The organism is Lentzea sp. NPDC054927 (assembly GCF_053610285.1).
Genome location: NZ_JBSGXZ010000003.1, coordinates 110,414 through 168,084, shown reverse-complemented (window position 1 = coordinate 168,084; position 57,671 = coordinate 110,414). Strand labels below are relative to the sequence as shown.

Here is a 57,671-nt window from a genome sequence, read left to right as displayed (position 1 = left end):
GCGAAGCCGTCAGCGGGCGCGGTGTAGCGGAACCAGACGCTGCTGGTGCTCCACGAGCAGCTCGACGGGTCGTCGTTCGCGGCGGTGCCCTCCCGAGTGTCCACAGTGGAACTGAACGGGAGCGACGTGATCGCCGTGGCGTCGGCGAAGTCGTCGTTGGACGGTGGTGCCGCGTAGGCGTTGGCACCCGGTGCCAGCGCCACGGTCAGAGCGACCACGGCGCTGATTGTCAATGCACGCAAATGAAACCCCAGACTCGGTAGGCAGCCTCTGTGGCGGCCTCTCGTCTGCAGAGACGCGCGGCGCGGTGCGGGGGATGGCCGCGGCGGGAGAATTCGATCATCCGCCGCAGCGTCGGTGCGGCCAACAGGACGTCTGCGCTACTCGGCGTTTCGAGGGGTTTTGACCGGACCGGGGAAGAACATGTTGGTGGTGGCCTGGTATTTCGCGTAGTCAGGGCGTTTGCGAACGCTGTAGTGCTCGGCGGGGCGGGCGCCGGTGTGCTTGGTCAGCGTGACGTACAGCGTCCAGGAGGCGAGGAACAGGCCCAGCGTCAGCAGCACCCACACCAGCGGCGTGGTGTCGTGGAACCGAGCCGGCAGCGACGGCAGCGCGAGCAGGACCAGGGCGTTCCACTGCATCCACTGGAAGAAGTAGTTCGGGTGCCTGCTGTAGCGCCACAGTCCTTGATCGCAGGTACCCCGCGTGCCACGGGCGGCGAACCGCTGCTTCTGGCGGTCGGCCACCGACTCCAGCACGTAGGACGCGGCCCACAGGACCAGGGCGGCGACGGACCAGGCGGACAGCGGCCGCTGGTGATCGGCGGCGACGACGAACGCGGGAACGGCCAGCACCGACGCGTTCGCCAGGCCCTGCAACCAGATCTCGTACTGGACGGACAGGGCCTCGCTGCGGAACCCCTGCCGCTCCCAGCGTCGCCGCTGGTACTGGTACCGGGGCAGTTCGACCTTGGGGGAGCCGGGCTTCCACCAGCCGTGCTGCATCGTCAGCACCAGGCTCCACAGTCCCATCCGCGCCCCCATGGCGAGGTAGGCGACCGCGATCGCGACCGTTGCCACGCCGAGTTCGTCTGCGGTGAAGAGGGTGACCAGGCCGATGCCGACCAGGCCCCACGGCCAGGCCACGTCGACGTACGACACGTGCCGGGTGAGGTACCCCGGGATGGCGGCCGCCAGGGTGAACAACACGACCTGCACCACCAGGTTCCACCAGGCGGGTCCCGCGGTGGCCGGAGCCAGCAGCAACGCGACTCCGACCAGGACGAACGGCAGCATTCCCCAGACCCGCCGCATGCTGTCCTCCTCGTCCATGCTGAGACATTCCGTCTGAATGTCTCAGTGAGACAATTTATACATGCTGTCTCACGCAGAGACCAACGTGAACCTGGCCACCGAGCCCGAGGTGGATCCGGTCATCGCCCACGCGCTTCGGCGGTTCCTCCGCGAGAGCCGGATCGACATGGGAGACCTCGCCACCGAAGCCGGTATCGGCAGAGCGACCCTTTACCGCAGGTACGGCGATCGCGACCGGGTCCTGGGCGAGGTGTTGTGGGCGATCACGCAGACAGCGTGGGCACGCCTGTGGCAGGCCAGCCCGCAGCGGGGCATGGCCAGGGTCATCGCGGTGCTGGACCAGGCGATGCGCGACACCGTTGCCTCGCCTGCCCTGCGCGCCCTGCTCGAACGCGACCCCGAAACCGCGCTGCGGGTGCTCACCTCCCAGCAGGGGGTGGTGCAGCATCGCCTCGTGGCCGGACTGGCCGACCTCATCCGCGCCGAACGCGACGACGACACGTCCGAGATCCCGTCGACCAAACTGGCCTACGCCGTGGTCCGGCTCGCCGAGTCCTTCTGCTACTCCGACGTCATCACCGGTGCCCCGCCGGACATCGACACCGCCACCGACATCATCCGGAAACTCCTCGCCTGACGTCACAGGGCGGGTGGCCTCGCTACTCGAACACTCCGTAGCCCGCGACGGCATGCGCTCGGACGCCGTCCATGTCGAGCTCCACACCGATGCCGGGAGTGTCGGGAAGCGTGATGTAGCCGTCCTTCACGATCGAGCCGCTCCCGTCGGGGGCGTGGACGTAGCTGTCCCACACCGCGCGTTCCTCGAGCGCGTGCCATTCCTGGACGAAAAAGTTGGGGATCGCCGCGCACTGATGCGACGTGGCCATCGTGCCCAGCGGCGTCGACACCAGGTGCGGTGCGAACGGGATGTAGTGGAGCTCCGCGAGGTTGGCGATCTTCTTGGCCTCGGCGAGGCCACCGCACTTCGGCACGTCCGGCTCGATGACGTCCACGGCGCCGCGTTCGAGCAGCTCGCGGAATCCCCACCGCAGGTACAGGTTCTCGCCCGCGCAGATCGGGGTGCGGGTCTGCGCGCGCACCCGCACCAGCGCGTCGACGTTCTCCGCCGGCAGCGGTTCCTCGAGCCACATCAGGTGGAACGGCTCGAGCTCCCACGAGATCCGGCACGCGCTCGGCACGTCGTAGCGGGCGTGCAGGTCGATGGCCAGGTCGACGTCCGGCCCGATCGCCTCCCGGACAGCCGCCACACGCTCGACCATCGAGCGCACCTCCGCGGCGTTGACCGTGTTGTTGAAGACGTCGAACTTGGCGGGATGGTGCAGGTTGTCGACGTCGAACTTGATGGCGGTGAAGCCCTCGGCGACCATCCGCTGGGCCCGGTCGACGCACCCGGCGATCGAGCCCGCCGGGTCGTCGCCGTCGCCGCAGTCGGCGTAGAGGCGGATCCGGTCGCGGAACTTCCCGCCGAGCAGCCTGTACACCGGCTGCTCGGCGGCCTTGCCCGCGAGGTCCCACAGCGCGAGCTCGATCCCGGACAGGGCGATCACGAACACCCCGCCCTGGGGGCCCGCGAAGACCTTGTTGCGCCGCAACTTCTCCCAGCACCGCTCGACGTTGCGCGGGTCCTCGCCGATCAGGAGGGGTGCCAGGAAGTTGATCATTCCGACGACGGCGCCCGCGCCGGCATCGGGATTGGCCTCGCCGAACCCGCTGATGCCCTCGTCGGTGTCGATCCGCACCAGGGTGGCCTCACCGTGGTAGGCCACCACTGCCGTCGTGACGTTCACGATCCGCATTGCTCTCCCGCCGCTGGGTCGTGCAGGTGAACGGACTCTGTCGCGATGTCCAACTTGTCCTATAAGCTGATGACATGCAAAGGGGACAAGAGTCTGCGGACGCTGTCAAGGTCCGGACTCTCCCGGTGCAGGTGGCGGCACACCTGACCCGGCGCATCGTCAGCGGCGACTTCGAAGACGGCCGGGCGCCGTCGGAGCTCGAGATCTCCAAGGAGTTCGGGGTGTCGCGCGTGGTGGCGAGGGAGACGCTCAAGATCCTCGCCTCGCTCGACATCGTCGACGTGGCGCAGGGCCGCCGCGTCGTCGTGCGCCCTCCGGCGGAGTGGGACTACCTGAGCCCGTTGCTGATCGAGTGGATGCCCGCGGAGATCGTCGGCGAACTGCTGCAGGAGCTGGACCAGATGCGCGTGCTGCTCGAGCCCGAACTCGCCGCGATGGCCGCGACCAGCATCACCGACGAGACGCTGGGCCGGCTCAGGGACGAGCTCGACCGCATGGCGGCGCTCGAGGGGGATCCCAACGCCTACCTCGAGGTCGACCACGAGTTCCACATGGAGATCTGCCGGGCCGCCGACAACCGCATCCTCGACCGGATCATGTACTCCGCCCGCTGGCTCGGCACGGCCAGCCGGCGCATCACCAACGAGGCACCGGCCGCGCTGCGCAAGGCCACGGCCGATCACACGGCGATCTACGAGGCACTCGTGGCGCGCGACCCGTCAGGTGCCCGCGCGGCTATGCGCAAGCACCTGGCCAACAACTCCACGCTCCTCGCGGAAAAGGAGCGGCAGACGAAACGGGCCGCACGGCGGCGTTAGCGCACCGCACGGACCGGTTCGCCACACCGCGTCCACCTCACCAGTTCACCGTTCTTCACCACATGAACGACCCGGCAGTGCGGCCCACGCCTCGCTGTCCCGCCGGTTGCAACGTCGCCCCGTCGGTACGCGTCCGCTCGACCGGACGCGAGAGGAGTGTCATGGAAGAGAAAACGGGTTTATCGAGGCGCACGTTCCTCGGCGCGAGCGCGTTGGGCGTGCTCGGACTCGCCGGGTGCGGAGGCAGCCCCGCCGCGCCGCAGGTCGACGTCCAGGTGCCCCAGGCGCTGCTCGACCAGGCGGCCTCGCTGCGCGGCGGGTCGGTCGGGATGCTCTCGCAGAAGCTGTACGCGGAGGCCGCGAACAAGGCGCTGGACAAGTCGCTGCAGGTGTTCGCGCAGGCCACCGGCACCACGGTCCGCAACGACCTGGTCTCCGGCGACGCCGGCGACATGGTCGCGAAGATGGACGCCGAGGTGAAGGCGGGCACCAACCGCGATCTGGCCTTCGTGAGCGATCGGCGGTTCGTCGGCCAGCTCCACAACCTCGGCGCCCTCACCGACGTCACCGACGTGGTCGACGAGATGCGCAAGCTCTACGGGGAGCCCGCGACGGAGGCGACCAACTACTGCGTGTTCAACGGGCGCTGGTTCGCGATCCCGTACCACTTCATCGCGTCCGCGATGTACCTGCGCAAGGACTGGTACCAGGAGAAGGGGCTGCCGCTCAAACCCCACTACTCGTGGGAAGAGTTGCGCGACAACGCATTGGAGGTCTCCGACCCGGCGAAACGGCGCTTCGGCTGGGGTCTCACGGTGAACCGCTCCGGCGACGCCAACGGCTTCATCGGGAACGTGATCAACACCTACGGCGGGGCGATCGCGGACAACACCGGCACGAAGGTGGTGTTCAACTCGCCGGAGACCGTCGCCGCCGTCACGTTCATCGGCGACATCTACACGAACCCGAAGTACACGCCGATGCTGCCACCGGGGATCGGCAGCTGGACCGACTCGAGCAACAACGAGAACTGGCTGGCCCAGATCCTGGGGCTGACGCTCAACCAGTTCAGCGTCTACGCCGACTCGAAGACCAAGAACAACCCGGTCTACGCCAACACTCACCCGTTCAACGGCGCCACCGGACCGGCGATCGACAAGCCGCTCGCGTTCGGCGAGTCCAACTCGTTCGTCGTGTTCAAGGGGGCGAAGAACCCCGACCTCGCGAAGCTGGTGGCGAAGTTCATGGTCAGCGGCAGCGCACTGCTCGGTGTCGCGAAGGGAGCACCGTGCCTGGTCAACCCCTCGTGGGACAAGGTGTGGGACTCCGACCCGTACTACACCAGCGGTGACCCGGCCTTCCCCGCGCTGCGGGAGCAGACCCGCACGAAGCTTCCACTGACCACCAGGACCGGCCTCGCGTTCCCGCAGGCCCCGAGCCCAGGTGACCAGGCCGCCACCGCCGCCTACCTGCTGACCGACATGATGCAGTCGGTCATCCAGGGCGCCAAGCCGGCCGACGCCGTCGCCTCGACCCACACCAGGATCGTCCAGGTCTTCGAACAGCAGGGCTACAAGCAGTGACCGACCTGCGCACCAGGCCGGCGCCGGCCCGTCCGGCGCCGGGCGGGTCGTCCTCGCTCACCACGTCACAGCGGCTGCTCGGGCGTGACTGGCGCCTCGCCGCGGTGTTCATCGGGCCGACGCTGGTGCTGGTGGCGGGCCTGATCCTGTTCCCGATCGTCAGCTCGATCTTCACCAGCACCACGGAACGTCATGGTGCGGAGACGGTCTTCGTCGGGCTGGACAACTACACCGCGCTCATCGACGACGCGGTGTTCCACAAGGGCGTGCTGAACTCGTTCGTCTTCACCGCGTACGCCGAGATCTTCAAGGTGACCCTCGGCCTCATCGCGGCGATGATGCTGCACCACATGCGCCGCGGGCGGGCGATCCTCGCGGGGGTGATCCTGCTGCCGTGGGTGGTGCCGACGGTCGTCACGGCCTTCACCTGGCGGTCGTTGTTCGACCCGATCTTCGGCAGCGTCAACGTCCTGCTGACGGATTCCGGGATCGGGCCCGCCCTGGCCGCGATCGGGCTCGTCGACAGGTGGCCCGCTGAGTGGCTGTCCGATCCCGCGCTCGCGATGCCCGCGGTCATCCTGGTCAACGTCTGGAAGGGCATCCCGTTCTTCACGGTGACGTTCCTCGCCGGGCTCAAGGCCATCGACAGCGGTCTCTACGAGGCGGCGACGGTGGACGGCGCCTCGCCGTGGCAGCGCTTCGTGCACATCACGCTGCCGGGCCTGCGCAACATCATGATCGTGACGGTGCTGCTGTCGTCGATCTGGACGTTCAACAACTTCGACCTGATCTGGCTGATGACCCAGGGCGGACCTGGGGACGCCACCGCCCCCTACGTGATGGTGGCCTACTCGAAGGCCATCCAGCAGCTGCAGGTGGGCGCGGGCGCCGCGGTCACGCTGGTGATGCTGCCGATCATCGCCGTCCTCGTGGTGATCCTCGTGCGGATGATGCGGCGCAGCGACCAGCCGGGCGCGAGCGACATGGGGCGCCGACGGCTGACTCCCGCTCAGCGCAGGGCGATGCCGTGGGTGATCGTCGTGGCCTCGATCCTCGTGCTGGTCTGGGCGTCGCCGCACATCGTGTGGAAGGCCGCGCTCGTCCTGGGCGTGTTCGTGGTGCTCGCGGCCGCTGTCGGACGGGTCGTCTCCGTGCTCGCCGCGCGCGGCAACCGGCTGGCCGCACGTCTGGTCAGCGGCACCGGCTCCGGGATCGCACTCGTGGGTCTGCTGGCCTTCGTGCTCGCCCCGCTCTACTGGATGACGGTCACGGCCTTCAAGTCCGACAGCCAGATCGTCTCGCGCACCGACGACCTGTGGCCGACCCCGTGGAGCACCGAGCAGTTCACGAACCTGTTCACGGGCAGGGCGTTCGGCACCTGGTACGTGAACACGATCCTGGTGTCGGTGGCGTCCACCGCGATCGCCCTGGTCTGCGCGGCACTGGCCGGCTATGCGTTGGCGCGGTTGAAGTTCCGGGGTTCGGAGAGCTTCACGGTGACGATCCTGCTCACCTACGTGATGCCGGGCGCGCTGCTGTTCATCCCGCTGTACCAGATGATGAGCGGGATCGGCCTCAACGACTCGTTGTGGGCGCTCGTGCTCGCCTACCCGACGTTCACCCTGCCGTTCGCGACGTGGCTGCTCGTCGGCTACTTCAAGTCGATCCCGGCCGACCTGGAGGAGGCCGCGCTGGTCGACGGCTGCACGCGGTTCGGGGCGTTCCGCCGGATCGTGCTGCCGCTGGCCAAACCGGGCCTGCTCGCGGTCGCGCTCTTCACGCTCACCAACGCGTGGAACGAGTTCCTGTTCGCCTTCGTGTTCATCACCAAGGACGACTACAAGACGTTGCCCGTCGGCATGCAGTCGATGATCTTCGGTGACGTCGTGCCGCAGGGACAGCTGGCCGCGGCGTCGTTGCTGATCAGCATCCCGGTCGTGGTCATGTACGGGTTCGGGCAGCGGTTCCTGACCGAGGGCCTCACCGCGGGGGCCGTCAAGGGATGAGCGAGACGCCGGCGATCACGGAGGAGCACGTCGCTATCTCGTCCCGGCCGAGCGACCTGCGGATCACCGACCTGCGGGTGGCCAACGTGGTCGGCGTGCCGTTCCGCTCGTCGATCATCAGGCTCGAGACCAACCAGGGGCTGGCCGGCTACGGGGAGGTGCGCGACCAGGCCAGCGCCACTTACGCGCTCATGCTGAAGAGCCGGCTCGTCGGCGAGAACCCCTGCAACGTCGACAAGATCTTCCGCAAGATCAAGCAGTTCGGGTTCCACGGCCGCCAGGGAGGCGGGGTCTCCGGCGTCGAGATGGCGCTGATGGACCTGGCGGGCAAGGCGTACGGAGTGCCCGCGCACGCGTTGATCGGGGGCCGGTTCCGGGACGAGATCCGGTGCTACGCCGACACTCCGTCGCTGCCGGACCCGCACGCGATGGGCGCCCGGCTGCTGGAGCGCAGGCAGCGCGGGTTCACGATGCTGAAGATGGACGTGGGCATCGACCTGCTGTGGGACGTGCCGGGAGCGCTGATCGCGCCGCCGGGTGCCCGCGCGGACCTGACGACGATGCATCCGTTCACCGGCATCCAGGTCACCGCCAAGGGTGTCGGCCACCTGGCGTCCTATGTGGACACCGTCCGTTCCGTCGTCGGCTACGACATCGCGCTCGCCGCCGACCACTTCGGCCACATCGCGCTCGACTCCTGCATCCGGATCGGCCGCGCGCTGGAGCCGTTCACCCTGGCGTGGATCGAGGACCTGATCCCGTGGCAGCTGACCGACCAGTGGCGGCAGCTCACCGCGGCCGTCGCCGTCCCGACGTGCACGGGGGAGGACATCTACCTGCTCGACGGCTTCCGGCCGTTGCTCGACGCGGGCGCCATCCGCGTCGTGCACCCCGACCCGGCGACGGCGGGCGGGATCGCGGAGACCAAACGGCTCGGCGACTACGCGCAGGAACGCGGAATCGCGATGGCGCTGCACCTGGCGGCGTCACCGATCGCGACCATGGCCTGCGTGCACCTGGCCGCCGCCACGGAGAACTTCCTCGCCCTCGAACACCACGCCGCCGAGGTGGAGTTCTGGAGCGACCTCGTCACCGGCCTGCCCCGCCCGTTGATCCAGAACGGCCACATCGCCGTGCCGGACACTCCGGGACTGGGGTTCGGCGACATCGACGAGGAACTGCTGCAACGCCACCTCGACCCGCGCGACCCGGTGTTCTTCGCCGAGACGACGCACTGGGACGCGGAGTCGAGCCACGACCGGCTGTGGAGCTAGCAGTGCTGCTGATGTTGCACCTGCCGTAGCGGCATGTGTTGTTCTTGGAGGCACTACAGCTCGAAAGGCTCCGTTTGCGATGCACCTCTCCTTCACGTCTCCCCGCCACGTCAAAATCGGTGATGCTGCCGCCTTCGCCGGCACAACCCCACGCGCCATCCGCCATTACCATCAGATCGGTCTGCTTCCTGAGCCCGAGCGCGGAGGGGACGGCCGCCGCCGCTACGGCTACGACGACATGATCCGCCTGCTGTGGATCCGCAAGATGGCAGAGGCCGGCATCAGGCTCGACGACATGCGGGCGGCGTTCGACGAAACCCAGGACATCGAGGAATGCCTGGGCGAACTGGAGAAAACCCTGGCCGCTCAGGAGGCCGAAATCAGACGTCAACGCGAGGCCGTTCAGCGCCTGCGGGCCGTGGGCAGTCCACTGGGGTTACTTTCGGATGTGGTGACGGACCGGCTCAGCCACCTGCCTCGTGGCGCGCTGCGCCGCTCCGATGTGGACGCCCTGCTGGTCACGGAACGGATCTTCGGCCCGCTGGGCGCCGCTGTCCAGGCCAGCACCTTCATCATGCTGGCCACCCACCCCGACCTGCGGGCTGAGCACGACCGTCTCGACGCAGCTGAGGCGGCCCTCGATGAGGGCGTCGAGCCCGATGACCCGCGTGTCGAAGAACTTGCCACACAGCGATACGCCCACTACAAGGCCCTAGAACAGGTCGGCGAGGCTGCCGGGCTGAACAAGGCCGACGAGAAGCTCTTCGAGATCTACGACAACCTGGACGAGGAGCATGAAACGCAGATGAGCGCCTTCGAAGCGTTCACCAAGATGCCGTATGACTTCTCTCCCGCTCGGTTGCGCTGCATGGAGCGCGCGGGACAACTCCTGGGTCAGGACCCCGCGGACAGCTGACGCCCGTGCAGGGCAGGCACCACGAGATGCGGCTGGAGTACTGGGGCTAGGTACAGCTAGGCCAGGCCCTGCTCGGCGCGCCACCGCTCGTACTCGGGCCGGGCCTCGTCCGACAGCGGGTAGTACCGCCGCAGGTCGCCGCCCTCGGCCAGGCGGATCCGGGAGAACTCCTCCCATTCCGCGTGCTCCTGGGCGGCAGCCAGCAAGGCGGGTGCGAACTTGACCGGCACCACGACCGCCCCGTCGTCGTCGGCCACGACGATGTCGCCCGGCTCGACGAGCGTGCCGCCGCACGCCACCGGCACGTTGACGGCGACCGGGACGATGCCGGTCTGGGCGTGGAAGTTCGGTGTGGCGCCCCGGATCCACAGCCCCAGACCGAGCTTCTTCGCCTCGCCGATGTCGCGCAGGCACCCGTCGATCACCACGCCGGCACCACCGCGGCCCTTGAAGTAGGTCAGCATCATCTCGCCGAACACGCCGCTGCTCATGTCACCCCGCGCGTCGACGACGATCATGTCGCCGGGCTGGGCGTGGTACATGACGTGCCGGTGCAGCTGCTTCTCCGGCTCGGCGTACTCGTCGACGGGGTAGAGGTCCTCCCGCTTCGGCAGGAACTGCAGCGTCAGCGCCGGCCCGGCCACGCGCACGCCGGGGGTCACCGAGACCGGGCCGCTGATGAACGCGCTGCGGATGCCCATCCGGCTGAGCTCGGCGCTCGCCGTCGCGCTGCCGATGGCCGCGAGGGCCGCACTGAGTTCGGCAGGCGGGCGAACGATGTCGTGCGTCTCGACCACGTCGGTAGCTCCCTCGGATCCGCGCTGACCGCAACTAGCAGAGAGTTCGATGAGCCTTCGATCCGAGCGTACTGACGCGGATCATCCGCGTCAGTGGTTGTACATGGCTTCCAGCGCGGCGCGGCGGGTGGTGACGTCGTCGGGGTCGTCGCCGAAGACGAGCAGGTGCAGTGCGGTCTGTTTGATCGGGTTGTCGGTGCGACGGGTGTCGTGGCCGCCGGTGACGAGGAGCCCTCCGCGCTGCAGCGCGGGTTGCAGCGCGGCGAGCAGTGCGGCGATGGGGGCGGCGGTGGTGATCTTCGTGGACTCCGACGGGCGATCGAGGGCGTCGGGGCGGATGGTGTTCAGCGCCAGCAGCGGGATGGACCCGCTGGTGATGCGGAAGTTGAGGTCGAGCATGACGAGCCTGCCGTCGTAGGTCTGGGCGCAGTCGAGGCTGCACATGCCGCGGTAACCGACGTCGGCGGCGCGCTGGGCGATCGCGAGGCATTCGGTGAGCAGATCGGCCGGGAGCGGGATGACGAGCCCGAAGCGGCCGCCGGTGTAGACGCCGTCCGCGTCGATGCGCTGGTCGGTGACGGCGAGCAGGCGGGCTCTGCCGTCGGCGGCGACGTAGAGCTGGATGCCCCAGTTGCGGTGGATGTGCAGGTATTCCTCGACGACGACCTCGGTGAGGATGTCGGTGAACGCGGGCAGCGTCACCGGGTCCCCGGCCTTGTGCAGGTAGACGTCGAGGCTTGCTCCGTGCGCGGCGTTCGTGGCGGCCTTGAGAACCCAGGACTTCTCGGCGGGGGCGGCTTCGGCGAGTTCGTCGATGGCGACGATCTGGCGGCGGGCTTGGAAGCGGGGCTCGACGAAGGTGCTGATGCTGGCTTTGTTGTTGAGGTAGCCGACGAGTTCCGCACTCTTCACGGAGCGTTCGTCGGGGTACAGGGCGGTGGGCTGCGGGTATTCCATGGACAGCCGCAGGCCGTCGCTGAGGGCCTCGGTGACGCGGGTGGCGAACTCGGCCTCGGTGCGGAACTCGCGCGGGTCGGTGCCGACCGGCAGGCCTCCGTCGCGCAGGGCGGCGAGGAGGTTGGGTTCGGTGCCGCCCGCGCTGCTGATGACGGGGGTGTCGGCGGCGATGGCGAGGGGACGGGCGGACAGGACGTCGCGGGTGTTCCTGTGCCGGCTCGACGGCACAGCCGGTTCCTGGGCGGGGCGCGCGCAGACGGCGATGTCAGGGCCGTAGATGTCGGTGAGGGTGCGGGGGACGGCCAGGGTCGGCGTGAGCGCGGAAGTGGTGATGGGAGTGCTCCCTCGTGGGGTGGTGCTTGTACCCGGTCCTGGGCGTGGAGTGGTGCGAACTGACCGGGAGCGGTGAAACGCGCCTGGATGAGGCGGCGTCCGCTCCGGGGTGAAGGCGCGCGCCTCCGGGTGTGAATCACGGGGCGTGCGCAGACCTCAACTCTCTCACGTTTCGCGAGGTCGCGGGTGATCCCGGCGGTGTGAGAGTGGTGGTCGGCGGCTTCGGGGTCGTTTGGATGATCCAGCCGGGTACGCTGGCCTGATCGATCATGACTTCTGGGGGTCAGACATCCATGACGTTCGCTTCTTCGCGCGCGCTCACGAGACGTGCGGCGCTGGTCCTGGCGGCCGGCCTGGCTGTCGCGGTGGTTCCCGGTGCAGCCTCGGCGGCGCCGAACGCGGTGATCGGCGTCGGCAGGCTGGCGCAGGGGCTCGCGATCAGCCAGGACGGCACGCGCGCCGCTGTCGCCAACTCGAACGACAACACGGTGTCGGTGATCGACACGCAGACGCGCGCGGTCACCGCCACGGTTCCGGTCGGCCTCTACCCGCTGGGTGTGGCGTTCGCGCCGGACAGTTCACGTGTCTACGTGACGAACCGGGACGCTCACACGGTTTCCGTGATCGACACGGCGACCAGCAGCGTCACCGCGACGTGGTCCGGCTTCTCCTACCCGACCTCGATCGAGGTGAGCGGTGAGCGCGTGCACGTGCTGAACACCGGCGACACCACGCTGTCCATTGTGGACTCCGGCGGTGTCGCTCTCGGTGTGGTGCAGCTGCCGTCGGAGCCGAGCGGGCTCGCGGTCACGCCGGACGGTGCCAAGGCGTACGTGGGGTCGTACAAGGGTGTTCAGGTGACCGTGATCGACGTGGCGGCCGCATCGGTGATCGCCTCCGTGCGCGCCAGTGTGTCGCCGCGTGCGCTGGCCGTCAGCCCGGACGGCACGCGCGTCTACACGACCAAGCTCAACAAGCCCGATCCGATGAAGGTCATCGACGTGGCCACCGACAAGACTCTGCCCGGTGGCATTCCCGGCCCCGGCTGGTCGCTCGGCGTCGCGGTCGCGCCCGACGGTGCTCGCGCGTACATCACCAACTTCCTCGACAAGTCAGTCTCCGTGATCGACACCGCCGGCCTCACGGAGATCAGCAGGATCACCGTCGGGCGGAATCCCGGCGAGATCTCCATCACGCCGGACGGCAAGCAGGCGTACGTGCTCAACGGCCGCGACGAGGTGGAGGTCCTCGACCTCTGATGTCTGCCGTGAGTCACTTCAGGTTCACCGGTCCCGGCGCGTGGTCCACGCCGGTCGACGAGGCCGTGCGGGACCCGCGCCCGGTGTTCCTGAACGCGTTGCCCGACGGGTTCACCGGGCACGACCCGGTGGTCGGCGAGATCGACTCGTTCCTGGCCGAGCAGCCGTGCGGCTACCTGTGGATCGAGGGCGGCGCCGGGGCGGGCAAGACCGCGCTGGCCACGTACCTCGCCCGGGAACGCGGCTGGATCAGCCACTTCGGCGGGCACGCGGACGGCGGTTCGGCACGGGCCGCCCTGCGCAACCTGTCCGCGCAGCTGATCGTGCGCCGTGACCTGTGGACCCTCGCGCCCGGCCGAAAGCTGGCGGAGTGGGCCGGCACGCCGCGTGGTTTCGAGGCGCTGCTCACGCGGGCGGCGGGACGCGAACCACTGGTGCTGGTGGTCGACGGTGCCGACAGGGCGGTGACGCCGGACGGGCGGCAGCCGTGGGGACTGCCCGACGTGTTGCCGCCCAACGTCTTCGTCATCGGTACCTACCGCACCGGCACCCCGCCGCCGCGCGGCGACGTGGTGATCCGCCTGGGCGAACGCAACCTGGCCGGTCTGCGCTCGTACCACGCGGGACAGCTCGACCAGTGGCGCGAGGACGACGTGGCGCTACCTGTGCTGTCCACGCTCGCGGTCGCACGCGAAGCACTTCCGTTGGCCACGCTGAGCCGACTGTCCGGTGTGGACGAACGTGCCGTGCGGGACTGGTGCGATCTCAGGTTGCGGCCGTTCCTCACCGCTGGCGTGACGACGTTCGAGATCTACGACGCCGGTGTGCGTGAGATGTGGTCCGAGCTGCTGGGGTCTGCCGCGGTCGAGGCGCACAGCCGGATCGCCGACCACTGTCTGGCGCACCTCTCCGACGACTACTCGTTGCGGTACCTGGCATCGCACCTGCTGGCCGCGCGCCGCCTCGCTGACCTGGAAGCGCTGCTGCGGGAGGAGAAGGACGGCGAGCTCGTCTGGTTCGCCGCGCATCACGCGGCCGGCACAGTGGACGTGTACGCGGACACGGTCGCGGTGGTGCGCGAGCACTACGAACGGCGTACCGACGAAGCGTTGCGGCGAGGCACGCTCGCCCCGGTTCTGGTGCGGGAGCTGCACTACCAGCTCATGAGCGCGTCGCTCAAGAGCTCCACTCCCGCCATCCCGCCTCGTCTGCTGGAGGTGGCGGCCGAGACCGGCGTGTGGGCCTGGCAGCGGGTGCTGGCCCACGTCCGCCACCTTCCGGACCCTGCCGACCAGGTGGCCGCGATGACGCTGGTGGTTCCGCACCTGCCGGAGGAGGAACGGCCGGACGTCGTGGCGCGCGCGTTGGCGCTCGCCGACACCTGGGACCAACCTGCGCGCTGGCAGGTCGTCGGAGCGCTGGCGCCGCACCTGTCCGGCGAGCAGCTCACCCGGTACTTCAGGCTTGTCATCGCGCGATGCGACCAGGAATTCGGCCTCACCGCGTTCTGCCGGCTAGCACCGCACCTGCACGCCGCAGGCATCGACCGCGCCCTGGCCGTGGCGAAGTGGTTCGACCTCAAGGGTGAACCTGGCCCGTTGGCCGCACTGGCACCGCGCCAGCCTGCCGCCGAACCGTCCACGTCGGTCACCGAGGACGCGACCGCCCAGCCCTCGCTGACGCTGGACGCCATCGCCGCCCTCCGTTCCGAATCCGAACGTGCCGACGCACTCGCCGAAGTGGCGGGAACACTCACCCCCGACGAGCTCGCCCGAGCACTGCGGATCGCCGAGGCGATCACCAACGGCGCCGACCGCGCCCGCGCCCTGGCGGAAATCGCCGCCACCCTCCCCGACCCGGAAACGCGCGCATCGCTGACCGCATCAGCCCTCACCGCCGCGACCGGGATCGCCGGCAACGTGATCTGGACGAAAACCGCGCTGGCCGCCCAACTTCCCGCTCCCGACCGCGACACCCTGGTGGACGAGCTGCTCACCACCGCTGGAGCCACCCGCAACGAGCATCTGGTGCTGCCGGTGGTCCGCCTGCTGACGGACGACCAGTGGGCTCGGCATCTCTCCATCGGCGGCGCGTGGGCGATGGAGCACGTCGCGCTGCACGGCCCGGCCGGGCTGCTTTCCAGCGTGCTGGACGAGATCTCCACCTGGAACGGCCTCTTTCTCGCCCAGACGATCGAGAAGATCGCCCACCGCCTGTCGCCGGCCGAGGCCCGTCGCCTGGCCGCGATCGCCGCCGCCTTCGACGATGCCCAAGCACGGGGCCGCGCTCTGTGCGCACTGGGTCCGCATTTGCCTGCCGACGAACAGCGAGCAGCAGCAACGACCGCTCTGGCGGCACTGACGAAAAACCCGGCGCCACCCGAGTTTTACCTGGCCAAGCTGCTGCCACAACTCTCGCTCGGCCAACTCGAAGAAGTGCTGGCGCTCACCCGAGATCTCGCCGAGCAACGCCGAGGCGCACAACTGCTGCGCGGCCTGGCCCTGACCCTGCCCGCCGAGCGGATGCCCGACGTCCGTGCCCTCGTCGGCCGGCTGACCACCGAGCCAGACCGCGGCAGCGTGCTGAACGCGGTGCTGTCGCGGTTGCCTGTGGATCAGCAAACCCTTCTGTGCGAAGAAGAAGTCGAAGCCGCGACCACCAACAAGTACCCGTACACCATCCTGATGTGGCTGGCCGCCTACCTGCCGCACCACCTCCACGCGCGAGCCCTGGCCATCGTCCGTGCCCGCGGTCCGCTGGACGAAGCAGGCACGGGAGTGCTGCGAGACCTGGCCCCCCATCTGTCCACTGCGGACCTGGAGGACGCCGTCGCCCTGGCATGGACGGCGAAGCACGACAGCACCCGCGTGAAGGCGTTGGCGCACCTGTTGCCTCAGCTCCAGGAACGCCGTCGTGCCGAGATCTTCGACGACGTCCTCACGCCTGACCTGCCGCTCGATCTCGTCCCGCACCTGTCCGCCGGCGAACTGGCTCGCGCCTGCGACGTGATGTACCTGCCGCGTGACACCGTGGCCAAGGCGTTGCTGGCACGCGCGGCCGAACTCGGTGAGCACCTGTTGTACGCGCGGATTCTTCGCACGGTGTGGCAGGTCAACGACCGCAGCGGCTCTCTCGCAGTGCTGAAAGGCGGTCTGCCGGTGCTGCGCGATCTCGCCGGACTGGAGTTCGGTCCGCTGTTCCTGGAGTCGCTCGACGACGTGCACAGGTGGTGGCCCTGAGCCCGCCACCTGTCACGCTTCCGTCGCCTCCAAGGGCAGCACGACCTGGAACCGCGTGTCACCCGGTAGCGATTCCACGCGGATGGCGCCGTGATGCTTGTTGACCACGATCCGCCACGAGATCTCCAGCCCGAGGCCGGTGCCCTGTCCGACCGGCTTGGTGGTGAAGAACGGTTCGAAGATGCGGCTCTTCACCTCTGCCGGGATGCCGGGGCCGGTGTCGCCGATCTCCACCACGAGGTGCTTGTCCTGCCTGAAGGTCCGCACGGTCAACGTTCCTGCGCCGCCCATCGCGCTCAGCGCGTTGTCGATCATGTTCGTCCACACCTGGTTGAGCTCGCCGGCGTACGCGGAGATGCGGGGGAGCGTCCGGTCGTAGTCCTTGACCACCCGCACGTCCGTGAGCTTCCCGCCGAACATGACCAAAGTGGAGTCGAGCAGCTCGTGCACGTCGACCACCTGGAATGGCGCTCGGTCCATCTGCGAGTACTGTTTGGCGGCACCGACCAAAGTGGACACTCTGGTGGTGGCGTCCTCGATCTCGTTCATCAGCATCTCGGTCTCGACCGTGTACCTGAGCCAGTGCACGGCGGATCCCGTGACAGCCGCCGGGCACGACGTGAGTGATCCCTCCAGCCACTCCACGTCCAGCCCGGCCGCGACCAGGACGGGCGCGACGTCCCAGCCGCCGCTGATGCCGTGGTCGTCGAGCCAGTCGGCGACCTCGTCCTCGGCGTCGCTGGCCTCCAGCGGACTGAGTTTCGGGGCCTTGGCGACTCGTTCGACCGCCTTCTCCTGCAGCTTGACCAGAGAGGGCAGAGTGGCTGGGTCAAGCGTTCCCTGCGCCAGCAGAGCGAGCTTGTGCCGCATGCCCGCGACCCGCTCGCGCAGCGCCGCGGTCGCCCGCACGGCGGCCGCGGCGGGGTTGTTCAGTTCGTGGGTGAGGCCCGCGGACAGGGCGCCGAGCGCGGTGAGCCGCTCGTGCTGGCCCACCGTCGCCTGGGTGTTCCGCATGCCCCAGAACAGGCCCTCCAGCAGGTGCATCGCCATCGGGAACCACGTGCGGACCATCGGCCCGAACTCGTCGGCGTCGAACTGCAGCATCGACGTGGCGGTGATCGACTCGACGGTCATCTGGTAGGTCGGCTGGTCGAGCTCCAGGTAGGCCTGGGTGGCACCGAAGTACGAGCCGCGCAGGCTGCTGCGGCTCACCTCGACGCGTTGGCCGCCGATGTTGCGGCACAGGGCGACTGTTCCTTCGAGCAGCACGAAGAAACACGTCGCCGGCTCGCCTTCGGTGAGCACGGCCGTGCCCGACTCGCGGGTCTCGACGTGGCCGTGGTCGGCCAGCCAGTCCAGCTGGGTCTGGTCGAGCTTCTCGAACAGGAACAGTTCGCGCAGTGCAGCCGCGGTGAGCCTCTCCATCACGACCTCTCCAGGTAACGGTGCACCAGGGTGACCGCCATGGCACCCTCACCGACCGCGGACGCGACTCGCTTCACCGAGTCCGCCCGGACGTCGCCCGCGACGAACACACCGGGCACGTTCGTCTCCAGGTGGTACGGCGCCCGCTCGAGGTCCCACCCGGAGGGGGAGCCGCCGAGGTCGGGGCCGGCGAGGAGGAAGCCGCGCTCGTCTCTTTCCAGCGTGCCGTCCAACCAGTCCGTGCGCGGGGCGGCACCGATGAACGCGAACAACCAGCTCGCCGCGACGGTCGTCGTCTCGCCGGTCTTGTTGTGCAGCAACGTCAGCGTCTCGAGGTGATCCGCACCCGTGCCGCCGCAGACCTCGGTGTGCGTGCGCACCTCCACGTTCGGGATCGCCGAGAGCTGGTCGATCAGGTACCGCGACATCGACTGCACCAGCGAGTCACCCCTCACCAGGATCACCACCTTGCGCGCGTGCCCGGAGAAGTAGACGGCCGCCTGCCCCGCGGAGTTCGCGCCGCCCACGAGGTAGACGTCCTGACCCGCGCAGTTCGGGCCTTCGGTGGTCGAGGCGCCGTAGTACACGCCCCGCCCGGTCAGCTCGCCGAGTCCAGGCGCGTCGAGCAACCGGTACGACACTCCGGTGGCGAGGATGACGGTGTGGGCGGCGAGCTCGGTGCCGTCGCCGAACCGCACGATGCGCGCGGCTCCCCGGCGCTCGAGGGCGACGACGTCGCGTGTGGTGAGCAGCTCGACTCCGAACTTGACCGCCTGTCTGCGGGCCCGTTCGGTCAGCTGCCCGCCGGACACGCCGTCCGGGAAGCCCAGGTAGTTCTCGATGCGGCTGCTCGTACCCGCCTGGCCGCCCGTCGCGATCCGTTCGACCAGCACGGTTCGCAGTCCCTCCGACCCTCCGTACACCGCGGCGCCGAGCCCCGCGGGTCCGCCACCCACGACGATCAGGTCGTAGAACTCCGCGGACGGTTGCGTGCTCAGACCCACCTCGGCGGCGAGCTCCGCGTCGGAGGGGTCGACCAGGGCCTTGCCCTGAGCCGTGACCACGACGGGCAGAGTCGTCCCGTCCTGGTGCGCCGCGGTGAGCAGGCAGCGTGCCTCCGGCTCGTCGAGTGCGTGCCAGCGGAAGGGAACGTTGTTGCGTGCCAGGAAGTCACGTACCTCGTAGGACCGTGGCGACCAGCGGTGCCCGATCACCCGCACCCGCTGAGGTGGCTGCCGGTCGCTCACGGCCCAAGCCCGGAGCTGCTCGTCGAGCACCGGATAGAGGTTCTGCTCCGGCGGATCCCACGGCTTGAGCAGGTAGTGGTCGAGGTCCACGACGTTGATCGCCTGGATGGCGGCGTCGGTGTCGGCGTACGCCGTGAGCAGCACCCGGCGCGCCTGCGGGAACACGTCCATGGCCTGCTCGAGGAACTCGATGCCGTTCATCTGGGGCATCCGGTGGTCGGCGAGCAACACCGCGACCTCCTCGCCGCGCAGTTTGATCTCGTGCAGGGCCTCGAGCGCCTGGGCCCCGGACTCCGCTCGCACGACGCGGTAGTGCTCGCCGTACTTCCGGCGCAGGTCGCGCGCCACCGCCCGCGACACGGCAGGGTCGTCGTCCACCGTGAGGATCGAAGGCCGCGCGACGCGACCGGCAGTCGTCATGCGCCCAGTCAAACACCAGAACTCGTCGACGGCCGCGATCGAGGTACCGTCGGGCCGTGACCACTACCTGCGAACACGTCGCCGAGCTGGGTGCCGAGCCCACTCCCACCACACCGGAGGGGTGTGAGGACTGCCTGGCCGCCGGCGGCAGGTGGGTGCACCTGCGCTTGTGCCTGGGCTGCGGCAAGGTCGCTTGCTGCGACTCGTCGCCCGCCAAGCACGCCTCGAAGCACTTCGCCGACGAGGGGCACCCGATCATCCGCTCGTTCGAGCCGGGGGAGACCTGGCGCTGGTGCTTCGTGGACGACACGGTCGTGTGACCTTCAAGTGCGGGGCGTGTGCCGTCCGTGTTCGCCGGGTTCCGCTGGTCGGCGGCGTTGTGACCGATCGGGGTTCGTGGTATCCATTAATTAGTATTAATGGATACCAGCGCGACCACCTCGACACCTTGGGAAGTCATGACCACGAACACGAAGCCGACCATTGTCCTGGTGCACGGGGCGTTCGCGGAGTCGGGCGGCTGGGGTCCGGTCGTCGAGCGGCTGCAGGCAGCGGGACACGAGGTCATCGCGGCGGCGAACCCGTTGCGTTCGGTGGCCTATGACGCCGCTCAGGTGCGGGCACTGGTCGACTCGATCGAGGGCCCGGTCGTCCTGGTCGGACACTCCTACGGCGGCATGGTGATCAGCAAAGCCGCGGCCGGGGCGGAGAACGTCACGTCGCTGGTCTTCGTCGCCGGGTTCGCTCCCGAGGCGGGGGAGAGCGCGGCGAGCCTGTCCGGGAAGTTCCCCGGCAGCACGCTCGGCGAGACGCTGCGCACGGTGGCGCTGCCCGACGGCGGCCAGGACGTCTACGTCGCACAGGAGCTGTACCACCAGCAGTTCGTCGCCGATGTGCCCGCCGAGCAGGCGCGGGTGATGGCCGTGACCCAGCGGCCGATCACCGTCGCGGCGCTCAACGAGGAGGCCGAGGGCCTGCAGGCGTGGCGCGGGCTGCCGAGCTTCTTCCTCGTCGCGGAGGCGGACAAGAACATTCCGTCCGCTGCCGTGCACTTCATGGCCGAGCGCGCGGGCGGCGAGGTCGTCAGCATCGACGGCGCCTCGCACGCGGTCTTCGCCTCGCGCCCCGATGAGGTCGCCGACCTCGTCCTGCGTGCAGCGCGCGTCTGACCACCACCCGCAAGTCCGTCGACCGGCCCGGCACCACCCTCCACGGCGGTGCCGCCGGTCGGCCGATCGGAGACTGGTCGTACGGTCGTCGCCACGGAGGCGGGACGGCTCAGCCGGGCACTTCGTCCAGGTAAGCCTGCGCCTGCAGCGTGAACAGCTCGGCGTACCCGGCCTTGGCCGCCATCAGCTCCTCGTGCGTCCCGTGCTCGGCGACCTTCCCGCGCTCCAGCAACAGGATCCGTTCTGCCTGCCGCACGGTCGAGAACCGGTGCGAGATGTACAGCGTCGTCCGGCCTTCCGACAGCTCCCGCAGCCGCGAGAACAGGTCGTGCTCTGCCCGCGCGTCCAGCGCCGACGTCGGCTCGTCGAGCACCAGGATCGGTGCCTCCCGCTGGAACGCCCTGGCCAGCGCGATCTTCTGCCACTCGCCGCCGGATAGGCTGACCCCCTGGTCGAACCAGCGACCGAGCGGGCTGTCGTAACCCTGGGGCAGCCGTTCGATCCGCTCGTCCGCGCCGGCGCGGCGGGCCGATTCCTCGATGTGCGGCCGGTCCTCGAGCCGCTCCAGGTCGCCGAGGCCGATGTTCTCCGCGGCTGTGCCCTGGTACGTCACGTAGTCCTGGAACATCGCGCTGATCCGCGTGCGCAGCGCGACGGGGTCGTACTCGCGGATGTCGACGCCGTCGAGCAGGATGCGGCCACCGGTCGGGTCGTAGAGCCGGCAGAGCAGCTTGAACAACGTCGACTTGCCCGCGCCGTTGCGGCCCACCACCGCCACCGTCTCGCCGGGGCGGATCTCGAAGCTGACGTCGTCGAGCGCGGGTTCCTCGGCGCCGGGGTAGCTGAAGGTCACCGCGTCGAACTCGATGTGACCCTCCACTGTGGACGGCATCGGCCGTGGTGACGCCGGCGCCGTGATCTCCGGCTTCGTGTCCAGGAACCGGTACAGCGTGTCGAGGTAGAGGTTGTTCTCGTACATCCCCGCAAACGCGGTGAACAGCCCGGACACCGACGACTGCACGGACGCCGCCGCGGCCGTGTACAGCGCCAGGTCTCCCAGCGTGAGCCGTCCGCCGACCGCTTCCAGCGCGATGTACAACGTGATCGCCGAACCGGCGAGCGTGCTCAACAGCCCCCAGGACGTCGAGCTGATGTTGCGGTTGACCGTCAGCTTCCGCTGCCGCTCGTAGGAAACGGTGCCGAGCCGGCGGAACCGGTCGACGAAGTACGGGCCGAGCCCGAACAGCTTCGTCTCCTTGGCATAGGTGTCCGTCGTGACCAACGACGACAGGTAGTCCATCCGCCGCTTGATCGGCGACATCATGAAGGTCAGCCAGAACGCGCGCGAGCCGTACCTCGACTGCGAGATGAACGCGGGGATCGGCGCCACCAGCGCGACCAGGGCCAGCAGCGGGCTGATCGAGACGAGCAGCGCGACCATGCTGCCGAACGTGATCAGCGTGCGCAGGAGTCCCAGCGCGGAGTTCATCATCGACAGCGGCCGCGTCGGCGCTTCCTGCGCGGCCTGACGGAGCATGTCGTACGAGGTCGAGCCCTCGAAGTACGAGAGGTGCAGTTCGCTGGCGTGCGACATCACCTGGTGGCGGATGGTCAGCGTCATGCGTTCCTGCAGCAGCGACTGCGCGATCGACGTCAGCGCGCTGCTGACCGCGGTCGCGGCGAGCACGCCGAACTGGAACAGCGCGACCTTCGCGATGTCACCCGTGGTGCCGGTGTGCTGGATCGCCGCGACGACGGAATCCAGCAGCAGCTTCGCGATGTACGCGGTCAAGGTCGGCAGGAGCCCCGACAGGACCGTGATCAGTGCCAGGACGATGGTCAGGATCGGGCTGGCCTGCCACGTCAGCTTCGCGACCTTCGGCAGTCCGCGGACGGTGCCCGCCACGGACGTCTTCGCGCGCTTCAGCCGGGAGCGCAGGTCCTTCGGTTCGTCGTCCGGCTTCGGTTCGGGAATGTCGACCGGTCCGGTGAGCCCGCTCTCCGGCACCGTCGAGGCGCGGCGGCGACGCCCGCGCCGGCCCAGCATGAACTCCATGCCGCCCCCACCGCCCGGGATCACTCAGCCTCCACGGCGCCGTGCAGGAAGAAGTCGACCACCTGGCGGGTGGTGGGCGCGTCGACGTCCGTCGCCAGCCGGCGGCCGCCGAACAGCAAGGTCAGGAAGAGCGCGGCGAGCTGCTCCGGGGGCAGCCGCAGCCGGTCCTTCTCCGGCGTGAACAGCTCGACCATCGCCCCGCGGATGGCGGCCATCGACTCGCGGCGCCCGCCCTTCCACGTGCCGCGCTGGTCCTTGCCGCGCTGTTCGGGGTCGCGGTGCTTGATGTCGCGGTGCTTGATTTGGCTGGACGCGTGCAGCGCGCCCATCAGCGCGCCCATCCGCTCGAGGTGCGCGCCGAGTGCTTCGGCTGCTTCGACGAGCCGGTCCTCCAAGGGCTGGTCGACGGGGATCTCGGCGATCGCGTCGAGCACGTGGTCGGGCCTCAGCGCCTCGGCCGTGCAGGCGTCGAACAGCTCGTCCTTGTCCTTGAACGCGCGGAAGATGGTGCCCTCGCCGATGCCGGCGGCGCGGGCGATCTGGCTGCTCGTCACGTTCGCGCCGTGCTCGATGAGGAGCGGCAGCACGGCGTGCACGATCATGGCGCGCCGATCCTCCGCGCTCATGCTCGGCGCTCTGCGCCGTGTTTCTGATGCTGGTGTCATGCGCCCATAGTGCGGAGTGAGTGCTCACTCCGTCAAATGAGTATCAGCTGCGGGGCTCGTGGGGGAGATCGCTGCGTAACGACCCGATCGCTCACAGAGACATCAGCCTTGGTGTCCGCGCGAGGTGAGGGTGTGCTGATGAAGATCGACCTGTTCAACGAGATCCAGAACCCCGGCCCTGCCCCCGAGCAGTTCCGCTTCCGCCAGGCCCTCGACCAGGCCCGCCTCGCCGACGAGCTCGGCTACGGCTGCTGGTGGCAGGTCGAGCACCACGGCGCGGGGGAGTTCAGCCTGTCCTCCGCTCCCGAGCTGATGCTCGCCGCCCTGTCCCAGCAGACCTCCCGCATCCGCCTCGGCCACGCCGCCGTGCTCGCGCCCGGCCGCTTCAACCACCCGATCCGCGTCGCCGAACGCGCCGCCACCCTCGATCACCTCAGCGGCGGCCGCGTCGAGCTCGGTCTCACCCGCTCCACCATCCCCGAGTGGAACCTCTTCGGCATCGAGCCCGCCGACGCGCGCGCCCAGACCGCCGAGGCGTTCGAGATGGTGCCGAAGATGTGGACCACCGACCGCTTCTCCCACACCGGCGAGCACTACGACGTCTCGGACGTCTCGATCATCCCCAAGCCTCTGCAGACTCCGCACCCGCCGCTGTGGCAGGCCGCCGCCTCCCCGACGTCCTTCGAGGAGGCCGGTCGCCGCGGTGTCGGCGTGCTCGGCACCACGATCTGGGAGTCCATCGACCGGGTCGCCCGCATGATCGACCTCTACCGGGCGGCCGCCGCGGAATGCACCTCGCCGGTCGGCTCGTTCGTCAACAACCAGGTCGCCTACTTCACCTTCGTGCATTGCGCCGAAACCGACGAACAGGCCATGCGCAACGGGGCGGCGGCCGCCGCGGCCTGGTACACGGTGACAGCGTTGCGCTTCTTCAACGCCGCCGCCGAGTTCGCCGCGACCATGCAACGCCACCAGGACATCCTCGCGGCCGGCGACGGTGGCCTCACCGGCGAGTTCCTGCGCGCGGAGGTGGACGCCGCCCCCACCGACGCGCAGCTCGCGATCGGCCGGATCATCCAGGGCGAGGACGTGCCGGAAGACGAGCTGTTCGAGGTCCTGTCGGCGCAGCAGTCGCTGATCGTCGGCAGCCCGGACACCTGCCGCAAGAAGCTGCGGGCCTACGCGGACCTCGGGATCGACCGGTTGATGTGCCTGCAGCAGATCGGGCCGATCGGGGCGGACGAGGTGATGACGAGCATCAGGCTGATCGGGGAGCTGATCCCGGAGTTCGACCGGTCCTGACCCGGTCGCTCGACGTTCGCCGGTGACCTCGCGCCGCCGACTGCGCGACGCGAGGTCCTGGCCGGCTTCCTCAGCTCAGCTGAGGACCCACTTCACCGCCCGGGAGCCCGCGGCTCCGACGACCACGCCGTTGTTGTTGATGTCCCACACGCCGGCACTGGTGACACCGGCGGGGAACCCGAGTTCGATCCGCTCGCCGCCCCTCTCATGGAGGATCGGCACCTGGTTGTCGCCGACCACGACGGAGCCGACCACCCTGCCGTGGTCGTTGATGCTTGTCGGGCCGAACCCCTGTTCGTACTTGTTCAGCGAACCGTCGGCGTTCCACCGCACGCCCCACGCCCGGAAGCCGGCGTCCACCGAGGAGCCGACCACCTCGCCGAGCTGGTTGACCGCCGTGGCCGTGGTCGTCAGGTCCACCGCCAGTCCACTGAGGACGGTCGCGGTGCCGTCCGGGTTCCAGCGCACCGCCGTGGTCGCGATGGTGGGACCGTTGACGTACCCGGCCACGTACCCGTTCGCCGAGGCGTCCGTCAGGCTCGCCCAGGTCGCGCCCGCCGGCAGTGCCAGCGTCGTGACGACGCCGGCCGGGCTCCAGCTCACCGGGACCTGACGCCGGTTCGCGTCGGTGGCGACGCCGTACACGGTGCCGGAGTCGCTGATCGCCTGACCGATCGTGCCGGTGAAGCCGGCCGGCACGGACAGCACGACGTGCGTGCCGTCCGGGTTGAACCGCAGGGCCGTGCTGCCGGCCTTGCCGGTGGCGGTGCCCACGGCGCTGCCGCCGCTGTTGATCGCCTCCACTGTCGTGCCGGCGTCGGCCGGTCCGACGAGTTCGGTCGCGGCACCGTTGCCGTCGTACCTCACCCCGCGGCTCGGAAGGCCGTTGCTGTGCGCACTTCCGACGGCGACGCCCGCGTCGTTGACCGATGTGGCCACGTGCGCTGAGGCGGACGGCAAGCCGCCGAGGTCAGTGATCGTCGTGGCCGCGTGCGCCGGTGTCGTGACGACGGCGGCTGCCAGAAGTGCTGTGGACAAGGCAAAAGAAGCTCTTCGGCTCATCTCGTTCCCCCCAGGAGTTGGCAAGCCCAGCTCGCTGGAACCTAGCGAAGGGAGATCGTTTCTGACCAACGAGACGTCCGCAGATGAACAGGGCCACCACACCCCGTTCTTCTGCGCCGGATCGTCGTCCTGCCGCGTCAGGCGACCAGCTTGCAATCCTCGTTGGCCTTCATGACCTCTCGGAGCCCGGGGACGTCGCCGGCGAAGTGGGACGGTTTGTAGGTGGCCATGTCGACGCCGAGCACGATGAGCGCCGACTGGGCGTAGTCGACTCCCTTGTGCGGCAGCACCGTGCGGTACTCGGTCACCTGTCCCAGCAGTTTCCGGTAGGTGGCGAGCCTGTCCGCGACGATGGCGTTGGCGTCCTGGACGGGAGGCGCCAGCTGGGGGAGTTTCTCGAGCCCGGAGGTGGCGGTCCGCAGCGTGGATTCCAGTGACTGCAGAGCGGCGTCGACCTTCGGCAGATCGGCCTCGGTTGCGATGTCGGAGCCCTTGGGCAGCTTGTACACCGCCAGAACCATGTCCTTCAGCGCAACGCAGTACCCCGCCACCCAGCTGACGACGGTGTTGTCCGGCGCGCTTGGCGATGGTGCGGGCGGGACCGGAGCCGGGGTGGGAGGAGTGGTGCCGCAGGCGACAGATGTGCAGCACGCGGCGACGACCGCGGCCCTCCGCAGGAAGTTCATTCGGCCACTCTGCCGGTGACTGGCCGGGACCGGTCCCGCCGCTAGATCGACCTGAGGACCCGGATGCGGTCGGCGATGGCGCGCCGGGCGACGTCGGAGTCGAAGGCGATCGAGTCGAACTCGTGCGGGGCGCCGGGGTGCAGGTGGAACTCGACCGGCACGCCCGCCCGGCTGAGCTTCGTCGCGTAGGCCAGGTCCTCGTCGCGGAAGACGTCGAGCTGGCCGACCTCGAGGTAGGCCGGTGGCAGGCCGGTCGCGTCCTGCAGCCGGGCGGGTGCCGCGGTGGCGGGGACGTCAGGCCCTCCGGCGTCGTCGCCGAGCAGCGCGGGCCACGCGGTGAGGCTGTCGTCGTAGGACCACAACGCGTAGGGCGCGATGTGCGGGTCGACCTCGGTGGTGCGGTCGTCGAGCATCGGCATGATCAGGATCTGACGGGCGATCGCCGGGCCGCCGCGGTCGCGGGCGAGGATCGACAGCGCCGCCGCCAGGCCGCCACCGGCGCTGTCGCCCAGCACGCCGATCCGGGCGGGGTCGACGCCCAGCTCGGCGGCGTGCTCGTGCAGCCAGCGCAGCGCCGTGTACGCGTCTTCGAGCGGGGTGGGGAAGGGGTGCTCCGGCGCACGGCGGTACTCGACGGACAGCATCGGCACACCGCTCGCGGACACGTACCGGGATACCGGCCCGTCGAACAGGTCGATGTGGCCGAGGATGTACCCGCCGCCGTGGAAGAACAGCACGGCGGGACCCGGCGTCGCGCCTTCTTTTGTGTACCAACGCATCGTGATCCGTGCGCCGTCGTCCGCGGTGGCGTGGTGGTCGGTGGTGGACACGTCGGCCGGGATCGGCTGGGCCGTTCCGGCGGCGCCGATGATCGGCTCCCACATGGCCCTGCGCGCCTCGACGTCGCCCACGGCCGGAGGGGTGGCCTGCGCCATCGCGCCGGCCATCGGGGCCAGCGCGGTGGCGATCTCGGGATCCAGCCCGAGTGACATGGTCTGCTCCTGTCGGGTGGGGTGGTCAGGCGGAGACGAGGAAGACGACCTTGCCGCGGACCTCGCCGGACGCGGCCTGGACGTGGACGTCCGGCAGTGCGGTCAGCGGCACGCGCTGGGCGACGTCGACCCGCAGGTCGCCGGAGTCGACCAGCGCCACGAGCTTCGCCAGCTGCTCGGCGTCGCTGCGGACGAAGAGGTTGATGCCACGCACGTCACGGGTCTCGTCGGACGGCGCGGGCATCCAGATCGTCGTGTTGACCACGACCCCGCCCGGACGGACCACCGTGACCAGCTCTGCCAGCACCGCCGGGTCGACCGGCGCGAGGTTGAGCACGACGTCGACCTGCTCGGTGACCGCCGAGAGCACGCTGGTGGTGGTGTGGTCGACGACCTCGTCGGCGCCGGCGGTCCGCACGGCCTCGGCGCTGCGCGGGCTGGCCGTGGCGATCACGTGGGCGCCGGCCTGCTTGGCCAGCTGGACGGCGTAGCCACCGACCGGTCCGCCCGCGCCGTTGACCAGCACGCGCTGCCCGGCCTTCAGCTGACCGTGGTCGAAGAGCGCCTGGTAGGCGGTGAGACCCACCAGCGGGAACGCGGCGGCGTCGGCCAGCGGGATGCCCTTGGGGGCACGGGTCAGGGTGCCGGCCGGGGCGATGACGTACTCGGCCGCCGCGCCGGGCTTGGTCATCGGCAGGAAACCGACGACCTCGTCGCCGACCGCGAGGCCCTCGACGCCCTCGCCCAGCGCGTCGACCGTGCCGGCCACGTCGAGGCCGGGGGTGTGCGGCAGCTCGACCGGGATCGGGCCCTGCATGACGCCCAGGCGGATGTTGCCCTCGACGGGGTTGAACGTCGTGGCCGCGACGCGGACCAGGACCTCACCGGCTCCGGCGACGGGCTGCTCCACGTCCTCGTACCGCAGGACCTCGGGGCCGCCGAACTCGTGGAAACGCACTGCCTTCATGTCAGCTCTCCTCGCTATTTGCTTCGAACTTGAAGCATCTGAATCCGAGCGTAGACCTGCTTCGAATTCGAAGCAAAGTGACGTGCGGCACCTCGGCGTCAGCGGGGAGGGCCGAGCAGGGCGTTGCCGGAGATCTCGGCGGCTTCGGCGAGCAACGACAGCGGGATCTCGAACCCCTCGGGGCGCGGTTCGCGCAGGTCGCGACCGGCGTGGCGGAACATCTTCTCCAGTCCGCCGGGAGTGGAGATGAGCAGCAGATCCGCCTTCTCGGAGGTGATCCGGTAGCTGTGCGGGATGCGGCGGGGCAGGAAGACGATGCCGCCCTCGCGCAGTTCGTGCTCCTCGTCGCCGGCCCACACCAGCGCGGAGCCGGCCAGCAGGAGGAAGACCTCGTCCTCGTTGTTGTGCATGTGCCACGGCGGCGCCTCGCCGAGGGCGACGTCGAAGCGCCCGACGGTCAACTGCCCTCCGGTCGCTTCGGCGTCGAGCAGGACGCTGAACACGCTCCCGCCGATCCATTCGAGCTGTTGCTGGTCCTCCCGCTGGGCGAGGTGGGGGATGCTCACGGTTGTCCTAGGGGTCGGTGGGGACAGCGGTGCCGTCCTCCTGCCTGGAGACCCTGGTGTGCGCCGATGTCCGGCCGCCACGCCCCGCGGTGCTCACCTGTGTCCAGCGCTGCTCACCTCGCCGGGGCGTTCCCGAGCGCTCCTTCGAATTCGAAGCAGTAAACTGCCGTCATGCCCGACTCGCCGCCGTCGCTCGACCCCGTCCAGCTCGGCGCCTACTTCGCCCTCGTCGAGGTGACCAGCCTGCTGCGCCACGCGGTCGAGCAGCAGCTCAAGGACGCCGGCGACCTGAGCTACGTGCAGTTCCAGCTGCTGGCGCGGCTCGGCGACTCGCCGACGGGCAGCCACCGCATGACCGACCTGGCCGACGGCGTCGTCTACAGCCGCAGCGGCCTGACCTACCAGGTGGGGCTGCTGGAGAAGGCGGGCCTGGTCGAACGCACGCCGTCCGCCGACGACGAGCGGAGCGTCACGGTCACCATCACCGGCGCTGGACGCACGCTGCTCGCGGCGGTGCTGCCGGGGCACGTCGAGGTCGTCAGCGGGTTGCTCTTCGAACCGCTCTCGCGCGACGACGTCCACACCCTCGCGGGACTGCTGGCACCGGTGCGCGACCACATGCGGTCGACGCCGCCGCGTTCGGCAGCGCCCCGCCGCCGCAAGAGCTGACCTCACCTGGCCAGGAGGTGCTCGACGAGCCGCTCCTTGGCCAGGGCGAGGTGGCGCCGGTAGGTGCCGTACGGCACGCCCAGTCGTCGCGCGGTCGCCTTGTGGGTGCCGGACGCCGAGATGTAGGTGGCGGTGACGGCGTCGTGCGCTTTGACGCCGGCGGGGTCGACCCGCAGCGCGTCGAGGGCGGCCGTGATGGCGTCGCGCAGGTCCGTGACGGGATCGGCCGAGTCCGGTGACACCAGGTGCGACCGCAGCAGGACGCTGGTCGCGAACTCGCGGGGTGCACGCCACGTGCGCAGTGCTTCGAGCACGCCCTGCTCGAACGCCTCGCGCGGCAGGAGATCACCTGACCTCGGACCCCACGGGGCCGCGGGTGCGGCGGCACGGGCCCTGTCCTCGACCCACCGCTCCACGGACTGCCGTCGCCAGTCCCTGCCGAAGACGTGCTGCCTGAGCCCGTCGACCTCCACCGCCACCACCTCGTGCAGCCCGGCGGCGGTGAGGTGGTGCCGCCACCGTTCGGCGTCCTGGAAGACGGTGAAGGTCACCGCCCGTCCCTGGGTCCGCATCTCGGCCGCGACGGTGCGCCGGCCGATGAGGTCCATCAGCGGCGAGGGCCGTTCGTGCCCGCCCGGCTGCACCGCGAAGCGGCGGATGCCCAGGTGCTCGCCCTGGCGCAGGGGAGCGGCCGCTTCGACGTGCTCCCACAGCGCCGCGATCACCGGGTCGGCGGCCAGGTCGGCGGGCGACGGCGCGTCCAGCCGCAGGACGGCCATGAACCCCAGCGGCCTGCCTGCGGAGCGGTAGACGCGAAAGCCTTCCGGCTGGCGCCGGATCCAGTGCGCGACCGCGGACTCGTTGGCCATGCGCAGGATCTCGGGCACGTCGGCGGGGGCGAGAGGCGTGTCCTCGATGTGGGGATGGGCCCGCCAGTCGTAGAGGTCGTGCGGGCCGGCCTGGTCGCGGAAGAGGAACATCCACTCCGCGACGCGCAGGAGTGCGTCGTCCTCGGCGGCCCGGCGCACCGCGCTCAGGAACGCGACCGAGATGCGCGTGCGGACTTCCTGGTAGCGCTCGGGATCCCGCCACCGCAGATCGGCCGCGAGCGTGGATCGCACCGCGTCGTGCGGATGGAGTCCTTGGGGCGTGCTCTCGACGTACGGCTGTTGGCGCAGCCAGGAGAACACCGTCGCAGCGTCCTCGTCGCCGAGCACCGCGCGCAGCAGTTCCTCCCGCGTGACGTAGGCCTGCGCGAGGACGTCGAGGCCGCGTCGGTGCACACCACTCGGCAGATCGCCCACCAGCCGCTGCACCAACGTGGTCAGCACGTCACCGGTCGGCTCCGCCACCGCGGCGGCGGCTGGTTTCGACGCGGCGAGGGAGAGAACCAGCGGGTTGCCGCCCGCGAAGGCGACGATGGCGGCGCGGTGGTCCGGTGCGACGTTCCGTGCCGCGAGAAGGGAATGGGACTGGACGGCGTCGAGCGGTCGCACGGCCAGTTCGGTGAACACCTGCGCCCAGCCGGGATCCAGCGTCCATCCGGTGTCGGGGGCGATCCGGCTCGCGAGCACGACGACCGCTCCCTCCGCGAGCCGGAGCAGGAAGGTGTCGCGCAGCCACGTCTCAAGTCGCTGGGAGCGCTCGAAGGTGTCGATCAGGAGCACCGCACCGGGTACGACGCACGCCGTCGCGGCGGCCTCTTCCAGGCGGCGCGGATCCGCGTCGAGGAACCGAGCGTCGACCTGCACGACCTCGCGACCGGCGAGCTCCGCCTGCGTGGCGGCGTGGCGCAACAGCGAGGACTTGCCGATGCCGCCAGGACCGTGGACGTACGCCACGAGCGGAGCGTCGGCCGACCCGGACAGCATCCGGTCGAGCACCGCCCGCTCGGCGTCCCTGCCCACCAACGCTCCTGCTCGAGCCGCGGCCAGACGGCCGGCCAACCCCAGGCCCACGTTGATCAACACCGCCTCATGATCGCCGCCCGCGGCCCGGTCAGCCTGGGCCGGGTTGTCCCACCCTGATGATGGCAGGCCCGGTGGAGGCGCGGACGACGTCGTCGAGCCGTCCCGCGTCGGCCGAACCCGGTGCGGCGGTGAGCACCACCGCCTGAAGCTTGTCGCCGGGCACCTCCAGCAGAGTGCCGTCGAGCGCGATGTCACCCACGCCCGGATGCCGGAACACGGCTCGATTCTCATAGTTGGCAACGCTTCTCGGCGCCCGCCACAGGGTGTCGAACGAGCGGCTCGTGGTCCGCAGCTCGTCGACGAGCTCGGCGAGCGGCTCGTCGGCGGGGTAGCGCAGGGACGTGCTGTGCAGCCGGGCGGCGAGCGTGGCCCGGAACGCGGCCGCGTGATCGTCGTCGCGGCTGATCTCGCGGTGGGCGTGGGAGAACGTGCGCCACGCGACGTTCCAGTCCCGGGCCTGCCGGTTCGACGCTCCCGCTCCGAGCGCCATCCACGCGCCGTTGACGGCGACGACGTTCCACGCCGCATCCGTCAGGAACACGGGTGTGTCGGCGAATCGCTCGAGCAACCGCATCGCGGCGGACCCGGCCTCGCGCGGCACCCGCCCGTCCGCCGCCGCGTACCCGGCCAGCGCGCAAAGCCGTTCGTACTCGGCGGGCCTCACACGCAACGCACGGGCGATCGCGTTCACCACGGCGGCCGACGGGTGACGGCGCCCCTGTTCCAGCCGCCGCACGTAGTCCGCCGACACCCCGGCCAGCTCGGCGAGCTCCTCCCGCCGCACGCCACGAGCCCGCCGGCTGACGGGCGGCAACCCGATCGCGGCGGGTTTCGTGTTCTCGCGCAACCGGCGCACCTCCGCGCCGAAATCCTGCAACGCCATGACGCGAGTGTCCCTTATGGAGCAACTGCGGCCCGAGTTGTCGGGCTGGCCATCACCATGTCTGCGTTCACAGTTGTTTCAGTGTGGACCAAATAAATATTCCACCTGACCAGCGAACGGCGTAACGAAGACGCGCGCGTTCGCGAGAGCACCATGCACCAACGCGAAGGCGGGTCGGCATGGAGTTCATCGTTCACGGCAAGCGCGCTGCGGCACCGACGGGTGATGACTTCGCTGAGCTGTACGGCAGCGACTTCGCGAGTTACCGGACACGGGCCGACGTCAAGGTCGCCGGTGTGCGCGGCGGGGACGTCGCGCCGATCAGGCTGGACGGCGAGGGCAGCGACGTCGTCGAGGTGGAGGACGTCGAGGGCGTGGTGTCGTTCCACCGCGCGGACCAGCTGGTCAGGGCGGCGGGTGACACCGAGGTCACCGACTACCTGGAGTCGGCGACGCGGGCGCGGGGTGCGGGTGCGGGCCTGGCCGCGGTCCGGCGCGTCGAGGTCACGTTGCCGCAGGACATCGCCGAGAAGATGCGCGCCGTCGACAGGGCCGTCGGTGTGGACGTCGATCGTTCCGGCCTGCTCGGCGCGGGGCTCGGGATGGTGGCCGATCCGCTGGTCACCTGGACTGCGCGCAAGCTCATGCGCGAGGTGGTCGACTGGATCGACAAACCGGTCGGGGTCGACGCTCCCGTCGAGGTGTGGCGCCGCAAGCCGAAGCCACGTGGGGTGTACCGGGTCGACCCGGAGCTGCGGTTGCAGCCCGAGGCGCTGCTGAACGTCGCGGCGGAACGCGGCAATAAGCCCTGTCTGGTGTTCCTGCACGGCACGTTCTCGCACACCGAGGGCGCGTTCGGCGCGCTGCGCGGCACCGCGGAATGGCAGCGGCTGGTCGAGACCTACGAGGACCGGATCCTGGCGGTCGAACACGCGACGCTGGGTCTGACGCCCGCGGAGAACGCGCTGATGGCAGCGGAGTTCCTGCCGGAGAACACGCCGTTGCACCTGGTGAGCCACTCGCGCGGCGGGCTCGTGGGCGAGGTCCTGAGCTACGCGGCGGCGTACGAGCCCAACCTGAACCCGTACGGCGAGCTGGAACACCCGGACCGAGTGGCATTGCCCAAGCTGCGCGAGCTGGTCGCCGAGCGGAACCTCTCCGTGGAGCGGTTCGTGCGAGTCGCCTGCCCGGCGCGCGGTACGACGCTCGCGGCGCACCGGCTGGACCGGTGGGCGTCGTTTCTGTTCAACGTGTTCAAGCTCGTCCCGGTGCTGAGCGAGACCGGAACCGCCGCGCTGATCAAGAAGTTCCTGATGACGGTGCTGGAGCAGCGGACGGATCCGCGGATCGTGCCCGGCATCGAGGCCCAGATGCCGGAGTCGCCGTTCCTGCGGATGTTGCTGTCCGGCCGGGCGCTGAAGGACGGGCTCGGTTCCATCGCGGGTGACGTGCAGGCCAGCGGGATTCGCCGCAGGCTGCTGGTGATGGGCGCGGATCTGTTCTTCCGTCAGGACCACGACTTCGTGGTGCCGACGTCGTCGATGTCCGGTGGTGTCCGCCGGGCGACGCCGAGCAGTGCGTCGTTCAAGGGCGCCGATGTCAGCCACGGCACCTACTTTTCCAATGTGGACAGTCGAAAGGCGTTGCTGGGCTGGCTCACGGCCACGGCGGGACAGCGCGTGGCGTCGTTCGAGGAGCCCGTCGCGCCGGTGCCGCCCGCACCGGAGCGCGGCGGCCGGGTGGAGCCGAAGTGCGACGTGATCGTCGTTCCCGACCTGCTGGGGTCGCGGATCCGCGTCGGGGAGGTGGACACCTGGCCGGACGTCGGTGCGCTCGTGCGCGAGGGTGTGCGGGAGTCGTTCGCGGGCGAGGCGGTCGATCTCGTGGACGCGTACGTGCCTCTGACGACCGCGCTCGCCACGCAGCACAACGTGCGGACGCTGCCCTACGCAGCTGCCGAGTCCCCTGCCGAGCGGTTGGCCGGCGAGCTGCGGGCGGTGCTGGCGGAGAACAGGACGCCGCACGTGGTCGCGCACGGACTGGGCGCGCTCGTCGTCCTGGAGGCGCTGAACAGCGGCGATCTGCGCGAGCAATGGCGTGCGGCGGAAGGGCGTGCCGTGCTGCTCGGGCCTCCGTTGCAGGGCAGCTGGCTGGTCAGGGCCAGGTTGGCCGGGCGCGACGAGTTCACCGCGACGATCGCCCTGCTCGCGGGCACCACACCGGCGGAGGTCGGGACGTGGCTCGCGGAGTGGCCCACGATGGAGTTGTTGCAGCCGCGCGACGTGGTGGGCGACGAGGACTGGACGGGGATCAGCGCGGTCTACGGTTCCGCCGAGCTCACGGCTTCCGCGAGCACGGACTCCGGCGAGTTCACCTGTTCGACCGGTGGTGACGGGTTCGCCATGCCGGGCAGGGTGCCGGGGCTGGCGACGTGGCACGCGGTGGTGCCGCACGCCGACCTGCCCGGTGATCGTGACGTCGCCGTGTGCGTGCTGGAGCTGCTGGCCGGCCGCACGCCGACGAGGTTGCTCAGCTCGGCGCCGGCGGTGATGGTGTCCGACCGGAACCTGCCGGACTCGCGCGGGCGGATGCTGTTGCCGACCGACGGCGAGATCGTCCGGATGGCGTGGGGCGGAGGCAGCCGAGCCGCCGACCGCCAGGTGCTGCGGGTCAGCGTGGTGCACGGTGACCTCGAGTCGGTGCCGGGCCCGGTGCTCGTCGGCCACCAGGACGGCACTCCCGTCGGTGGCGCCGAGCAGGCGTTGAACGAGCGGTTGAACGGTGCGCTCAAACGGCGACTGGACATGCGTCAGTACCCGGGACCCCTTGGCACGTGCGAGGTGTTCGACTCCGAGCGCAGTCCGGCGGGTGTGGTGATCGGCATCGGCGACGCGGGTGATCTCACGCCGCGCGCACTGACGGCGAGCGTGATCCAGGCCGTGCTGCGCCTGGTCGCCGAACACCAGGACCGGGGCAGCGAGGAACCGCTGTCGCTGTCCGCGGTGCTGGTCGGGACGACGCTCGTGCCCGCGATGCCGGTGGAGAACTCCCTCATCGCGATCGTCACCGGTGTCCGCCAGGCCAACCGGAAGCTGCGCGATCTCAGGTCGCTGGTGTTCGTCGACGAGCTGAAGATCGTGGAGCTGTACGAGGATCGCGCGATCCAGGCGGCCAGGGCGGCGATCGGGCTCGCGGGCACCCTGAAGGGTGACGGCGCCAGTGACGTGGTCGTCGAGGGCAGGTTGCTGGAGGGAGGGGACGGCCGCCGCGGGATGCCCCGCCCGGAGTACCACGACGACACGTGGCGCACGGTCCGGATCGTCGCGGCCGATCCCGGCAGGCGGACGCGCGTCGCGGACGGGTTGGTGGAGCTGTCGTTCACCAGCATCGGCCGGGACGCGGGCGCGCAGCAGCGGGTCAACACGAGCCAGCGCCGGCTGCTCGACGAGCTGGTGGCCGAGGCCGTGGACAAGCCGGTCCAGGACGACCAGCTGTTCAACACGCTGTACGAGATGCTCGTGCCGAACGCGTTGAAGGAACAGGGATACGGCAGCGAGCACCTCAGCGTGGTCGTGGACGAGCAGGCGGGCGTGCTGCCGCTGGAGATGCTCGCGAGCCGTACACCGGACGAGGGTGTGCTGCCGCTGGCCGTGCAGGTCGGTGTGCTTCGCAGGCTGGAGACGCGGACGGCCACCGAGGGGATCCGGCCGTCGTCCGGGCGGGCCGCGCTGGTCATCGGTGACCCCGCGGGTACCGGTCTGAACAGGTTGCCCGCCGCCCGCCGTGAGGCCGAGCACGTGCGGGACCTGTTGCACCGCACCGGATACGAGGTCACCGCGATCATCCCTGGGCCGGACGCCGATGAGGACGTGGTCGGGATCCTGAACGCGTTGTTCGCCCGTGACTACCGGATCATCCACATCGCCGGGCACGGCAACTACGACCCGAAGGACGTGACCCGCGGCGGGGTGCGCATCGGCCGTGACACCTACCTCGGTCCGCTCGAGATCGCGAAGATGCGCACCACCCCGGACCTCGTGTTCGTCAACTGCTGCCACCTCGGCGCCATGCGGCCCCGCAGCCTGGGCGCGAAACCGTTGCAGGCGGACAGGTTCGCGTCCAGCATCTCCCGCCAGCTCGTGGAGAACGGGGTGCGGGCGGTGATCGCGGCCGGCTGGGCGGTGGACGACAAGGCCGCGCTGGTGTTCGCTGAGACGTTGTTCGGTGACCTGCTGTCCGGACGCGACCTGGGCGCGGCCGCGCTGGCGGCGCGCAAGAAGGTGTACGAGGACTTCAAGTGGACCAACACTTGGGGTGCGTACCAGGTGTACGGGCCGCCGGCGTTCCGGCTCGACCCGGCCCGGTCGCGGACCTCTCAGCTCCCGCCGCCGGTCGCGCGGCGCGAGCTCACGGACCGGCTGTACGACCTCAAGCGGCGGGCGACGAACTGCCAGGTCGACGAAGGCATCGTCCTGGGCGAGGACCTGGAGACCTTGCTGAAGCAGGTGCCGCCGAGCTGGCTCGGCGGCCAGGAACTGTCCGACGTCGGCGAGGTGTGGGGACTGCTCGCGAACTATCGCAAGGCGGTGGAGTACTTCCTCGTCGTTCAAGCCGACTGGGCCTCCGAGGGCTCGTTGCGGGCCATCGAGCAGCTGGTCAACATGCAGGCGAAGCTCGCCGTGGAGCTCGTGGTCCAGAGCGACGATCACGTGCCGGAGGCCAGGAAGCTGCTCGCGAAGGCCGAGGCAACCGCACGTGCGCTGCTGACACTGGGCGCGACCCCTGAACGCCACTCGATGCTCGGCGGGCTTGCCCGGCGGCGCGCCCGGTGCGCTCTGTCCGATGACGGGGCGCTCATCGCCGCTCTCGTCACCGCGCGCGATTGCTACCAGGCGGCGGTCGAGCTGAACAAGAAGAAGACCGGCAAGGTCGACTACTACCCGGCGCTCAACGAGCTCGTCTTCGGGTGGCTCGCGAACCTGCGCGACACCGGCCAACCGTTCGACAAGGCGCACGCGAAGAGCGTGATCAAGGGAGCCCGTGAGGAGGAGCAGGCCGGACCGAAAACGTTCTGGTCCGGGGTGCGGGCCGCGGACGCCCTGCTCGCCGAAGCGCTGGTGGACAACAAACTGCGAGTGGAGCAGGAACACATCAGGGCCGCCTACGAGGACGCGTTCGCCGAGTCGAGCGGCCGGGACCGGGCCACCGTGCTCGAACACGTGGACACCATCGCGCAGGCGTTGCCGGACAAGCGCAAGCGCGATGCGGCGGTGCTGCGGCAGTTGCGGGACCACCTGAAGGGCGTGACGTGCAACGGACGCGGGACGTCCCGCTGATCAAGAAGTACCTGTGCGAGCGCGTCGCTCGTGATGTGGGCCAGTTCTACTCCGCCGCTGCCTGACAGGGTCGTTCTCCTGCCCGTGATCAGGCCGTTCGACGTCGACTTCGCGGGCGGCCTCAGCGACGTGGGCGATTCCTGCTTTGATCGTTTGGGGGGTCGTGCCGGTCCACAGGGGGAGCGGGCGAGCCTCTTCTGCTCAAAGAGGGAAGAGGGCGAGATGGGTGTTGGCAGACCGGAACATCCGCTGGATCCGCAGGCGGGGCCGGTGCAACGGCTCGCGTGGGAGTTGCGTCAGCTGCGGCAACAGGCGGGAAAACCGACCTACCGGAGACTGTCCCAGCAGGCGCATTACTCGGTGACGACGCTCGCGGACGCGGCCAAAGGGGATCGCCTGCCGTCGCTGGAAGTGACGTTGGCGTACGTCATCGCGTGCGGGGGCGACCCGGTCGAGTGGGAGTCGCGGTGGCATTCGGCGGTGGCTGAGTCGCAGTCGTCCCAGCGAGATTCGCTCGGCAACGGAGAGGAGCAGGCGCCCTATCTCGGTCTGGCGAGCTTTCAGCCGGAGTCCGCCGACAGGTTCTTCGGGCGGGAGCGGATCGTCGCGGAGTTGGAGAGGAGGCTGGCTTCCCGGCGCTTCCTCGCCGTTGTCGGGGCGTCTGGCTGCGGAAAGTCGTCGTTGTTGCGGGCCGGGCTGATTCCTGCGCTGCCGGGGACCACGCGCGTCGTGCTGCTCACGCCTGGCGCGAAACCGTTGCAGGAGCTGGCGATCCGGCTGGCCGGGTTTGCCGGGGCGGACGTCGGAGGTGACCTCGAAGCGGTGGTGCGCCAGGAGCTCGCCGGTCTGCCTCCGGAGGCCGAGATCGTCTTCATCGTCGACCAGTTCGAAGAGGTCTTCACGCTCTGTTCCGACGACCGAGAACGCGACCTGTTCATCGACGCGCTGCTGACCGTGGCCGGGCGCGGCGACAGCCGGGCGCGCGTGGTGCTGGGAGTGCGGGCGGACTTCTACGGCCGCTGTGCCGAGCACGCAGGTCTGGTGGCCGCCATGCAGGACGCCGAACTGCTCGTCGGACCGATGACTCCGGACGAGCTGACCTCGGCGATCACGCAGCCCGCGGCCCGTTGCGGTGTCGTGCTGGAGAAGGCGCTGACGACCGCCGTGCTCGAGGACGTGGCCGGGCAGGCCGGAAGCCTGCCGTTGTTGTCGCACGCGCTGCTGGAGACGTGGCGTCATCGGCGGGGCAGCTCCCTCACGCTCGCCGGCTACGTGGCGACCGGCGGTGTGCGCGGTGCGGTGGCGCAGACCGCTGACCGGGCCTACGCGGCGCTGGATCGCGATCAGCAGCTCGCGGCGCGGCGAATCCTGTTGCGGCTGATCGTTCCTGGTGAGGACACCGAGGACACCCGGCGCCGGGTGTCCAGGGCCGAGTTCGACGACGACCCGCACACCACCGCGGCGCTGGACGAGCTGGTGCGGGCACGGCTGCTGACGCTGGGCGAGAACACGGTGGAAATCGCGCACGAGGCGCTCATCCGCAACTGGCCGAGCCTCCGCGGCTGGATCGACGAGGATCGGGAGCTGCTGATCGCCCAGCGCAGGCTCACCGAGGCGGCGGCGGAGTGGGAGCGCGGCGGGCGTGACGACGAGTTCCTCTACCGGCGCGCCCGGCTCACGGCGTGGGAGGACCGCGATCTCGGCAGGCTCAACGACTCGGAGCGCGTGTTCCTGGAGGTGAGCAGGCAGCGCGAGGATCGTGAACGGGCGCTGGCCCGGCACCGGAGCCGCCGCACGCTGATCGCCGCGGGTGTCGCCCTCGTGGTGGTGAGCCTGCTCTCGGTGCTCGCGCTGGTCTCGGCGAACCAGGCGACGCAGCAACGAGATCTGGCGTTGTCCCGGCAGCTGGTCGCCAACGCGCGAGCCCAGCTGGGGCTCAATCCGGAGCTCGCGCTGCTGCTCGCCCGGCAGGCGTACCGGATCAGGGCGACCGAGGAAACCGAGGCCATGCTCCGCCAGGCCACCATCGAGTCCAGGCTCGTGGCGACGGTGCCCGCCGGGCAGGGCGAGGTGTACAGCGTTGCCTTCGACCCGGATCGCAAGCACCTGGCCAGCGCCGGGACCCACGGCACCCTGCGGATCTGGGACCGCGCCGGAACGAGCTTGGCGCAGCACGAACCGGTGGTGGTGCCCGGCCGGCAGCGCGAGGCGGCGAAGCTCGCGTTCGCCGTGGACGGGAACCGGTTGGCGAGCGCCGGTGAGGACGGGGTGGTCCGGATCCGCGACCGGGTCAGCGGTGACGAGGTGCTCCTGCGAGGCCATCAGGGAGCGGTTCGCGGCGTCGCCTTCACCGCGGACGGGAAACTCCTCGCGAGCGCGGGCAACGACGGCACGGTGCGGGTGTGGGACGCGAACTCCGGGCGCGAGACCGTCGTGCTGCGCGGCCACGAAGGCCCGGTGTGGACCGTGGCGTTCACCGGTGACGGACGACTGGCCAGTGGCGGTGACGACGGGACGGTACGCGTCTGGAACATCGCCCGCGCACAACAGGAAGCCGTGATCCGTGCGCACGACGACACGGTGAAGCGGCTGGCGTTCAGCCGCGACGGCCGCCTGGCCACGGCGAGCGACGACGGCACGGTCAAGATCTGGAAGGACCTGGGCCAGAGCAGCCCCCTGGTGCTGCGCGGACAGGAAGGCACCACGGAGACGCTGGCGTTCAGCCCGGACGGGACGACCGTCGCGAGCGGAGGCCAGGACGGCGTGATCCGGGTCGCGAGCGTGGACAACCCCGTCGATCCGATGACCCTGCGCGGCCATCGTGGCGTCGTGTGGGACCTCGCCTACGACCCCGACGCGCCGTCGCGGCTGGTCAGTGCGGGCTCGGACGGCACCATCCGCTTCTGGGACGTCACGGGCCCAGGAGATCCGGTCGTGCTGCGCGGTCACACCGGCCGGGTCGCGCCGGCGGAGTTCAGCGGCGACGGACGGAAGGTGGTCACCGGTGGTCGGGACGCCACCGTGCGCGTCTGGCGATCGACAGGGGATGACCACCCGGTCGTGCTGCGCGGCCACGAGGGCGAGGTCTGGGACGTCACCTTCAGCGCCGACGGCCGGCGCGTCGCCAGCTCGGGCCAGGACGGGACGGTGCGGGTCTGGAACGGCGACGGCAGCGGTGAGCCGGTCGTCCTGCGCGGGCACGAGGGCGAGGTCTGGGACGTGGCGTTCAGTCCCGACGGACGACACGTGGCCAGCGCCGGGGAGGACGGAACTGTGCGCATCTGGACGTTCGACTCGAACGATGTGCCCGTTGTCGTTCTGCGTGGCCACGAACGCTCCGTCTACAACGTGTCGTACAGCCCGGACGGCAGCCGGCTGGCGAGTGCGGGCGTGGACGGCACGGTGCGGGTGTGGAACGCCGACAACACCGGCGAACCGGTTGTGCTGCGCGGGCATCAGGGCGGAGCGCGGTCGGCGATGTTCAGCCCCGACGGAAAGCAGCTGGTGACCGCGAGCGCTGATGGCGTGGTCCGGATCTGGCGATCTCTGTCGGACCGCGACCCGTTCGTGCTGGAAGGTCATCAAGGCCCGGTGGCGAGCGCGGTCTTCAGTCCGGACGGTCAGCGATTGGCGACCAACGGCAGTGACCGCACAGTGCGCATCTGGAAGACCAACGGCACCGGTGACTTCGTGGTGGTCAAAGGCTTCGGCACCTCGGTGAGTTCTCTTTCGTTCAGCCCCGACGGAACGAAACTGCTCACCGCACACGGCGACGGAACAGCACGAATTTCGCGCTGTGATCCGTGCCTGCCCGTCGCGGACGCCGTGAAGATGGCGGACAGCCGAATCTCCCGGGATTTCACCTCCGCGGAACGGAAAACGTTCCTCAACGAGTAGCGGGTTCGACTGCCGGATCGACTCCCGGATCGACCGTACCTTCGACCGGGACGAACGTTTGCTCTGGTCAGAGGGATGTAATTGTCCGAGGTTGTTTGTCCGGCACTGTGCGCGGGTGCCGGACAATGTTTGTGTCCGAACTATGAGTGGTGCCCGGCTGTGCAACGACGCCTCCCCGGCCTGGTCGATTAATCCGACTTTCAGACTGAAGGGTGGTTTCGTGCCCGGAGAACCAATCCGGATCGTCCTGGCTGCCGACGACGATTACGCATTCCCATTGGCGGCATCGGTCAGGTCGATCCTGGACAACTCGCACCGGGAAAGGCCACTCGAGGTCGTCGTCCTGTCGTGCGGGATCTCTGCGGAGTCCAAGCGCAGGCTGTCGGCGTCCTGGGACACCGGGGCGAACGGCCTCGTCCGTTTCCTGGACGTCGACGAGAGCAGCCTGTCGGCGTGGCCGACCTCGTCGTCGTTCCTGAACCACCCGACTTCGGCGACCTACGCCCGCCTCCTGTTGCCGCAGTTGCTTCCCAGCGACTGGGACAAGGTCATCTACCTGGACGTGGACACGATCACCCTGTCGCCGTTCGACGATCTGTGGGAACTGGACCTCCACGGGCTGCCGCTCGGCGCGGTCATCGATCCGTTCAACCCGTTGATCGGGAGCCCCAGAGGCGTGCAGTGCTGGGAGGAAGCCGGTCTCGATCCCGGCGCCCCGTACTTCAACGCCGGAATGCTGCTCATCAACCTGGCCGGGTGGCGACGAGATGAGGTCGCGGCCAGGGTGATCGATTATGTGGAAAAGCACGCCGAATGCATAGGACTGCTCGATCAGGAAGGTCTGAACGCCGTCATCAACGGCAATTTCCTCGCGGTCGACGAGTCCTGGAACATGATGGACGTCCGGTACGGGGCTCCGCATCCCGCGGCGGGCGTGACCGCTGCTCCGGCGGTCAGCGAAGCCGCACTGCGCCATCCCCGCGTCCGTCACTTCACGGGCAGGCGCAAACCCTGGAAAGCCGGCTACCTCATCCCCGATTCCGCGGATCTCTTCTTCTCCTACGCCGACCGGACCCAGTGGGCCGGGAGCCGGGCAGGACAAGAACCGAGCGAGGGGTCGGCACCGGCATGAGCTCCTGGACCGATGAACGACCACGAATTGTCATGACGTTATCGGAGGCGGTCAAAAAGTGACCAGCGCAGTCAGTTTTCTTTTTGACGTTCTGGAAGATCTCGGTGTCGGCCACGTTTTCGGGGTGCCCGGCCAGGCGATCATGTCGATCTACAACGAGCTGCACGACCGAGGCCACCCGGAGTCGGTGCTCTGTGCGCACGAGACGGGCGCGGCTTTCGCCGCCACCGGATGGGCGCAGGTCCGGGGCACCGTCGGCGTGTGCTGCGCGACGACCGGTCCCGGCGCGCTGAACCTGATGACCGGAGTCGCGACCGCGTACTCGGAGGGCATTCCGCTGCTGGTCCTGACCGGCCAGTCGCGGCTGGCCGCTTTCGGGACGAGGGCCTACCAGGAGTCCACGAGCTTCGCGCGCGGAGTGGACACCGTCGCGGCCTTCGCCCCGATCACCAAGAGCAGCAGCCTTGCGGTGAACCCGAACCAACTGGTGCGACTGTTGGCGAGCGGCCTGTCCGCAGCTCGGGACGGACGCGCCGGTCCCGTGCACATCAGCGTGCCGATGGAGCTGTGGGACCAGCCGGTGACGTTGCCGCATCTGGACCGTCTGCGCGCGCGCATCGTCGAAGACCAGCACCGGCCGTGCCCGTCCGCCGACGAACTGCACGCGTTGGAGAAGGAACTCGCCGACGCGACCGCGCCGGTCATCCTGGCCGGTCGTGGTGTGGCCAGCTCACGGGCAGGGGACGACCTCGTGCGGTTCGCCCGTGCGCGGAACATCCCGATCGTCACCACTGTGCGAGGCAAGGGCGCCGTGCCCGCCGGCACGCCGCTGGTGCTGGGTCACGTTGGCGCGGGCGGGGATCCGGCGTTGCCAGCGTGGTGGACACGGACGCAGCCCGACCTCGTCCTCGCGGTGGGGACGTCCCTGAGCGGCATGTCGCTCGGCGGCCTGGCGGGGTTCCCGGCACCTGGCCGGGTCGTCTCGGTCAACGTCGATGCCGAGGAAACCGGCATTCTGTGGCCTGCCGACAAGCTCCTGGTGGGCGATGCCGGAGCCGTGTTCAGCTCACTGACGAGCTCCGCCGCGGAGACGGCCGCCCCGCTGCTTCGCACGGAGCTGTTGACGACGACGTCCGCACCGGAGCCGGATGAGGTCTCTTCCGACGGCTCGTACGACGAGCACATGCATCCCGGGGAGGCCCTCACCGCGGTGCGAGATGCGCTTCCGGCCGACGCACGCGTGCTCCCGGACAGCGGCAGCCACTGGATCTGGGCGATGCAGATCTTCCGCGCCACGTACAGCAACGCGATCCTTCCCGGCCGGTCTCTCGGAGGGATGGGACAGGGCATCGCCGCGGCGATCGGCGCGAAGCTCGCCGACCCGGATCGGCCCGTGGTCTCGGTGACCGGTGACGGCAGCTTCCTGATGCACGCCGGCGAGGTGGCCACCGCGGTGAACCACGGCATCCCCGTGCTCTGGGTGGTCGTGAACGACGCTGCCCTCGGCCGCATCCGCACGGCCCAGATGCAGGACTTCGACGGGCGGGTCATCTCGACCGAGTTCCACGACATGGACTTCGCGGCGGTGGCCGCGGGGCTGGGACTGTGGTCCCGGCGGGTCGAGAAGCTGGACGAGGTCCCGGCAGCGGTCGGTGACGCGCTGGCCTCCGGCCGGCCCGCTCTGCTGGACCTGCGCGTCCGCCGGGCCGATCCTCCCCTGGGCGGATGACGCGTGGGCACTCATGGAGCAGTTCTGGTGACCGGCGCCAGCCGCGGCATCGGCCTGGCCACCGTCCGCCAGATCCGGAATTCCTGCGAACAGCTGATCCTCGTGGGGCACACGAAGGCTCCGACGGCGCCGGTCACCTGGACGGGATTCGGTGCGGAGACCTATCAGGTGGATCTGCGGGACCCCGGCGCACGGCTGCGGTTCCGCGAGCAGCTGGCCGCCCGCGACGGCCTTCCCATCACCGGATTCGTCCACTGCGCCGGCGGCGGTATGCCGGCCGCCGTGGAGGACGTTGACGCACAGGTGCTGCGCGATCTCTTCGAACTGCACGTCATGGCGTTCGTCGAACTCGCCCAGGACCTCCTGCCGGCGATGCGGAAGAGCGAGTTCGGCCGGATCGTGGCGGTCGGATCGCTGGCACCGCTGCGGCCCCGGTCGTTCATGGTTCCCTACGCGGCCACCAAGGCGGCCCTGCGCACCGCGGTCCAGTGCCTGGCAGCCGAGGTCGTCGGCGACTCGGTCCTGGTCAACTGCGTCAGCCCCGGCGGCGTGGACACCGACCTGGGCCGTGCCGGCCGGGAGCACCTGGCAGGGCTGTTCGAGCGGCAGGGCCGGCCCGCACCACCGTCGAGGCAGGGAGACCTGCCCCGTGGCCGTGCGGTCGAAGCCGCGGATGTCGCGCGTGCCATCGCGTTCCTCCTCGACCCGGAAAACGAAGTGCTCGCAGGCCAGGACCTGGTCGTCGCGGGCACCCATGTAATGCGCTGACCAAGGGAGAAGCCGAATGACGATCGAAGACACGGTCACCGAGAAGATCTGGACCACCGAAGCGGGGCAACTGCCCGTCCAGGAACGACCGTTCGGCACCATCGGCCACTTTCCGGCCAGCCAGGCGCGGCTGCGAGCGTCCTATGTGGAGGTACAGCCGGGCAATCCCGCGCCGGTGACGCGCCACGCGCTGTCGGGTGAGTTGGTCTACGTCGTGTCCGGGTCGGCGTCGGCCTACGTCGACGGCGAGGTCAAGGCGGTCGAGACGGGGACGACCCTCTACCTCCCACCGGGTACGGCCCACGGTTTCAAGGCATCCGGAGAGTCCGCCGTTCTCCTCGTCGTCCACGTCCCGTCCGTCCGTCCGGCGGAGGACCACGAGGCCGTTCTCCCGGATTTCGACGCGTGAGCCTCACAACGGGCGCGGAATACCTGCAACGCCTGAAGGACGGACGGAAAGTCTGGCTGGGCGGTGCGACGGTCACCGATGTGACCTCACACGAGGGCCTGACGCCGGCCGCTCGGGAGATCGCAGGGCTCTACGACCTGCAGCACGAGTCGCCGAGCCGGGAGCTGCTCACCGCGGAGCATCAGGGAGAGCACTGCGGTCGTGCGTACCTGCCTCCGTCCTCGGCCGAGGAGTTGGTGGCCCGGCGCGAAGGTTTCGAGGTCTGGGCCCGTGCGTCGTTGGGGATGCTGGGCCGCAGTCCCGACTACATGGCGACCTGCCTGACCGCCTTCGCGGCGAACCAGACGTTCTTCTCGGCCAGGGGCAACAAGGGATTCGCGGAGAACCTGGCCCGGTACCACGAGGACGCGCGGCGACGGGACCTGTGCCTGTCCCACACGTTCGCGGGCCCGCGCATCGACAAGAGCAAGACGGTCTCCGGGCAGGGCGGCCGCACAGCAGCCGCCCTGCGGGTCGTCGGCGAGACGGACTCAGGTCCGATCGTCCGGGGCATGCGGAGCCTGGCAACGCTTGCGCCGCTCGCCGACGAACTTCTCGTCTTCGGCGCTGGCCGTCCTCTGGAAGCGGGGGAGGAGGACTACTCCATCTCCTTCGCGATTCCGATGGACACCCCGGGTTTGCAGCTGGTCTGCCGGGAACCGTTCACCCGCAAGGGAAGTGTCGACCACCCGCTGGCCTCGCGCTTCGACGAGATGGACTGCGTGGCGATCTTCGAGGACCTGGTCGTCCCGTGGGAGCGGGTCTTCGTCTATCGCGACGTCGAACTGGACCGGAACTTCAAGGTGGCCACCCATTTCAACGAGCACGTGGGACAGCAGGTGCTTGCCCGGCGTGCGGTGAAGATCCAGCTCGTCCTGGCGACCGCGTCCGCCGTGGTCGAAAGCACGGGACTGGCGAAGGCCGACGAGCCGCGCCGCAGGCTCGGCGAGATCGTCACCGGCCTGGACCTGACCAAAGCCTGCCTGAGGGCGGCCGAGGCCGACGCTTTCACCACGGACTGGGGAATGTGCGTGCCCGCCACCCAGCCGATTCTGGCAGGACTTCGCGTCAGCAAGGACGTGTACGCGTCCGCCGTCGACACGCTGCGCGACCTGTCGGCCTCAGGGTTGTTCATGACCCCCACGTCGGCGGATCTGGAGGGCCCGCTCGCGGCCGCGATCAGTCAGTACTACCGCGGCGCGACGATGGACGGCCATGAACGGACACGCGTCTACCGGCTGGCGTGGGACCTCGTCGGTGAGGCTTTCGGTTCCCGTCAGGTCCTCTTCGAGAAGTACTTCCTGGGCGATCCGTCGCGCTCGTATTCGGCGGCTTGGGATCAGTGCGACAAGAAACAGCTCAGCAGCTTGCTGGAAGACGCTTTGAGGACAGCACCGTGACCATTCGGCTTGCCTCCGTTGTAGGAGGAGACGTTTCCCTGCTGCCGCACTCGTTGGCGCACTACACCGCCCTGGGGGTCGAATCCTTCCACGTCGTCCGCCACGTGGCGGACGGGCAGGACCCTGCTCTCCGTCCGTCCGTGTCGACCATGGCGGACTTCGGGCTCGAGTTCGACAGCGTCGAAGTCGGTCCCTGGCACGAAGATCTGAACGCGCAGCTCATCCGGGGGCTGATGCGGCGACATCCCGATGACTGGTGGGTCGTCGCGGATCTTGACGAGTTGCACGTCTACGACCGCACCTTGACCGAGGTCATCGCGCTGTGTGAGGAGAACGGCCACGACTACGCAACCGGCGCTTTCCTCGACCGGGTCAGCGAAGACGGCCGGCTCACGGCGGTGGAACCGGTCGAACGCCGCTCGCTGTGGGCTCAGTACCCCATGGCGGGGCTGCTCACCCTCCGGTTGCTGAACGGACGGCCGACCAAGGTGACGCTCGCGCGCGGCTCGGTGGAACTGGACCACGGCCAGCACCGGGCGTGGACCGGGAAAGCCGCGCCGGTCGGAGATCTTTGCGCCCAGGTGCACCACTTCAAGTGGACGGCATCGGTGCGGGACCGCCTGGAGGAACGGGCGGAGGCGTACTCCTCGGGGAAGTGGAAGCTGCTCCACGATTCCATCGTCGGCGAGTCCGAGGCATTCCTGCGGTACCTCAGGGATCACGACGGACGAATCGACGTCGGTGACAGTCGCTTCGCCTTCCACTCCTGCGACGCGGACTATTCGAAATACCCCGACTGGCCCGACGTGGCCGAGCGCATCTGGTCGGTCTACCGCAGCCGGGATGCCGGAGCGCGCGACCGACGGGCAGCCCGGAAAAGCGTGGGTGAGGCGGTATGAACGCAAGAACAGGTGTGGCCCCGATCCTCTGCGCGATCGACGACGGCTACGTGGAGCCGTTGCGCACTCTGATGCGGTCCATCGCGGTTGCCCACGGTCCGGCTGTCGGCGAACTGAGGCTTGTCGTCCTGAGCCAGGGACTCGGGCCGGAGACCGCGTCATCGATTCTGCGCGACGCCGGAAGTCTGGGCCTGCCGGTCGAGATCCGGCCCATCCCCGACTCCGATCCCGGCCTGCCCATCGGCGCCTGGTACAGCAGGGCCATCTACGCGCGCATGACCATTCCAAACGTGCTCGAGGACGAGTCACGCGCCCTCTACATGGACGTCGACACGCTGGTGCTCGCCGACCTGCGCCCGCTGCTCACCCGCGACCTGGGCGGCCACCCGATCGGAGCGGCCCGCGACCCGATCAGCCCGCTGATCGGGCACGGTCCCGGTATCCCGGGGTGGAAGGCACTCGGCCTCCCGCAGGGCCGCGCCTACTTCAACAGCGGTGTCATGCTCCTGGACCTCGCCCGGATCCGTAGCTCCCGCCTGTTCGAGCGGGCGCGCGAGTTCCTCGCCGAACACCCCGACAAGGTGCACTTCTTCGACCAGGACGCGCTCAACTACGCCGCCGACGGCGACTGGCACCGGATCGAGTCCCGCTGGAACACCTTCGCGATGTCCCCTCGCGGACCCGAGTACGTCCACCCGTGCGAGGACGTCAACCCCCTCGCCGGACTCGTCGAGGACGAGAAGAGCGCCGCCGTCATCCACTTCGCCGGCCGCAGGAAACCCTGGCACGACACCTACCCGGCTTCCGAGCTGCGGGATCTGTACCGCCGTTTCCAGCCCGCCGCCGAGGATGCGATCCGCACGTGAGCGAACACTACGACGTGATCATCGTCGGTACCGGCGCCGGCGGTGGGACTCTCGCCAATGTCCTCGGGCACGCCGGAAAGCGCATTCTGCTGCTGGAGCGCGGTGAGTTCCTGCCGCGCGAGAAGGAGAACTGGGACCCGGACCAGGTTCGCGCCAACGGCCGGTACGTCTCGCGGGACACGTGGTACGACGACGAGGGACGCCCGTTCCAGCCCAAGGTCTACTACTTCGTCGGTGGCGCCACCAAAATGTACGGTGCGGCGCTGTACCGGCTGCGTCCTGGTGACTTCGGCGAGGTCCGGCACATCGACGGGCTGTCGCCGGCGTGGCCACTCGGCTACGACGACTTCGAACCGTGGTACACCAAGGCGGAATGGCTTTACCAGGTGCACGGCACGCACGGCGCGGATCCCACCGGTGGGCACTGGTCGAAGGACTACCCCTGGCCCGCCGTCTCCCACGAGCACAGCATCCAGCGGCTCAGCGACGATCTGGAGAAAGCGGGATACCACCCGTTCTCCGCCCCGTGCGGCATCCTGCTCGACGAGGTCAACCGATCGAAGAGCGCGTGCATCCGGTGCGGCACCTGTGACGGTTTTCCCTGCCTGCTGCACGCGAAATCGGACGCGGAGGTCATCGGCGTCCGGCCCGTTCTCGACCTGGACAACGTCACCCTCGTGGTCGACGCCGAGGTGCAGCGACTGACCACCGGCCCTTCGGGCAGGGCTGTCACCGGAGTCGTCGTCTCGCGCGCGGGGGAGACCGAGACCTACAGCGGGGACGTCGTGGTGCTCGCGGCAGGCGCGGCCAACACCGCCCGCATCCTGCTGCGCTCAGCGTCCGAAGCCCACCCCGGCGGCCTGGCCAACGGCTCCGGCCAGGTCGGCCGCAACTACATGTTCCACAACAGCAACCCCGTGCTGGTGATCGCCAACGAGCCCAACAACACGGCGTTCCAGAAGACCTTGGGGCTCAACGACTTCTACTTCGCCGGCGACGACAGGCCCTGGCCGCTGGGAAACATCCAGATGGTCGGCAAGTCCAGCATGGCGGCCAGGCACGCGGATCCGAGGCTGTCGACGCTCGGCTTGCCGCTCACCCCGGCGGAGATCGCCGGCCACGCCGTCGACTTCTGGCTGACCACCGAGGACCTGCCGAAACCTGACAACCGGGTCACCGTCGACCGGGACGGGAACATCCACCTGACCTACCAGGTGACCAACCAGCCAGAGGCGGACGGGCTCGGCCGTGAGCTGAAGACGGCCATGAGCCGCATCGGCATCGCCGCCGACCGCGTGCTCGGCAAGAACTTCTTCCAGCACAAGGCCAACCCGCTCGCCGGCGTCGCCCACCAGGCGGGCACCTGCCGGTTCGGTGCCGACCCCGCGACCTCGGTGCTCGACCTCAACTGCAAGGCGCACGAACTGGACAACCTGTACGTCGCCGACGCGAGCTTCCTGCCGAGCATGGGCGCGACGAATCCGGCGCTGACCGTCATGGCCAACGCGATCAGGGTCGGCGAGCACCTGCTCGAGCGGCTGAGCTAGTGACTGGAAAGGACCTGCATTGCGCTTCGGCCTGATCGGTACCGGTTCCTGGGCGAACTTCACGCACGCGCCCGCTCTCGCTTCCACTCCCGGCTCGACCTTGGACGCCGTCTGGGGGCGCAATCCCGGCGCCACCGCCGAACTCGCGGCGCAGCACGGTGCTGTTGCGTTCACCGACTTCGACGCGTTCCTGGACGCGGTCGACGCCGTCGCGTTCGCGGTCTCGCCGCGCGCTCAGCCGTCCTTGGCGATCCGCGCCGCGCGGGCGGGCAAGCACGTGCTGCTGGAGAAGCCGATCGCGCTGACCCCGCAGGACGCGGATGCGCTCGTCTCGGCCATCGATGACGCGGGTGTCGCCTCGGTGGTCTTCTTCACCTGGCGCTTCAACCCCGACATCCGCGCGTGGCTCGCCGAGGTGCGGGAGTCGGAAGGGGGCTGGGCCGGCGGTGCCGCGCTCTGGCTGGCCACGTCGCTGCTGCCCGGCTCGCGGTTCAACACCGCGTGGCGACAGGAGACGGGCGCGCTGTGGGACGTCGGCCCGCACCTGGTCGACGTGCTGGGAGCGTGCCTCGGCCCGGTGACCTCGGTGACCGCGGTGCCGGGCGGCGGCGAGGTGAGTCACCTGGTGCTCCAGCACGTGACGGGCGCGTCGTCGACAGCCACGATGACGCTGAGCGCGCCCAGGGCGGCATCCGGACCTGATCTCTTCCTCTGGGGCCCGTCCGGCCGTTCGGCCATGCCGGTCGGCTCGGTCGATCCCCAGCAGTCAATGCGGGTCGCGGCCGCGGAACTCGCCGCCGTGGCGGCTTCCGGTCAGCGCTCCCACTCGTGCGATGCGCGCTCCGCCAGGGACACCGTCCAGGTTCTGGCCGAGGCTGAGAAACAGCTTCGCGGCTCGATGGCGGGGATCTGAGCGTGCAGAGCTGGTGGCACATCTACAAAGACGAACGAATTGAGCCGCGGCTACAACTGCTGCGGGAGTTGCGCGGTGTGGCCGGTCCGCTGGCCATCTGGCTCGCGCTGCTGAACGTGCTGGTCGGTGTGCTCCCCGGCGGTTTCATGATCGCGTCGAGCATCGTGGTCGGCCGCGCGCCGGCCGCGGTCGTGGGCGGGCTCGGGTCGCCGGCGTGGGGTTCGCTGGTGGTGGCGTTCGCGGTGTCCGCTGGTCTGCTGTTCGTTCAGCAGCTGCTGGCTCCGCTGTCGGTGTCGCTCGGGCGGGTGCTGAAGCACCGGGTCGACGGCGAGTTCCACGACCAGATCCTGGCGGCGTCACTGCGGAGCACTGGGATCGCCGGGCTCGAGGACCACAAGGCCGCAGGCGACCTGTGGCTGGCTGCGGAGCAGTTGGAACGCGGCCGCACGCCGGGTGACGCGGCAGCGGGCACGGTGGCGTTGGTGGTCAAGTACGTGCAGCTGGCCACGTACACGGTCCTGCTGGGGATCGCGGCTTCGTGGTGGGCCGCGGCCGTGGTCTGCCTGGTCACGATGACTTTCCGGGTCGGGCACCGGGCGGTGGTCCGGGTCTACACCCGGCTGCGCCCGGTGCTGGGCCCGCTGCGCCGTGAGGCGATGTACTTCCGCGAGCTGGGCACGGGACCTGGCGCGGCCAAGGAGACGCGGGTGTTCGGGTTGACCGGCTGGCTCACGGAGCGATACCGCGCCAGCGCCATGGCCGCGCTGCGACCGGTGTGGCGCGAGCGCAGGACGGCGAACGGCGTCGCGTTCGCGTGGCGGACGGTGTTCGGCGTGATCATGGCCGCACTGGTGCTCACCTGGATGCTGCGGTCGGCCGCCGCCGGTCAGTTCTCCCTGACCCACCTGGTCCTGGCGGTCCAGGCAACGCTCGGGGCGATCTCGCTGGGCGAGTTCTACCACGAGTCGGACAACGGCACGCAGTTCGGCATGCAGTCGGTGAGCGCGCTGCGCCGGTTCCAGGAGGCGACCGCTGCGTTCGAGGCCCCACCAGCCGTTGAGACAGCCGAGCCAGTCGGGCCGCTCTGTGGCGGCATTCGGTTCGAGAACGTGTCGTTCGCTTACCCCGGCAGCGAGCGTCTGGTGCTCGACGGACTCGATCTGACCATCCACGCCCGCCAGTGCACGGCTCTCGTCGGTCTGAACGGCTCGGGGAAGACGACCCTGGTCAAGCTGCTGTCCCGGCTGTACGAGCCGACGAGCGGCGCGATCCTGGCCGACGGCCGGGCCATCGCGTCGCTGGACGTCGACGCGTGGCGGCGCCAGATCGCGGTCATCTTCCAGGACTTCAACCGCTACGAACTGTCCGCTGTGGACAACATCGCGTTCGGTGCCGTCGAGCAGCCGGCCGATCCCGGACGGGTGGCCGCGGCCGCTCACAGGGCCGGCATCGGCGAGGCGATCGCGAAGCTGCCGCACGGCATCGGGACGCTGCTGTCGCGCCAGTACGCGGAAGGGGCCGAGCTGTCCGGCGGTCAGTGGCAGCGGATCGCGATCGCCCGTGCCCTGTACGCGATGGACCACGGAGCGCAGCTGCTCGTCCTGGACGAACCGACCTCGGCGCTGGACGTACGGGCCGAGGCGGCCTTCTACGAGGAGTTCATCGCCAACGCCAGAGGACGGACGACACTGCTGATCTCGCACAGGTTCTCGAGCATCCGGCACGCGGACCGCATCGTGGTCCTCGAGCACGGCCGGGTGATCGAGGACGGCACCCACCAGAGCCTGCTGGACGAAGGCGGACGGTACGCCGGGCTGTACCACCTCCAGGCGCGGCGGTTCCAGGCCGGAGAAGACATCGACGACCAGGCCACCGAAGGGGCGCAACGGTGATCGCCGCACTGCGCGCCACCGGCGAGATCATGGCAGCCGCCTGGCGGGACAGCCCTGGCCGGATGGCGTTGTCGGTGGTGCTGATGATCCTCGGCGGTGCCGCGGCGCCGCTCCTCGCGCTCGCGCTCAGGGACGGGATCAACCAGGCGGTGGCCGGTGATGTGACGGGCGCGGCCCTGACCGGCGGGGTGGTCGGGGCACTGGCTGTCTGCTCACTCATGGTGCAGCACTTCGCTTTCATCCCCTACGGGGAGGCCGCCGACCTCGTCACCGTCACGATGGACAGCGAGCTGATCGAGCTCGCCAACGGCTCCGCGGGCCTGGAGCACCACGAGCGACCCGACTACGCGGACGAGATCGCCCTGCTGCGCAAGGAGATCGGGCAGTATCCGGACGCCCTGGTCGGGCTGATGGCGCTGCTGTCGCTGGGGGTGTCCATGGCGTTCACGGCCTGGCTGCTCGCCTCGGTCAGCCCGTGGCTGATGCTGCTGCCGGTCGCCGCGCTGCTGCCGGTGTACGCGACTCACCGTGCCCAGAACGTCCAGAACGGAGCCAGGGAACGCTCCGCCACCGTCTCCCGGCAGGCCCGCAACCTCTTCGAGCTCGGGACCGGCACTGCGCCTGCCAAGGAGATCCGCGTGTTCCGGCTGCAGGACGAGTTCCGGCGCCGCCACCGCGCGCTGTGGGCGGACGAGGGCCGGGTGCTGGCCCGCGCCGAACTGCGGTCGGCACTCATCGAGGCGGCCGGGCAACTGGCGTTCTCCGCCGCGTACATCGCGGCGGTCCTGCTTTCGTTGCGCCAGGCCATTTCCGGGCATGGCAGCGTCGGCTCCGTAGTCCTCGTCATCATTCTCGCCACCCAGGTGAACCGGCAGGTCAACTCCGCCCTGGAGATGTTCCGGCGGCTGCAGCGCATGACGCGCGGCATGACCCGGCTGCGCTGGCTGCGCGCCCTGATCGCCGCCCAGCAGCCGCCACCCGCCGACGCCGCGGTACCCGGCTCCATCCTCACCGGCATCCGGTTCACCGACGTGGCATTCGCCTACCCGGGCACGGGACGGGCCTCACTTCAGGAGGTCGGCCTCACGCTGCCCGCCGGGTCGACCGTGGCGATCGTCGGCGAGAACGGCGCCGGGAAGACCACGCTGGTCAAGCTGCTGTGCCGGTTCTACGACGCCACCGCGGGCGCCATCGACCTCGACGGAACCGACATCCGCCGGTTCCCGCTCGACGCGTGGCGGGCCCGGATCGCGACCGGATTCCAGGACTTCGTCCGGTTCGAAGTCGCCGCGCGGCACACCGTGGGGGTGGGCGACCTCCCCTTCCTGAACGACGACAACGCCGTGCTCGCCGCGGTGGACCGCGCCAGCGCCGCCGGCGTGATCGACCAGCTCGACCGAGGACTGGCGACCCAGCTGGGCAAGACCTACGCCGACGGCAGGGAACTGTCCGGCGGCCAGTGGCAGAAACTCGCGCTGAGCCGCGCCATGATGCGCGAGGCCCCGCTGCTGCTGATCCTCGACGAGCCCACTTCCGCACTCGACGCGGAGGCGGAGCACCAGCTGTTCGAACGCTACGCAGAGCACGGCCGCCGCATCGGCGAGGCCAACGGCACCATCACCGTTCTGGTGTCGCACCGCTTCTCCACCGTCAAAATGGCCGACCTGATCATCGTCGTGGCCAACGGGCACATCGCAGAAGTCGGAAACCATGCCGAACTTCTCGAACTCGGCGGTACGTACGCGAGCCTGTACGGCTTGCAGGCGGAGGCCTATCAGTCCTGGAGAGTCCACTGAGGAACGGGCCTAGACTTGCGATCATGACGAAGCACCGGTGGGCCGCCGAGGACCTTCCCGACCTGACCGGTCGCACTGTCGTGGTCACCGGTGCGGCCAGCGGGGTGGGCCGCGGCACGGCGACCGCCTTCGCCGCGGCAGGGGCGCGCACGGTGCTCGCGGTGCGCGACGTCGCCGCCGGTGAACGCACCGCGGCCGCCATGTCCGGCCACACCGAGGTCCGTGAACTGGACCTGGCGAACCTGGCGTCGGTGCGCGCGTTCGCCGAGGGCTGGCAGGGTGAACTCGACGTCCTGGTCAACAACGCCGGGGTGGCGATGACCCCGTTCGGTCGCACGGCGGACGGATTCGAGCTGCAGTTCGGCACCAACCACCTCGGCCACTTCGCGCTGACCAACCTGCTGCTGCCCTCGATCACCGGCCGCGTGGTGACGGTGGCCTCCGGCGCGCACAAGTCGGGCGTGCTCGATCTCGACGACCTCGACTTCGCCCGCTCCGGCTACACCCCGGTGAAGGGCTACGGCCGGTCGAAGCTGGCAAACCTGCTGTTCACCCTGGAACTGGACCGGCGCTGCCGCGAGGCAGGGTCGTCCGTGCGCGCGCTGTCCGCGCACCCCGGCTACACGGCGTCGAACCTGGGTACCAAGGGCCGCAACCGGCACCTGGTCAAGATCGTGCACCTGGCCGGGCGGTACCTCGCGCAGACCGAGGCGCAGGGCGCGCTGCCGTCGTTGTACGCGGCGACCCAGGACCTGCCGGGCGCCAGCTACGTCGGCCCGGACGGACGGTTCGAGCTGCACGGCCACCCCGCGCTGGTCGGCCGGTCGGCGGCGGCCAGCGACCCGGCGCTGGCACGGCGGCTGTGGGAGGCGTCGGAGCGGCTCACCGGCGTGACCTTCCCGCTGACCGCGAAGCCCTGAGCGATCAGTCCGTCGACGCGATGGCGTCCTTGACGGCTTGCGCGTCGCGGTCGAGAAGCGACCTCTCGCGTTGCGGCGCGTTGATCCCCTCGCAGCCCATGTTTGAACGTCGCAGGGCTCGTGCCATGTCATGACCTGCTGACCAGACGTGAGCGCTCGTGGCTGCATCGAGGTCTTCGAGGCCGACCACGTGCTCGCGTGGCACGACGAGGAGATGGCCGGGCGTGACGGGGTTCAGGTCCATGAAGACTACAACGGTCTCGTGGTCCCAGGGCGATCGCGCACCGATCAGGTTTTCCTGCCGCGCCCGTCTGTACGTGTGAGATCGACTCACAGGAGGCTGGCACCATGCGAAAACTGATCTTCGGCATGAACGCGACCCTGGACGGCTACATCGCCGCGACCGGCGCCGACATCGGCTGGAGCGGGCCGCCGAGCGACGAGCTGTTCCAGTGGTGGCTCGACCACGAGCGGGCGAACGATCTGTTGCTGTACGGACGCAAGCTGTGGGCGATGATGAGCTCCTACTGGCCGACCGGCGACCAGCAGCCCGACGTGACGCCGGCGCGGGCCGAGTTCGCGCGGAACTGGCGGGACACGCCGAAAGTGGTGTTCTCCTCGACGATCGACGAGGTCGACTGGAACACCCGCCTGGTCACCGGGGACGCGGTCGCCGAGATCACCCGGCTCAAGGCCGGGGACGGCGGCCCGATGGGCATCGCCGGAGCCACGCTCGCCGGGGCTGCCATGCGGGCCGGGCTGATCGACGAGTACGCCGTTGTCACCTACCCGGTCCTGGTGGGCGGCGGCACGCCGTTCTTCACGGCGCTGGACAGCTGGGTCGACCTGAACCTCGTGGAGACGCGGACGTTTCCCGGCGGCGTGGTGCTGGCCCGGTACGAGACGAGGCGATGAGCACAGGCCCCGCCGGCAACGCCGGCGGGGCGGTGGTGATCACAGTGTCGGGGGCAGGTCCAGCCACGGTGTGCCGGCGGTGTCGAATCCGGTGAGCTCGGCGATCTTCCCGTCGACGACGTGCAGGACCGCGATGGCGAACAGCCGGTACTCCGGGTCGTCGGGGGTGCGCAGGTACAGCACGGCGGCGGGCATGCGGTTGACCGTGGTGGTGACACCGCGCCAGTCGTCGTGGCCGCGCTGGAAGAGCCCACCGGAGACCCAGCCGTTCACCGCGTCCGCAGCCGTCGTGGTCGAGGTGCCCGCCTCGGGCAGCATGGCGAAGCGCAGGTCGTCGCGCAGCAGGGACGTCAGCCCGTCGAGGTCGTTGCGCTCATGGGCGTCGATGTACGACTTCACCACGCCGCGCTCGTCGTTCGACAGCTCGTGGGTGGCGGGGCTCCGCCAGTCGAGGCGGCGGCCGCGCAGCTGCCCGCGCATCGTCACGCGCGCCCGCTGCAGTGCGCTGGTCACCGATGCGACGGTCAGCTCGAGGGCGTCGGCGGCCTTCGACGCGGGCCAGCCGAGGACGTCGCGCAGGATGAACACCGCCCGCTGCCGCGGCGGCAGGTGCTGGACGGCGACGATGAACGCCAGCTCGATCGTCTCCCGCGCCACCACCGATTCCTGCGGGTCCTCGGGCAGCATCCGGTCGGGGTACGGCTGCAGGTACAGCACCTCGGAATCGGAGTCCGGCAGCTCGGCCGGCACGGGTGTGCGGTCGTTGCGCTTCTCCAGGAAGTCGAGGCAGGCGTTCGTCGCGATCCGGTACAGCCAGGTGCG

At 69.6% G+C, this 57,671-nt stretch carries 45 protein-coding genes (2 of these 45 running past the window's edge); 27 read left to right on the top strand and 18 right to left on the bottom strand.

What is annotated here, in order from left to right:
• Positions 1-218, bottom strand: partial view of a hypothetical protein gene (locus tag ACWGE0_RS07075; protein WP_452260008.1) — the beginning only. 1,213 nt of this gene lie to the left of the window's left edge; 218 of the gene's 1,431 nt are visible here — the first part of the coding sequence; the start codon lies at positions 216-218; its stop codon lies beyond the left edge, outside the window.
• Between the two features lie 162 nt (positions 219-380).
• A complete protein-coding gene (locus ACWGE0_RS07070; RefSeq protein ID WP_452260007.1) occupies positions 381-1,331 on the bottom strand; it encodes a DUF1295 domain-containing protein in 951 nt (316 codons plus the stop codon).
• A 43-nt stretch (positions 1,332-1,374) separates the two neighbouring features.
• Between ACWGE0_RS07070 and ACWGE0_RS07065 the strand changes: the two genes are divergently transcribed.
• Positions 1,375-1,950 carry a QsdR family transcriptional regulator gene (locus ACWGE0_RS07065; protein WP_452260006.1) on the top strand — a complete coding sequence of 192 codons (576 nt, stop codon included), beginning with the start codon at positions 1,375-1,377 and terminating at the stop codon, positions 1,948-1,950.
• A 22-nt stretch (positions 1,951-1,972) separates the two neighbouring features.
• Here ACWGE0_RS07065 and ACWGE0_RS07060 read toward each other — a convergent pair whose 3' ends face one another.
• Entirely contained in the window at positions 1,973-3,130 is a 1,158-nt protein-coding gene (locus tag ACWGE0_RS07060) for a mandelate racemase/muconate lactonizing enzyme family protein (RefSeq protein WP_452260005.1), read from the bottom strand.
• Positions 3,131-3,204: 74 nt separating this feature from the next.
• Between ACWGE0_RS07060 and ACWGE0_RS07055 the strand changes: the two genes are divergently transcribed.
• The 5 genes from ACWGE0_RS07055 to ACWGE0_RS07035 all read left to right on the top strand — a co-directional run bounded on the left by ACWGE0_RS07055 (position 3,205) and on the right by ACWGE0_RS07035 (position 9,727).
• A complete protein-coding gene (locus ACWGE0_RS07055; protein ID WP_452260004.1) occupies positions 3,205-3,948 on the top strand; it encodes a FadR/GntR family transcriptional regulator in 744 nt (247 codons plus the stop codon).
• Positions 3,949-4,109: 161 nt separating this feature from the next.
• The gene (locus ACWGE0_RS07050; protein WP_452260003.1) at positions 4,110-5,531 is read left to right on the top strand and encodes an ABC transporter substrate-binding protein; all 1,422 of its coding nucleotides are present in this window, start codon (positions 4,110-4,112) and stop codon (positions 5,529-5,531) included.
• The gene (locus tag ACWGE0_RS07045) at positions 5,528-7,537 is read left to right on the top strand and encodes an ABC transporter permease (RefSeq protein WP_452260002.1); all 2,010 of its coding nucleotides are present in this window, start codon (positions 5,528-5,530) and stop codon (positions 7,535-7,537) included. The genes ACWGE0_RS07050 and ACWGE0_RS07045 overlap by 4 nt, the downstream gene beginning before the upstream one ends.
• Positions 7,534-8,811 (top strand): mandelate racemase/muconate lactonizing enzyme family protein, encoded by a 1,278-nt coding sequence (locus ACWGE0_RS07040; protein ID WP_452260001.1) that lies wholly within the window; start codon positions 7,534-7,536, stop codon positions 8,809-8,811. The genes ACWGE0_RS07045 and ACWGE0_RS07040 overlap by 4 nt, the downstream gene beginning before the upstream one ends.
• A 79-nt stretch (positions 8,812-8,890) precedes the next feature.
• Positions 8,891-9,727, top strand: coding sequence for a MerR family transcriptional regulator (locus ACWGE0_RS07035; protein ID WP_452260000.1), 837 nt, complete (start codon positions 8,891-8,893; stop codon positions 9,725-9,727).
• A gap of 56 nt (positions 9,728-9,783) precedes the next feature.
• Here the strand turns inward: ACWGE0_RS07035 and ACWGE0_RS07030 are convergent, their stop codons facing one another.
• Positions 9,784-10,524 (bottom strand): ribonuclease activity regulator RraA, encoded by a 741-nt coding sequence (locus ACWGE0_RS07030; RefSeq protein WP_452259999.1) that lies wholly within the window; start codon positions 10,522-10,524, stop codon positions 9,784-9,786.
• 90 nt (positions 10,525-10,614) lie between these two features.
• Positions 10,615-11,709: a hypothetical protein gene (locus tag ACWGE0_RS07025; RefSeq protein ID WP_452259998.1), complete on the bottom strand. Its 1,095-nt coding sequence runs from the start codon at positions 11,707-11,709 to the stop codon at positions 10,615-10,617.
• Positions 11,710-12,107: 398 nt separating this feature from the next.
• On the opposite strand from ACWGE0_RS07025, the gene ACWGE0_RS07020 reads away from it, so the two are divergent.
• On the top strand, positions 12,108-13,073 hold the full coding sequence (locus ACWGE0_RS07020) for a hypothetical protein (protein WP_452259997.1): 966 nt from the start codon (positions 12,108-12,110) through the stop codon (positions 13,071-13,073).
• An 8-nt stretch (positions 13,074-13,081) separates the two neighbouring features.
• Entirely contained in the window at positions 13,082-16,312 is a 3,231-nt protein-coding gene (locus ACWGE0_RS07015; RefSeq protein WP_452259996.1) for a hypothetical protein, read from the top strand.
• A gap of 12 nt (positions 16,313-16,324) precedes the next feature.
• On the opposite strand, the gene ACWGE0_RS07010 is transcribed toward ACWGE0_RS07015, so the two are convergent.
• Together ACWGE0_RS07010 and ACWGE0_RS07005 are read right to left on the bottom strand one after the other, a co-directional pair.
• Entirely contained in the window at positions 16,325-17,737 is a 1,413-nt protein-coding gene (locus ACWGE0_RS07010) for an ATP-binding protein (protein WP_452259995.1), read from the bottom strand.
• Positions 17,737-19,404: an FAD-dependent oxidoreductase gene (locus tag ACWGE0_RS07005; protein WP_452259994.1), complete on the bottom strand. Its 1,668-nt coding sequence runs from the start codon at positions 19,402-19,404 to the stop codon at positions 17,737-17,739. Before ACWGE0_RS07005 ends, ACWGE0_RS07010 begins: the two co-directional genes overlap by 1 nt.
• Before the next feature lie 56 nt (positions 19,405-19,460).
• Between ACWGE0_RS07005 and ACWGE0_RS07000 the strand changes: the two genes are divergently transcribed.
• A complete protein-coding gene (locus ACWGE0_RS07000) occupies positions 19,461-19,724 on the top strand; it encodes a UBP-type zinc finger domain-containing protein (RefSeq protein WP_452259993.1) in 264 nt (87 codons plus the stop codon).
• A 138-nt stretch (positions 19,725-19,862) separates the two neighbouring features.
• Positions 19,863-20,573 carry an alpha/beta fold hydrolase gene (locus ACWGE0_RS06995; RefSeq protein ID WP_452259992.1) on the top strand — a complete coding sequence of 237 codons (711 nt, stop codon included), beginning with the start codon at positions 19,863-19,865 and terminating at the stop codon, positions 20,571-20,573.
• Between the two features lie 109 nt (positions 20,574-20,682).
• On the opposite strand, the gene ACWGE0_RS06990 is transcribed toward ACWGE0_RS06995, so the two are convergent.
• Positions 20,683-22,629, bottom strand: coding sequence for an ABC transporter ATP-binding protein (locus ACWGE0_RS06990; protein WP_452259991.1), 1,947 nt, complete (start codon positions 22,627-22,629; stop codon positions 20,683-20,685).
• A gap of 20 nt (positions 22,630-22,649) precedes the next feature.
• On the bottom strand, positions 22,650-23,255 hold the full coding sequence (locus ACWGE0_RS06985) for a TetR/AcrR family transcriptional regulator (RefSeq protein ID WP_452259990.1): 606 nt from the start codon (positions 23,253-23,255) through the stop codon (positions 22,650-22,652).
• Positions 23,256-23,432: 177 nt separating this feature from the next.
• Here ACWGE0_RS06985 and ACWGE0_RS06980 point away from each other — a divergent pair, with 177 nt between their 5' ends.
• Positions 23,433-24,596, top strand: a complete 1,164-nt coding sequence (locus tag ACWGE0_RS06980) for an LLM class flavin-dependent oxidoreductase (RefSeq protein ID WP_452259989.1) — start codon at positions 23,433-23,435, stop codon at positions 24,594-24,596.
• Between the two features lie 75 nt (positions 24,597-24,671).
• On the opposite strand, the gene ACWGE0_RS06975 is transcribed toward ACWGE0_RS06980, so the two are convergent.
• The 5 genes from ACWGE0_RS06975 to ACWGE0_RS06955 form a co-directional block, all read right to left on the bottom strand.
• The gene (locus ACWGE0_RS06975; protein ID WP_452259988.1) at positions 24,672-25,634 is read right to left on the bottom strand and encodes a hypothetical protein; all 963 of its coding nucleotides are present in this window, start codon (positions 25,632-25,634) and stop codon (positions 24,672-24,674) included.
• Positions 25,635-25,795: 161 nt separating this feature from the next.
• Positions 25,796-26,344 (bottom strand): hypothetical protein, encoded by a 549-nt coding sequence (locus tag ACWGE0_RS06970; protein ID WP_452259987.1) that lies wholly within the window; start codon positions 26,342-26,344, stop codon positions 25,796-25,798.
• A 41-nt stretch (positions 26,345-26,385) separates the two neighbouring features.
• Positions 26,386-27,336 (bottom strand): alpha/beta hydrolase, encoded by a 951-nt coding sequence (locus ACWGE0_RS06965; protein ID WP_452259986.1) that lies wholly within the window; start codon positions 27,334-27,336, stop codon positions 26,386-26,388.
• A gap of 25 nt (positions 27,337-27,361) precedes the next feature.
• Entirely contained in the window at positions 27,362-28,303 is a 942-nt protein-coding gene (locus ACWGE0_RS06960; protein WP_452259985.1) for an NADP-dependent oxidoreductase, read from the bottom strand.
• Between the two features lie 98 nt (positions 28,304-28,401).
• Complete coding sequence (locus tag ACWGE0_RS06955) at positions 28,402-28,869, bottom strand: cupin domain-containing protein (RefSeq protein ID WP_452259984.1); 468 nt, start codon at positions 28,867-28,869, stop codon at positions 28,402-28,404.
• A 171-nt stretch (positions 28,870-29,040) separates the two neighbouring features.
• Between ACWGE0_RS06955 and ACWGE0_RS06950 the strand changes: the two genes are divergently transcribed.
• Positions 29,041-29,538 carry a MarR family winged helix-turn-helix transcriptional regulator gene (locus ACWGE0_RS06950; RefSeq protein WP_452259983.1) on the top strand — a complete coding sequence of 166 codons (498 nt, stop codon included), beginning with the start codon at positions 29,041-29,043 and terminating at the stop codon, positions 29,536-29,538.
• Between the two features lie 2 nt (positions 29,539-29,540).
• Here ACWGE0_RS06950 and ACWGE0_RS06945 read toward each other — a convergent pair whose 3' ends face one another.
• On the bottom strand, positions 29,541-31,508 hold the full coding sequence (locus tag ACWGE0_RS06945; RefSeq protein ID WP_452259982.1) for an ATP-binding protein: 1,968 nt from the start codon (positions 31,506-31,508) through the stop codon (positions 29,541-29,543).
• Positions 31,509-31,536: 28 nt separating this feature from the next.
• On the bottom strand, positions 31,537-32,391 hold the full coding sequence (locus tag ACWGE0_RS06940; RefSeq protein ID WP_452259981.1) for a helix-turn-helix domain-containing protein: 855 nt from the start codon (positions 32,389-32,391) through the stop codon (positions 31,537-31,539).
• A 179-nt stretch (positions 32,392-32,570) separates the two neighbouring features.
• On the opposite strand from ACWGE0_RS06940, the gene ACWGE0_RS06935 reads away from it, so the two are divergent.
• From ACWGE0_RS06935 to ACWGE0_RS06870, 14 genes are all read left to right on the top strand, one after another.
• The gene (locus ACWGE0_RS06935) at positions 32,571-37,727 is read left to right on the top strand and encodes a DUF7379 domain-containing protein (protein ID WP_452259980.1); all 5,157 of its coding nucleotides are present in this window, start codon (positions 32,571-32,573) and stop codon (positions 37,725-37,727) included.
• 222 nt (positions 37,728-37,949) lie between these two features.
• Positions 37,950-41,624 carry an nSTAND1 domain-containing NTPase gene (locus ACWGE0_RS06930; protein WP_452259979.1) on the top strand — a complete coding sequence of 1,225 codons (3,675 nt, stop codon included), beginning with the start codon at positions 37,950-37,952 and terminating at the stop codon, positions 41,622-41,624.
• 220 nt (positions 41,625-41,844) lie between these two features.
• A complete protein-coding gene (locus ACWGE0_RS06925) occupies positions 41,845-42,756 on the top strand; it encodes a glycosyltransferase family 8 protein (RefSeq protein ID WP_452259978.1) in 912 nt (303 codons plus the stop codon).
• 58 nt (positions 42,757-42,814) lie between these two features.
• Positions 42,815-44,485 carry a thiamine pyrophosphate-binding protein gene (locus ACWGE0_RS06920; RefSeq protein ID WP_452259977.1) on the top strand — a complete coding sequence of 557 codons (1,671 nt, stop codon included), beginning with the start codon at positions 42,815-42,817 and terminating at the stop codon, positions 44,483-44,485.
• A gap of 27 nt (positions 44,486-44,512) precedes the next feature.
• On the top strand, positions 44,513-45,253 hold the full coding sequence (locus tag ACWGE0_RS06915; RefSeq protein WP_452259976.1) for an SDR family NAD(P)-dependent oxidoreductase: 741 nt from the start codon (positions 44,513-44,515) through the stop codon (positions 45,251-45,253).
• A gap of 16 nt (positions 45,254-45,269) precedes the next feature.
• Positions 45,270-45,662, top strand: a complete 393-nt coding sequence (locus ACWGE0_RS06910; protein ID WP_452259975.1) for a cupin domain-containing protein — start codon at positions 45,270-45,272, stop codon at positions 45,660-45,662.
• Positions 45,659-47,101: a 4-hydroxyphenylacetate 3-hydroxylase family protein gene (locus ACWGE0_RS06905; RefSeq protein WP_452259974.1), complete on the top strand. Its 1,443-nt coding sequence runs from the start codon at positions 45,659-45,661 to the stop codon at positions 47,099-47,101. Before ACWGE0_RS06910 ends, ACWGE0_RS06905 begins: the two co-directional genes overlap by 4 nt.
• Before the next feature lie 149 nt (positions 47,102-47,250).
• Entirely contained in the window at positions 47,251-48,000 is a 750-nt protein-coding gene (locus ACWGE0_RS06900) for a hypothetical protein (RefSeq protein ID WP_452259973.1), read from the top strand.
• Entirely contained in the window at positions 47,997-48,866 is an 870-nt protein-coding gene (locus ACWGE0_RS06895) for a glycosyltransferase family 8 protein (protein ID WP_452259972.1), read from the top strand. Before ACWGE0_RS06900 ends, ACWGE0_RS06895 begins: the two co-directional genes overlap by 4 nt.
• Positions 48,863-50,413 (top strand): GMC oxidoreductase, encoded by a 1,551-nt coding sequence (locus ACWGE0_RS06890; RefSeq protein WP_452259971.1) that lies wholly within the window; start codon positions 48,863-48,865, stop codon positions 50,411-50,413. The genes ACWGE0_RS06895 and ACWGE0_RS06890 overlap by 4 nt, the downstream gene beginning before the upstream one ends.
• A 19-nt stretch (positions 50,414-50,432) precedes the next feature.
• Positions 50,433-51,326, top strand: coding sequence for a Gfo/Idh/MocA family protein (locus tag ACWGE0_RS06885; RefSeq protein WP_452259970.1), 894 nt, complete (start codon positions 50,433-50,435; stop codon positions 51,324-51,326).
• A 2-nt stretch (positions 51,327-51,328) separates the two neighbouring features.
• Positions 51,329-53,218, top strand: a complete 1,890-nt coding sequence (locus ACWGE0_RS06880) for an ABC transporter ATP-binding protein (RefSeq protein ID WP_452259969.1) — start codon at positions 51,329-51,331, stop codon at positions 53,216-53,218.
• Positions 53,215-55,014 (top strand): ABC transporter ATP-binding protein, encoded by a 1,800-nt coding sequence (locus ACWGE0_RS06875; protein WP_452259968.1) that lies wholly within the window; start codon positions 53,215-53,217, stop codon positions 55,012-55,014. The genes ACWGE0_RS06880 and ACWGE0_RS06875 overlap by 4 nt, the downstream gene beginning before the upstream one ends.
• 23 nt (positions 55,015-55,037) lie before the next feature.
• On the top strand, positions 55,038-55,934 hold the full coding sequence (locus ACWGE0_RS06870) for an oxidoreductase (protein ID WP_452259967.1): 897 nt from the start codon (positions 55,038-55,040) through the stop codon (positions 55,932-55,934).
• A 4-nt stretch (positions 55,935-55,938) separates the two neighbouring features.
• Here the strand turns inward: ACWGE0_RS06870 and ACWGE0_RS06865 are convergent, their stop codons facing one another.
• On the bottom strand, positions 55,939-56,268 hold the full coding sequence (locus ACWGE0_RS06865) for an HIT family protein (protein WP_452259966.1): 330 nt from the start codon (positions 56,266-56,268) through the stop codon (positions 55,939-55,941).
• A 14-nt stretch (positions 56,269-56,282) separates the two neighbouring features.
• Between ACWGE0_RS06865 and ACWGE0_RS06860 the strand changes: the two genes are divergently transcribed.
• The gene (locus ACWGE0_RS06860) at positions 56,283-56,849 is read left to right on the top strand and encodes a dihydrofolate reductase family protein (RefSeq protein WP_452259965.1); all 567 of its coding nucleotides are present in this window, start codon (positions 56,283-56,285) and stop codon (positions 56,847-56,849) included.
• Positions 56,850-56,888: 39 nt separating this feature from the next.
• On the opposite strand, the gene ACWGE0_RS06855 is transcribed toward ACWGE0_RS06860, so the two are convergent.
• A protein-coding gene (locus ACWGE0_RS06855; RefSeq protein WP_452259964.1) for an RNA polymerase subunit sigma-70 crosses the window boundary here: on the bottom strand, positions 56,889-57,671 show its 3' portion. Its footprint extends 225 nt past the window's final position; 783 of the gene's 1,008 nt are visible here — the last part of the coding sequence; its start codon lies beyond the right edge, outside the window; it ends in the stop codon at positions 56,889-56,891.

Coding starts and splice junctions, on each gene's coding strand:
- ACWGE0_RS07070 (WP_452260007.1), bottom strand. CDS start 1,331: ATGGACGAGGAGGACAGCATGCGGCGGGTCTGGGGAATGCTGCCGTTC.
- ACWGE0_RS07065 (WP_452260006.1), top strand. CDS start 1,375: ATGCTGTCTCACGCAGAGACCAACGTGAACCTGGCCACCGAGCCCGAG.
- ACWGE0_RS07060 (WP_452260005.1), bottom strand. CDS start 3,130: ATGCGGATCGTGAACGTCACGACGGCAGTGGTGGCCTACCACGGTGAG.
- ACWGE0_RS07055 (WP_452260004.1), top strand. CDS start 3,205: ATGCAAAGGGGACAAGAGTCTGCGGACGCTGTCAAGGTCCGGACTCTC.
- ACWGE0_RS07050 (WP_452260003.1), top strand. CDS start 4,110: ATGGAAGAGAAAACGGGTTTATCGAGGCGCACGTTCCTCGGCGCGAGC.
- ACWGE0_RS07040 (WP_452260001.1), top strand. CDS start 7,534: ATGAGCGAGACGCCGGCGATCACGGAGGAGCACGTCGCTATCTCGTCC.
- ACWGE0_RS07035 (WP_452260000.1), top strand. CDS start 8,891: ATGCACCTCTCCTTCACGTCTCCCCGCCACGTCAAAATCGGTGATGCT.
- ACWGE0_RS07020 (WP_452259997.1), top strand. CDS start 12,108: ATGACGTTCGCTTCTTCGCGCGCGCTCACGAGACGTGCGGCGCTGGTC.
- ACWGE0_RS07010 (WP_452259995.1), bottom strand. CDS start 17,737: ATGGAGAGGCTCACCGCGGCTGCACTGCGCGAACTGTTCCTGTTCGAG.
- ACWGE0_RS07005 (WP_452259994.1), bottom strand. CDS start 19,404: ATGACGACTGCCGGTCGCGTCGCGCGGCCTTCGATCCTCACGGTGGAC.
- ACWGE0_RS06995 (WP_452259992.1), top strand. CDS start 19,863: ATGACCACGAACACGAAGCCGACCATTGTCCTGGTGCACGGGGCGTTC.
- ACWGE0_RS06990 (WP_452259991.1), bottom strand. CDS start 22,629: ATGGAGTTCATGCTGGGCCGGCGCGGGCGTCGCCGCCGCGCCTCGACG.
- ACWGE0_RS06985 (WP_452259990.1), bottom strand. CDS start 23,255: ATGAGCGCGGAGGATCGGCGCGCCATGATCGTGCACGCCGTGCTGCCG.
- ACWGE0_RS06980 (WP_452259989.1), top strand. CDS start 23,433: ATGAAGATCGACCTGTTCAACGAGATCCAGAACCCCGGCCCTGCCCCC.
- ACWGE0_RS06970 (WP_452259987.1), bottom strand. CDS start 26,344: ATGAACTTCCTGCGGAGGGCCGCGGTCGTCGCCGCGTGCTGCACATCT.
- ACWGE0_RS06965 (WP_452259986.1), bottom strand. CDS start 27,336: ATGTCACTCGGGCTGGATCCCGAGATCGCCACCGCGCTGGCCCCGATG.
- ACWGE0_RS06960 (WP_452259985.1), bottom strand. CDS start 28,303: ATGAAGGCAGTGCGTTTCCACGAGTTCGGCGGCCCCGAGGTCCTGCGG.
- ACWGE0_RS06950 (WP_452259983.1), top strand. CDS start 29,041: ATGCCCGACTCGCCGCCGTCGCTCGACCCCGTCCAGCTCGGCGCCTAC.
- ACWGE0_RS06940 (WP_452259981.1), bottom strand. CDS start 32,391: ATGGCGTTGCAGGATTTCGGCGCGGAGGTGCGCCGGTTGCGCGAGAAC.
- ACWGE0_RS06935 (WP_452259980.1), top strand. CDS start 32,571: ATGGAGTTCATCGTTCACGGCAAGCGCGCTGCGGCACCGACGGGTGAT.
- ACWGE0_RS06930 (WP_452259979.1), top strand. CDS start 37,950: ATGGGTGTTGGCAGACCGGAACATCCGCTGGATCCGCAGGCGGGGCCG.
- ACWGE0_RS06910 (WP_452259975.1), top strand. CDS start 45,270: ATGACGATCGAAGACACGGTCACCGAGAAGATCTGGACCACCGAAGCG.
- ACWGE0_RS06900 (WP_452259973.1), top strand. CDS start 47,251: ATGGCGGACTTCGGGCTCGAGTTCGACAGCGTCGAAGTCGGTCCCTGG.
- ACWGE0_RS06895 (WP_452259972.1), top strand. CDS start 47,997: ATGAACGCAAGAACAGGTGTGGCCCCGATCCTCTGCGCGATCGACGAC.
- ACWGE0_RS06870 (WP_452259967.1), top strand. CDS start 55,038: ATGACGAAGCACCGGTGGGCCGCCGAGGACCTTCCCGACCTGACCGGT.
- ACWGE0_RS06860 (WP_452259965.1), top strand. CDS start 56,283: ATGCGAAAACTGATCTTCGGCATGAACGCGACCCTGGACGGCTACATC.